The sequence below is a fragment of the Campylobacter sp. JMF_01 NE2 genome, from assembly GCF_027737365.1.
Lineage (GTDB): Bacteria > Campylobacterota > Campylobacteria > Campylobacterales > Campylobacteraceae > Campylobacter_B.
The window spans coordinates 1-57671 of sequence record NZ_JAOVTR010000005.1 but is presented as its reverse complement, the minus strand read 5'-3'; the positions used below and the strand labels follow the sequence as shown (position 1 = coordinate 57671).

The 57671-nt window shown below is 41.9% G+C and carries 57 protein-coding genes and 5 tRNA genes; 33 read left to right on the top strand and 29 right to left on the bottom strand.

All coding sequences use genetic code 11. From position 1 onward, the window contains the following. Positions 1–760: 760 nt before the first annotated feature. Complete coding sequence (gene serS, locus OFO01_RS08055) at positions 761–2014, bottom strand: serine--tRNA ligase (protein ID WP_270859655.1); 1254 nt, start codon at positions 2012–2014, stop codon at positions 761–763. 166 nt (positions 2015–2180) lie between these two features. Here serS and OFO01_RS08050 point away from each other — a divergent pair, with 166 nt between their 5' ends. The 6 genes from OFO01_RS08050 to OFO01_RS08025 are packed head-to-tail and all read left to right on the top strand — an operon-like array spanning position 2181 to position 5645. Next, a complete protein-coding gene (locus OFO01_RS08050) occupies positions 2181–2936 on the top strand; it encodes a DUF4198 domain-containing protein (protein WP_270859656.1) in 756 nt (251 codons plus the stop codon). Positions 2937–2946: 10 nt separating this feature from the next. Continuing rightward, a complete protein-coding gene (locus OFO01_RS08045) occupies positions 2947–3090 on the top strand; it encodes a hypothetical protein (RefSeq protein ID WP_270859657.1) in 144 nt (47 codons plus the stop codon). After that, positions 3080–3670, top strand: coding sequence for a cobalt transporter CbiM (gene cbiM / locus OFO01_RS08040; RefSeq protein ID WP_270859658.1), 591 nt, complete (start codon positions 3080–3082; stop codon positions 3668–3670). Before OFO01_RS08045 ends, cbiM begins: the two co-directional genes overlap by 11 nt. After that, positions 3667–4143: a hypothetical protein gene (locus OFO01_RS08035; RefSeq protein ID WP_270859659.1), complete on the top strand. Its 477-nt coding sequence runs from the start codon at positions 3667–3669 to the stop codon at positions 4141–4143. The genes cbiM and OFO01_RS08035 overlap by 4 nt, the downstream gene beginning before the upstream one ends. A gap of 9 nt (positions 4144–4152) precedes the next feature. Further along, entirely contained in the window at positions 4153–4818 is a 666-nt protein-coding gene (locus OFO01_RS08030; RefSeq protein ID WP_333720422.1) for an energy-coupling factor transporter transmembrane component T, read from the top strand. 35 nt (positions 4819–4853) lie between these two features. Beyond that, on the top strand, positions 4854–5645 hold the full coding sequence (locus OFO01_RS08025; protein WP_270859660.1) for an energy-coupling factor ABC transporter ATP-binding protein: 792 nt from the start codon (positions 4854–4856) through the stop codon (positions 5643–5645). Here OFO01_RS08025 and OFO01_RS08020 read toward each other — a convergent pair. The 4 genes from OFO01_RS08020 to OFO01_RS08005 all read right to left on the bottom strand — a co-directional run bounded on the left by OFO01_RS08020 (position 5624) and on the right by OFO01_RS08005 (position 7725). Beyond that, a tRNA-Glu gene (locus OFO01_RS08020) sits at positions 5624–5700 on the bottom strand. The genes OFO01_RS08025 and OFO01_RS08020 overlap by 22 nt on opposite strands. 101 nt (positions 5701–5801) lie before the next feature. Next, the gene (locus tag OFO01_RS08015) at positions 5802–6263 is read right to left on the bottom strand and encodes a hypothetical protein (protein ID WP_270859661.1); all 462 of its coding nucleotides are present in this window, start codon (positions 6261–6263) and stop codon (positions 5802–5804) included. A gap of 10 nt (positions 6264–6273) precedes the next feature. Next, complete coding sequence (kdsA, locus tag OFO01_RS08010; protein ID WP_270859662.1) at positions 6274–7080, bottom strand: 3-deoxy-8-phosphooctulonate synthase; 807 nt, start codon at positions 7078–7080, stop codon at positions 6274–6276. A gap of 57 nt (positions 7081–7137) precedes the next feature. Continuing rightward, positions 7138–7725: a transglycosylase SLT domain-containing protein gene (locus OFO01_RS08005; protein WP_270859663.1), complete on the bottom strand. Its 588-nt coding sequence runs from the start codon at positions 7723–7725 to the stop codon at positions 7138–7140. Positions 7726–7843: 118 nt separating this feature from the next. On the opposite strand from OFO01_RS08005, the gene OFO01_RS08000 reads away from it, so the two are divergent. The 7 genes from OFO01_RS08000 to OFO01_RS07970 all read left to right on the top strand — a co-directional run bounded on the left by OFO01_RS08000 (position 7844) and on the right by OFO01_RS07970 (position 12026). Continuing rightward, positions 7844–7919 (top strand) — tRNA-Val (locus OFO01_RS08000). A gap of 5 nt (positions 7920–7924) precedes the next feature. Then, positions 7925–8001 (top strand) — tRNA-Asp (locus tag OFO01_RS07995). A 17-nt stretch (positions 8002–8018) separates the two neighbouring features. Further along, positions 8019–8094 (top strand) — tRNA-Lys (locus OFO01_RS07990). A 107-nt stretch (positions 8095–8201) separates the two neighbouring features. Then, positions 8202–9128, top strand: coding sequence for an HlyD family secretion protein (locus OFO01_RS07985; protein WP_270859664.1), 927 nt, complete (start codon positions 8202–8204; stop codon positions 9126–9128). After that, complete coding sequence (locus OFO01_RS07980; protein ID WP_270859665.1) at positions 9125–10039, top strand: ABC transporter ATP-binding protein; 915 nt, start codon at positions 9125–9127, stop codon at positions 10037–10039. The genes OFO01_RS07985 and OFO01_RS07980 overlap by 4 nt, the downstream gene beginning before the upstream one ends. Further along, on the top strand, positions 10036–11160 hold the full coding sequence (locus OFO01_RS07975) for an ABC transporter permease (protein WP_270859666.1): 1125 nt from the start codon (positions 10036–10038) through the stop codon (positions 11158–11160). Before OFO01_RS07980 ends, OFO01_RS07975 begins: the two co-directional genes overlap by 4 nt. A 68-nt stretch (positions 11161–11228) precedes the next feature. Further along, positions 11229–12026, top strand: coding sequence for a class I SAM-dependent methyltransferase (locus OFO01_RS07970; protein WP_270859667.1), 798 nt, complete (start codon positions 11229–11231; stop codon positions 12024–12026). A 33-nt stretch (positions 12027–12059) separates the two neighbouring features. Here OFO01_RS07970 and guaA read toward each other — a convergent pair whose 3' ends face one another. Beyond that, positions 12060–13595 carry a glutamine-hydrolyzing GMP synthase gene (gene guaA, locus OFO01_RS07965; protein WP_270859668.1) on the bottom strand — a complete coding sequence of 512 codons (1536 nt, stop codon included), beginning with the start codon at positions 13593–13595 and terminating at the stop codon, positions 12060–12062. Between the two features lie 151 nt (positions 13596–13746). Here guaA and OFO01_RS07960 point away from each other — a divergent pair, with 151 nt between their 5' ends. From OFO01_RS07960 to OFO01_RS07890, 15 genes are all read left to right on the top strand, one after another. Further along, positions 13747–14235, top strand: a complete 489-nt coding sequence (locus OFO01_RS07960) for a hypothetical protein (RefSeq protein WP_270859669.1) — start codon at positions 13747–13749, stop codon at positions 14233–14235. Continuing rightward, on the top strand, positions 14201–16006 hold the full coding sequence (gene uvrC / locus OFO01_RS07955) for an excinuclease ABC subunit UvrC (protein ID WP_270859670.1): 1806 nt from the start codon (positions 14201–14203) through the stop codon (positions 16004–16006). Before OFO01_RS07960 ends, uvrC begins: the two co-directional genes overlap by 35 nt. 147 nt (positions 16007–16153) lie before the next feature. Continuing rightward, positions 16154–20284, top strand: a complete 4131-nt coding sequence (locus OFO01_RS07950; protein ID WP_270859671.1) for an ATP-binding protein — start codon at positions 16154–16156, stop codon at positions 20282–20284. A gap of 10 nt (positions 20285–20294) precedes the next feature. Then, positions 20295–20675 (top strand): response regulator, encoded by a 381-nt coding sequence (locus tag OFO01_RS07945; protein ID WP_270859672.1) that lies wholly within the window; start codon positions 20295–20297, stop codon positions 20673–20675. 13 nt (positions 20676–20688) lie between these two features. Beyond that, positions 20689–20765: transfer RNA gene (locus OFO01_RS07940), tRNA-Arg, on the top strand. A gap of 101 nt (positions 20766–20866) precedes the next feature. Continuing rightward, entirely contained in the window at positions 20867–21421 is a 555-nt protein-coding gene (gene nadD / locus OFO01_RS07935; protein WP_270859673.1) for a nicotinate (nicotinamide) nucleotide adenylyltransferase, read from the top strand. Further along, on the top strand, positions 21409–21744 hold the full coding sequence (rsfS, locus tag OFO01_RS07930) for a ribosome silencing factor (RefSeq protein WP_270859674.1): 336 nt from the start codon (positions 21409–21411) through the stop codon (positions 21742–21744). The genes nadD and rsfS overlap by 13 nt, the downstream gene beginning before the upstream one ends. Further along, positions 21744–23111 carry a sodium-dependent transporter gene (locus OFO01_RS07925; protein ID WP_270859675.1) on the top strand — a complete coding sequence of 456 codons (1368 nt, stop codon included), beginning with the start codon at positions 21744–21746 and terminating at the stop codon, positions 23109–23111. The genes rsfS and OFO01_RS07925 overlap by 1 nt, the downstream gene beginning before the upstream one ends. A gap of 6 nt (positions 23112–23117) precedes the next feature. Continuing rightward, the gene (locus tag OFO01_RS07920; RefSeq protein WP_270859676.1) at positions 23118–23699 is read left to right on the top strand and encodes a LysE family translocator; all 582 of its coding nucleotides are present in this window, start codon (positions 23118–23120) and stop codon (positions 23697–23699) included. Positions 23700–23713: 14 nt separating this feature from the next. Then, a complete protein-coding gene (locus OFO01_RS07915; protein WP_270859677.1) occupies positions 23714–24985 on the top strand; it encodes a uracil-xanthine permease family protein in 1272 nt (423 codons plus the stop codon). A 188-nt stretch (positions 24986–25173) separates the two neighbouring features. After that, complete coding sequence (nrfH, locus tag OFO01_RS07910) at positions 25174–25674, top strand: cytochrome c nitrite reductase small subunit (protein WP_270859678.1); 501 nt, start codon at positions 25174–25176, stop codon at positions 25672–25674. A gap of 21 nt (positions 25675–25695) precedes the next feature. Further along, positions 25696–27375, top strand: coding sequence for an ammonia-forming cytochrome c nitrite reductase subunit c552 (locus tag OFO01_RS07905; RefSeq protein ID WP_270859679.1), 1680 nt, complete (start codon positions 25696–25698; stop codon positions 27373–27375). A gap of 141 nt (positions 27376–27516) precedes the next feature. Then, complete coding sequence (gene trpB, locus OFO01_RS07900) at positions 27517–28698, top strand: tryptophan synthase subunit beta (RefSeq protein WP_270859680.1); 1182 nt, start codon at positions 27517–27519, stop codon at positions 28696–28698. Beyond that, positions 28691–29437, top strand: a complete 747-nt coding sequence (gene trpA, locus OFO01_RS07895; protein WP_270859681.1) for a tryptophan synthase subunit alpha — start codon at positions 28691–28693, stop codon at positions 29435–29437. Before trpB ends, trpA begins: the two co-directional genes overlap by 8 nt. A gap of 12 nt (positions 29438–29449) precedes the next feature. Next, positions 29450–30556, top strand: coding sequence for a hypothetical protein (locus OFO01_RS07890; RefSeq protein ID WP_270859682.1), 1107 nt, complete (start codon positions 29450–29452; stop codon positions 30554–30556). Positions 30557–30768: 212 nt separating this feature from the next. On the opposite strand, the gene OFO01_RS07885 is transcribed toward OFO01_RS07890, so the two are convergent. Continuing rightward, positions 30769–31191: a hypothetical protein gene (locus OFO01_RS07885; RefSeq protein WP_270859683.1), complete on the bottom strand. Its 423-nt coding sequence runs from the start codon at positions 31189–31191 to the stop codon at positions 30769–30771. A gap of 219 nt (positions 31192–31410) precedes the next feature. Continuing rightward, entirely contained in the window at positions 31411–33318 is a 1908-nt protein-coding gene (locus OFO01_RS07880) for a zinc finger-like domain-containing protein (RefSeq protein ID WP_270859684.1), read from the bottom strand. 150 nt (positions 33319–33468) lie between these two features. On the opposite strand from OFO01_RS07880, the gene OFO01_RS07875 reads away from it, so the two are divergent. Beyond that, positions 33469–34047 carry a PAS domain-containing protein gene (locus OFO01_RS07875; protein WP_270859685.1) on the top strand — a complete coding sequence of 193 codons (579 nt, stop codon included), beginning with the start codon at positions 33469–33471 and terminating at the stop codon, positions 34045–34047. Between the two features lie 460 nt (positions 34048–34507). Here the strand turns inward: OFO01_RS07875 and serC are convergent, their stop codons facing one another. The 19 genes from serC to lpxB all read right to left on the bottom strand — a co-directional run bounded on the left by serC (position 34508) and on the right by lpxB (position 53223). Then, a complete protein-coding gene (serC, locus tag OFO01_RS07870) occupies positions 34508–35593 on the bottom strand; it encodes a phosphoserine transaminase (RefSeq protein ID WP_270859686.1) in 1086 nt (361 codons plus the stop codon). Positions 35594–35609: 16 nt separating this feature from the next. Continuing rightward, positions 35610–36779: an exodeoxyribonuclease VII large subunit gene (gene xseA, locus OFO01_RS07865; protein ID WP_270859687.1), complete on the bottom strand. Its 1170-nt coding sequence runs from the start codon at positions 36777–36779 to the stop codon at positions 35610–35612. After that, positions 36772–37488: a bifunctional demethylmenaquinone methyltransferase/2-methoxy-6-polyprenyl-1,4-benzoquinol methylase UbiE gene (gene ubiE, locus OFO01_RS07860; RefSeq protein WP_270859688.1), complete on the bottom strand. Its 717-nt coding sequence runs from the start codon at positions 37486–37488 to the stop codon at positions 36772–36774. The genes xseA and ubiE overlap by 8 nt, the downstream gene beginning before the upstream one ends. Before the next feature lie 8 nt (positions 37489–37496). Then, positions 37497–38915 carry a CYTH and CHAD domain-containing protein gene (locus OFO01_RS07855; protein WP_270859689.1) on the bottom strand — a complete coding sequence of 473 codons (1419 nt, stop codon included), beginning with the start codon at positions 38913–38915 and terminating at the stop codon, positions 37497–37499. 48 nt (positions 38916–38963) lie between these two features. Beyond that, the gene (locus tag OFO01_RS07850) at positions 38964–39374 is read right to left on the bottom strand and encodes a Fur family transcriptional regulator (RefSeq protein WP_270859690.1); all 411 of its coding nucleotides are present in this window, start codon (positions 39372–39374) and stop codon (positions 38964–38966) included. Between the two features lie 55 nt (positions 39375–39429). Beyond that, on the bottom strand, positions 39430–41280 hold the full coding sequence (dxs, locus tag OFO01_RS07845) for a 1-deoxy-D-xylulose-5-phosphate synthase (protein ID WP_270859691.1): 1851 nt from the start codon (positions 41278–41280) through the stop codon (positions 39430–39432). Continuing rightward, positions 41280–42380, bottom strand: coding sequence for a histidinol-phosphate transaminase (hisC, locus tag OFO01_RS07840; RefSeq protein ID WP_270859692.1), 1101 nt, complete (start codon positions 42378–42380; stop codon positions 41280–41282). The genes dxs and hisC overlap by 1 nt, the downstream gene beginning before the upstream one ends. After that, positions 42380–43456: a prephenate dehydratase gene (pheA, locus tag OFO01_RS07835; RefSeq protein ID WP_270859693.1), complete on the bottom strand. Its 1077-nt coding sequence runs from the start codon at positions 43454–43456 to the stop codon at positions 42380–42382. The genes hisC and pheA overlap by 1 nt, the downstream gene beginning before the upstream one ends. Then, complete coding sequence (lysA, locus tag OFO01_RS07830; protein ID WP_270859694.1) at positions 43456–44661, bottom strand: diaminopimelate decarboxylase; 1206 nt, start codon at positions 44659–44661, stop codon at positions 43456–43458. The genes pheA and lysA overlap by 1 nt, the downstream gene beginning before the upstream one ends. A gap of 48 nt (positions 44662–44709) precedes the next feature. After that, positions 44710–45756, bottom strand: a complete 1047-nt coding sequence (locus OFO01_RS07825; RefSeq protein WP_270859695.1) for an LptF/LptG family permease — start codon at positions 45754–45756, stop codon at positions 44710–44712. After that, the gene (pth, locus tag OFO01_RS07820; RefSeq protein ID WP_270859696.1) at positions 45753–46310 is read right to left on the bottom strand and encodes an aminoacyl-tRNA hydrolase; all 558 of its coding nucleotides are present in this window, start codon (positions 46308–46310) and stop codon (positions 45753–45755) included. The genes OFO01_RS07825 and pth overlap by 4 nt, the downstream gene beginning before the upstream one ends. 7 nt (positions 46311–46317) lie before the next feature. Then, positions 46318–46854: a 50S ribosomal protein L25/general stress protein Ctc gene (locus OFO01_RS07815; protein WP_270859697.1), complete on the bottom strand. Its 537-nt coding sequence runs from the start codon at positions 46852–46854 to the stop codon at positions 46318–46320. A 100-nt stretch (positions 46855–46954) separates the two neighbouring features. Beyond that, complete coding sequence (locus OFO01_RS07810) at positions 46955–48175, bottom strand: type IV pilus twitching motility protein PilT (RefSeq protein ID WP_270859698.1); 1221 nt, start codon at positions 48173–48175, stop codon at positions 46955–46957. Then, positions 48175–49185, bottom strand: a complete 1011-nt coding sequence (locus OFO01_RS07805; RefSeq protein WP_270859699.1) for a transaldolase — start codon at positions 49183–49185, stop codon at positions 48175–48177. Before OFO01_RS07805 ends, OFO01_RS07810 begins: the two co-directional genes overlap by 1 nt. Beyond that, on the bottom strand, positions 49178–49801 hold the full coding sequence (gene serB, locus OFO01_RS07800; protein ID WP_270859700.1) for a phosphoserine phosphatase SerB: 624 nt from the start codon (positions 49799–49801) through the stop codon (positions 49178–49180). Before serB ends, OFO01_RS07805 begins: the two co-directional genes overlap by 8 nt. A 39-nt stretch (positions 49802–49840) precedes the next feature. Beyond that, positions 49841–50557 carry a UDP-2,3-diacylglucosamine diphosphatase gene (locus OFO01_RS07795; protein ID WP_270859701.1) on the bottom strand — a complete coding sequence of 239 codons (717 nt, stop codon included), beginning with the start codon at positions 50555–50557 and terminating at the stop codon, positions 49841–49843. Between the two features lie 3 nt (positions 50558–50560). Further along, positions 50561–51568 carry an N-acetyl-gamma-glutamyl-phosphate reductase gene (argC, locus tag OFO01_RS07790; RefSeq protein ID WP_270859702.1) on the bottom strand — a complete coding sequence of 336 codons (1008 nt, stop codon included), beginning with the start codon at positions 51566–51568 and terminating at the stop codon, positions 50561–50563. Positions 51569–51577: 9 nt separating this feature from the next. Then, on the bottom strand, positions 51578–52060 hold the full coding sequence (greA, locus tag OFO01_RS07785) for a transcription elongation factor GreA (protein ID WP_270859711.1): 483 nt from the start codon (positions 52058–52060) through the stop codon (positions 51578–51580). Between the two features lie 32 nt (positions 52061–52092). Then, positions 52093–53223, bottom strand: coding sequence for a lipid-A-disaccharide synthase (gene lpxB, locus OFO01_RS07780; protein ID WP_270859703.1), 1131 nt, complete (start codon positions 53221–53223; stop codon positions 52093–52095). A gap of 84 nt (positions 53224–53307) precedes the next feature. Here lpxB and OFO01_RS07775 point away from each other — a divergent pair, with 84 nt between their 5' ends. Genes OFO01_RS07775 through OFO01_RS07760 form a run of 4 tightly spaced genes read left to right on the top strand, consistent with a single transcriptional unit; the run spans position 53308 to position 55989 of the window. Further along, the gene (locus OFO01_RS07775) at positions 53308–53790 is read left to right on the top strand and encodes a hypothetical protein (protein ID WP_270859704.1); all 483 of its coding nucleotides are present in this window, start codon (positions 53308–53310) and stop codon (positions 53788–53790) included. Then, positions 53790–54563, top strand: a complete 774-nt coding sequence (gene surE, locus OFO01_RS07770) for a 5'/3'-nucleotidase SurE (RefSeq protein ID WP_270859705.1) — start codon at positions 53790–53792, stop codon at positions 54561–54563. The genes OFO01_RS07775 and surE overlap by 1 nt, the downstream gene beginning before the upstream one ends. Beyond that, positions 54560–55213: a tRNA threonylcarbamoyladenosine dehydratase gene (locus OFO01_RS07765; RefSeq protein ID WP_270859712.1), complete on the top strand. Its 654-nt coding sequence runs from the start codon at positions 54560–54562 to the stop codon at positions 55211–55213. The genes surE and OFO01_RS07765 overlap by 4 nt, the downstream gene beginning before the upstream one ends. Then, complete coding sequence (locus tag OFO01_RS07760; protein WP_270859706.1) at positions 55210–55989, top strand: DUF817 domain-containing protein; 780 nt, start codon at positions 55210–55212, stop codon at positions 55987–55989. Before OFO01_RS07765 ends, OFO01_RS07760 begins: the two co-directional genes overlap by 4 nt. Positions 55990–56018: 29 nt before the next feature. Here the strand turns inward: OFO01_RS07760 and OFO01_RS07755 are convergent, their stop codons facing one another. Further along, positions 56019–56438 (bottom strand): TOBE domain-containing protein, encoded by a 420-nt coding sequence (locus OFO01_RS07755; protein WP_270859707.1) that lies wholly within the window; start codon positions 56436–56438, stop codon positions 56019–56021. A 206-nt stretch (positions 56439–56644) separates the two neighbouring features. Beyond that, a complete protein-coding gene (locus tag OFO01_RS07750) occupies positions 56645–57487 on the bottom strand; it encodes a thiamine-phosphate kinase (protein WP_270859708.1) in 843 nt (280 codons plus the stop codon). Between the last annotated feature and the right edge of the window lie 184 nt (positions 57488–57671).

Genomic DNA, 57671 nt, shown 5'->3' with positions numbered 1-57671 from the left:
CTCCATCATTTTATGTGTAAAAATTTTCTCTATTTTATTACTAAATCGCTTAAAATAAATATAAATTTAACCTTTAAAAATGTGAATAATCAAGGCATTTAGCGGATTTTTTATTTTTGTTATTTGGGCAAATTTCTTTGCACGCAAATTTACAAACGAAAAAATGCAAATTTGGCGTTCGGTGATTTTAATTCGTAGATTGACTTCGCCTACGGCTCGTCCCAACCTGTCGTGCTACGCACGCCACCGCTACGCTTGTTTTGCTTCGTCGCTATGCTCCTCGCAATGACAATAGCGAGCGAAATTTGTCCAATCTGTCATTGCGAGAATTTTGCGCTAGCAAAATTCGTGGCAATCTACGAGCATAAATTACCAGACGCTGTAATTCGTGTCATTGCGAGACGGCAACGCCGTCGAAGCAATCCAGTAAAATTTCAATTGAATTTCAAAAATTTTATGAATTTTAAATTTCGATAAATTTTTCTGCGAATTAAAATTTTTTTGAATTTCCCTGGATTGCAACGCTAGGCTCGCAATGACAGCAAATTTAGCGCAAGGAATTTTAAAGTCATAGATTGCCACGCTCGTTACACTCGCTCGCAATGACAAATTAAGAGTTAAAAAATTCCCTGGATTGCTTCGTCGCTTTGCTCTTCGCAATGACAAAATAAAGTAAATTTTGCTTCGCTTACAATGACGATAAGATTTCGGCGCAGTATTTTAGGGTAACAGATTATGTGTCATTGCGAAAAGCCAAAATTTACATATATTTTTCTAAAACTTTTGGGATTTCGATAGTGCCATCAGCGCGTTGATAGTTTTCCATCACAGCTATCAAAGTGCGCCCCACTGCCAAAGATGAGCCATTTAGCGTATGCACTAACGCATTTTTTTTATTTTCATCTTTATAGCGAATTTTCGCGCGTCTAGCTTGAAAATCACGACAATTTGAAATCGAGCTTATTTCTCTATATTTATTTTGTCCAGGAAGCCATACTTCAAGATCGATTGTCTTAGCCGCACTAAATCCTAAATCTCCGCTACAAAGCACCATGTGGCGGTGCGGAAGTCCCAAAGAAGATAGTAAATCACTAGCGCAAGATACCATTTCATCTAGCATTTTTGCGCTATCTTCTGGCTTTGTAATCGCCACAAGCTCGACCTTTTCGAACTGGTGCTGACGAATCATGCCCCTAGTATCGCGCCCAGCACTCCCTGCCTCTTTGCGGAAGCAGTGGCTGTAACTCGTAAGCTTTATCGGTAAATTCGCGCTTTCGATAATCTCATCGTTGAATAAATTTGTCGCCGTAACTTCGCTAGTTGGTATGAGATAGAGATTTAGCTCGTCATCATCGACCTTGTAAAGATCGTCTTTGAATTTGGGTAGCTGTCCTGTGCCGTAAAGTATCTCATCACGCACCAAAAATGGCATATTTACAAGCTCAAAACCGCGACTATTGTTAAAATCAATCATATAATTTATCAGCGCCATATTTAGCTTCGCGCCCACGCCACGAAGTGCGGTAAAACGGCTACCGCTAAGCTTCACGCCACGAGCGAAATCTAGCCAACCAAGGCTTTCGCCTAGCTCGAAATGCTCTTTTGGCGTAAAGTCAAATTGCCTTGGTTCTAGCACGGTTTTTACGCATACATTTTCGTTTTCATCTGCGCCAAATGGGACATCATCATCAATGATATTTGGCACGACGGCTGCCACACTATTTAGCTTTTCTTCGCACTCGCTGACCACTGCGCCGAGTTCTGCGATTTTTGCTTTGTTTGCGTCAAGCTCGGCTTTTAGGGCTTTGGCGTCGCCACCATTTCGCGCGATTACGCCCATTTCTTTGCTTTTGGCGTTTTGCACGGCTTGCAAATTTTCCAAATTTGTCTTTTTTTCTTTTAACTCATTGTAAGCGTCAAGTAGGCTTTTTAGAGTGTCTGCGGGGACTTTTTTGGCGATTAGTTTTTTATTAAATTCGTCAAAATTCGTTTCGATTAGTCGTAAATTTATCATATCTTTCTCCGTGAAATAAAAATTTTTGGATTTTAGCGAAATTTTACTTTAAAAATATAAAGTGGGCAAATTTAAGCAAAATTTTATAATATCTAAAAATTTTTAGTGTTATTTTAAGCTAAATTCTGTAATATTACGAAACCGAAATTTTTCACAAGGAGCGAATATGAAATTTAAAATTTTATCCCTTCTAACCTGCGCCGCAACTGCGTCATTTGCGCACTTTGGCGTAGTTTTGGCAGATAGTGATACTATCGAAGACGAAGCCAAAAATAAGCTAAATTTGGTTTATGAATTTACTCACCCTTTCGAGCAAAATCGTATGAATTTAGAAATTCCAAATGTGGCTGAAATTTGGATAAATGGCGAGAAAAAGCCGTTTTTGGATAGTTTAAAAGCGCAAAAAGAGGGCGAAAACGCTTACTACACAGCCGAATTTGAGGTAAAAGAACCGGGCATTTATCAATTTTACTTCGATCCTAAGCCATATTTCGAACCAGCCGAGGGAAAATTTATCCGCCACCAGACAAAAACCGTAATCGACGCTTACGGATACGGCGAGGGCTGGGACGAGCCAGTGGGGCTAAAAGCCGAAATCGTGCCACTTACGCGCCCATTTGGTCTGTATGCGGGCAACTCGTTTTGCGGGACAGTATTATACAAAAATGAGCCCGCAAAAGGCGTAGAAGTCGAGGTCGAATACTACAACAAATCCGCCCTAAAAGCCCCTAGCGAGGATCATATCACGCAGGTCCTCAAAACTAATGCAAACGGAGAATTTTGCTTTACGATGCCTTTATCTGGGCATTGGGGCTTTGCGGCGTTAATCGACGATGACGAAAAAATCACGCACGAGGGCAAGGAATACGGCGTCGAGCTTGGCGCGGTGCTTTGGGTGCAGACCAAAGACTACGAAAAATAGGGCTTTGCGCGTGAAATTTGACGGAGAAATTGAGACGAAATTTAGTATGAATTTAAGCGAGAAATTTGGCGCAAATTTTGCCCATAAATTTAGCTCGAATTTGGGCAAAATTTCATTTAAAATTACGAAATTTAGGACATTAAATGCACATTAGCGAAGGCGTTTTACCAAGCGAAATTTTAATATCAGGTTGGGCGATAAGTGCGCCCGTGGTGGCGTATCTCGCATACCGCTTAAAAGTGGAGAAAATCCCGCAAGTAGCGTGTATGAGCGCGATTTTTTTCATCGCTTCATTTATCCATTTGCCAGTGGGCGCAAGCTCCGTGCATTTGATTTTGGGCGGATTAATCGGCGCAGTGTTGGGTGCTGACGCGATTTTAGCGATATTTGTGGGGCTTATGCTTCAAGGGGTTTTCTTTGGCTTTGGCGGGATTACGATTTTGGGCGTAAATACCGCAATCATCGGCTTTCCAGCCGTTTTGGGCGCAGTGTTTGTGCGCGTGTGGAGAGGCGCCAAAATGCCCGCCACGACGGCGTTTTTCCTAGCAGGAGCGGTGCCGATACTCATCTCAACGCTACTTTTGGATTTAATCCTTTTTGCTAGTGGCAAGGAATTTTACACAATCATCACGCTAATCTCGCTAGAATCGGCAGTTTTGGCGGTTTTGGAGGGGATTATCGCGCTGTTTGCGCTGAAATTTATCGTGCGCGTAAAAAAAGAAATTTTGCTATGAAAAGGCTTATTTTTGCGCTGTTTGCGCTAGTTTTGGCAAATACTGCCCCGGCTCACTCGCTCAAAGTTTTCGCCAGCCAAGACGGGGAAAATGTGCGCATAAAAAGCTTTTTTTACGGCAATTCGCCCTGCCAAAACTGCGATGTGAAAATCAGCCAAAACGGCGCAGTATTACTGGAAGCAAAAACCGATAAAACTGGCGTTTTAAGTCTAAATTTGGGCGCTGGGGAATACGAAATCGAAATTTACGGCGGCGCAGGTCATGCAAAAAAAATAAATTTTAAAGTGGAAAATTTAGGTGGAAATTCGCAAAATTTGCAAAGCCAAAATTTAGATCAAAATTCGAGCGAAATTTTGCAAAATTCGCTTGAACCAAAAAATTCATCAAACCAAAATTTATTAAATTTTGCGCTTAGTTTGGCTATAATTTTCGCGATTTTTGGCGCACTCTACGCCATGAAAAAACGCAAATAAGGATCAAAAATCAAAACTTTTAACCCCTGCCAAAACGCCGCAATTAGCCTACTTTGCTTTGTGATTTATAGCTTTTTTGTGGCACTTGGGGGCAAAATTTATCTTAGCTATTTTTTGCCGGTTTTGGCTCTTTTGGCGCTAAATTTTGCCGATTTTAAAGAGATTTTTAAAAAACTTGCGATTTTAAATATTTTTGTATTTTTTATGATACTAAGCGCGCTAATAGCGCAAAATTCGCACTTTGCACTGCTTGTATTTTTTCGAGCAAATTTGATTATGCTTTTTGCGATTTTGATTTTTTGGAAGAGGGACGAGTATTTTTTGGCACGCGGGGTGCGAAATTTAGGGCTTGGGGATAAAATTTCATCGATTTTTTATTTTTGCGTGAAATTTATCGCGTTTTTGCGCGCGGAGTTAGAACGCCAAAAAACCGTGCTTTTGGTGCGTGGATTTAGGGCGAAAAGTTCGATTTTTAGCTACAAAACCTACGCAAACTGCGTCGCGCTACTAATTTTAGGGGCATTAGGCAGGGCAGAAAATCTGCAAAACGCCCTGATTACGCGCGGATTTAGCGGGAAATTTTTCTTCGCCAAAGAGAAATTTGGCGCACTTGAAATCGGATTTTTATTTTTTGTATTAATTTGCCTTTTTGCAAGGCTTGGAGAGATAATTTGAGCTGTTCGGTAAAACTTAGAAATTTAAGCGCGAAAATGGGCGATAGAACCCTTTTTGCGGGGCTAAATTTAGATGTCGCGCACAAGGAAAAAATCGTAATCTTGGGCGAAAATGGTCGCGGAAAAACCACGCTTTTGGAGATTTTGTGCGGGTTAAGAGCGCCTAGTGGCGGGGAAATAGAGATTTTTCACGAAAAAATTTCTAGCGTCAAAGAGTTTGCGAAATTTCGCCAAAATATCGGATTTTTGTTTCAAAATTCCGACGAGCAATTCATCTGCGCCAATGTCTTTGACGATGTCGCATTTGGGCTTAGGGCGCGAAACGAAGCGATAAAAAAGGGGCAAAACGGGGGCGCAAAAAAGGCTAAAATTTTAAAATTTTTCCGTAAAAATTCGGGCGAAAATTTAGAGCAAAATTCCAGCGAAAATTCCAGCGAAATTTTCACCACGCCGCACAATCACCACATAAAACCGCGAAAAATTTTAAGCGAAGACGAGATAAAAATCCAAGTTGATGAGATTTTGCAGCGCTTTGGAATCTCGCATTTAAGGGACGCCGTGCCGTATCATCTAAGCGGCGGCGAGAAAAAACTCGTAGCACTTGCTGGGGTGATTGTGTGCGAGCCTGAGATAGTTTTGCTCGATGAGCCCACGACTGGGCTTGATTTTGCTATGCAATCGCGCGTCGCAAAAATCCTCAAAAACCTCGATCTTAGCGAGATTATCGTGAGCCATGATGAGAAATTTATAGGTGCCGTGGCGGATAAAATTTACACATTGGGCGAAGACGGATTATTTAGTGCAAATGGCGAGCCTTGCGGGATTTGAACCACGCGTTTCTACACTGAGAATGTAGCGTCCTGGGCCGCTAGACGAAAAGCTCAAAAAACATGAATTATACTATTTTTTTGCTAAATTTTGCTTTTACTCTAAATAAAATTAAAAATTTCGGCAAATTTAAAGGCGAAATTTGCCGAAATTTAGCTATTTGCTGTGTAGTTGCGTCTCTATAATCTCTTTTTTACAAGTTTGCAAATCTACCCTATAAAGAAACGCCGTGTAAATCGGCGCATAGGTATATCCATTGAAAACAGTGCCATTTTCTTTTAAGCCATATTTGAAACATAAAGTCTCCCCAACTTTTGCCACGATTGTTTCGCCCCACTCAGGGATACCAACATAAATTTTCGTTTGTATATTTGCAGGAATTTCGACTTTTGCATACGCCCCGTTGCTTATCGTGCCGATTTCTTTCGCACCATCTCCATTATCATAGTAAGCCGTAGTGCGCACCAACGCCCCCATGGCACTTGTTTGTCTATAAACATAAACTACGGCATTATTATTTTGCGGTTCGACAAAATGCTCAAATTTCGCGCCTTTTGCACCACAACCACTCAAAAAAATCGCAAAAAGTATATAAAATATATAAATTGTTTTAGGCATTACAACCCCTTTAAATTTCAAAATTCAAAGCCCTTTTAATCGCCAAAATTTCATTTATATTTTTTTCTAATTCGTCCAAATTTAGCATATTCGGACCATCACAAAGTGCTTCGCACGGATTTAGGTGTGTTTCGTAGAAAAACCCATCGACTCCAACAGCCGCCGCCGCTCTTGCTAAATATGGCACAAATTTAGAATCGCCACCGCTTGTCGCACCGTTTGCGCTTGGCATTTGCACGCTGTGTGTCGCGTCGAAAATCACGGGCGCGAACTCGCGCATTATCGGGAAACTTCGCATATCAACGACGAGATTTCCGTATCCAAAGGTGCTTCCCCTCTCGCACAGCCACACGCCGTTTTCTTTGGCAGCCTCGTAACCTGCGCTTTTTACGCCACGCGTTTCAAGGACTTTTTTCACGCTGTGATTCATCGCCTGCGGTGCGAGAAACTGCCCCTTTTTGATATTTACTACCGCTTTTGTTTTAGCGGCAGCTACGAGCAAATCAGTCTGACGGCACAAAAACGCCGGGATTTGCAACGCATCAGCGACCTCCGCCACAGGCGCAGCTTGGGTGCTTTCGTGGATATCGGTTAGGATTTTAAATCCAAATTTTTCCTTCACTTCGGCTAGTATTTCGCAGCCCTTTTTAAGCCCCGGACCGCGGAAGCTTGCGATACTCGTGCGGTTTGCCTTATCAAAACTGCTTTTAAAATAAAAATCGATCCCGTCCATTTCGTGAAATTTGCGGAGCTTCTCAGCCACCGCGAAAATTAGCTCTTTGCTTTCGATGACGCAAGGTCCTGCGATTAAAATCATTTTCTATCCTTTGTTTAAATTTTGGCTATTTTAACCAAATTTAATTAATAATTAATCTTAATACGGCTTGCCAAACATCTTCTCGTAATGCTCGTAAAATCGCTTGTAGTAGGGGTTGGAGTAGCGTTTGCGCATGCCGTAATTATAGCACTCGATTGTGTCTTTTATGTTTTTGTTTTTGGCGTTCCAGCATTTGCGCAGGATTTTGGCGCATTTTGTGAGATTATAAACGGGGTTGAAGATATAATCAATCTCGCTTTTGTCGAAATTTACGGCGTTTAGCTGCCCAAGTCCCACATCGATAGGAAAGCCGTCTTCGTAGAGTTCTTTTGCGATTTGGATTGCGTAGGCTTCGTTTATGGGGTGGATTGCCACGACCCATTTGGAGCGATTTAGGCTGTAATTACTCGTGCGAATTCGCGCATTTGGACTGCTTAGGGTGGCGAAATAATCGGCGTTTGCTTTATTTGTGAGAAATGAAATCGCAAAGGGGTTAAAATCGCTTTCGATTTTTACGATTGTGTATAAAATTTCGGGTTTGACGCCCTCGTTTGTGGCGACATACGCGATGGAATTTGCAATATCTGCGTGCGAATACCCAAACAATCGCAATGAAAAAAATAAAATCAGTATAAAATTTCTCATAACTCTTTCTTGTTAAATTTAGCTTTGCGTGAGTATAGCAAAAAATTCGATTTTTTTCTCCAATTTAAGCGAAATTTAATATCAATCGATATATAATCACACTTCATTTTTAATAAATGGTCGCTTAGCTCAGTTGGTAGAGCGCCACCCTTACAAGGTGGATGTCATAAGTTCGAGTCTTATAGCGACCACCACTTGTGCGATGGTAGTTCAGCTGGTTAGAATGCCGCCCTGTCACGGCGGAGGTCGTGGGTTCGAGCCCCATCCATCGCGCCACTTACTTTACAATCCGTGTCTTGCTAGCTCAGTCGGTAGAGCATCTCACTTTTAATGAGGGGGCCGTTGGTTCGAATCCAACGCAGGACACCACTTTTTTTCTACATAATTTTTAATCATTAAAATCTTTGGCAAGAAAACCTATATAAATTTTATTTTTCTTTTGATATAATCGCCAGATTTCAATTTTTGGGTATTTTATGAAAAATTTCTTTTTGCTAATTTTCTTTTTTTCGTTTGCAAACTCGCAAGAACTACTAAATGGCTATATAGAGGCTGAATTTACCTATATTTCGCCGTATAATTCTGGGATTTTAGATGAAATTTATGTGCAAAAAGGGCAAAAAATTTCTCCCGCAGATAAACTTTTTTGCGTAGATAAGGGTCTTGGCGAAGCAAATGTCAAAATCGCCCAAAACGAAGTAAATAAGGCAAAATCAAACTACGAAAATTTAATCAAGGGCAAAAGACAAAGCGAAATCTCTGCCTTAAATGCCCAGTTAAATTCCGCTAAAATTGCACTCGAAAACGCACAAAAAGAGTTTTTTAGAGCGCAAAAACTTTTCAAATCAAACACCATAAGCAAATCCGAATTCGACCAAAAATCTGCGAATTTCGACACTGCAAAAGCCAAAGTCGCGGAATTCGAGGCAGTGTTACAAACAGCTAACCTTGGCGCAAGAGACGATGAAATCGAAATCGCAAAAACAAACATCGCCATTGCTGAGCAAAATTTAGAAAAAACAAAATTAATCTTTGCCAAAAACACAGCCGTCTCGCAACACAGCGGTCAAATTTACGATATTTATTTCAAAAAAGGCGAATTTGTCGGCGCAAATAGCCCGGTTTTATCGATTTTAGAACCGCAAAATATCAAGGTCAGATTTTTTGTGCCACAAAAAATCCTTGCAAAGCTCAAAATCGGCGATGAAATCGGAGTTTCGTGCGACGGCTGCGAGGGCGAAAAACCAGCCGTGATCTCGTATATCTCGCCAAGCGCTGAATTTACTCCGCCCGTGATTTACAGCGTCGCAAGCAGAGAAAAAATGGTCTTTATGCTCGAAGCCACCTTTGCGCCAAACACCGAATTTAAGCCGGGTTTGGGCGTTAGCGTGAGAATAAAATGAGCGAATTTGCAATCGATGTTAGCGAGCTAAGAAAAAGTTTCGGCGGCAAAGAGCTCATAAAAAATATCTCGCTTCAAGTCCCGCATGGCAAAATTTACGGATTTTTAGGTCCCAACGGCAGCGGCAAAACCACGACAATCAGGCTAATTTGCGGACTTTTGACCCCAGATAGCGCAAAAGGTCAGGTTTTAGGATACGATGTTTTGACCCAAAGCGATAAAATCCGCGAAAAAGTCGGCTACATGACCCAAAAATTCAGCTTTTGGGAGGATTTAACGATAAGGGAAAATTTAGAATTCGTAGCCCAAATTTATCAAATCCCAAATTCGAAAACAATCATCGACGAAACACTTGCAAACTTAGGCCTTATGGATAGACAAAATCAGCTAAGCAGGGGACTTTCTGGCGGTTGGAAACAAAGACTTGCGCTTAGTGCTTGCATACTGCATAAGCCTGAAATTTTGCTGCTTGATGAGCCCACGGCAGGCGTCGATCCAAAGGCTAGGCGCGAGTTTTGGGACGAGCTTGGCAGGCTCAGGGACGAGGGAATTACCACGCTTGTGAGCACGCACTATATGGACGAGGCTGAGCGTTGCGATGAGTTGGTCTATATCGCAAACGGCAAAATCGTCGTCAAAGGCACGCCAAAAAGCGTCGCTAGGCAAACTGGGCTTTTTTCGTTTATACTTGGCGGAATAAATTTGGCAAATTTGGCGCAAATTTTGCAAAACATGGACGAAATCACCACCACAGCGATGTTTGGAGAGAGTTTGCGAATTTGTGGCGAAGATGAGCAAAGGCTAGAAAAAATCCTGCAAACCTATAAATTTAAGCACGAACTTTCGTGGCAAAAAAGCGAGGTTTTGCTAGAAGATGCCTTCGTGTATTACCTAAAAAAGGCGCTTAAATGAAGCTAGCGCGCATAAAAGCCCTCGTCAAAAAAGAGCTAATCCAGCTAAGACGCGATAAAACCACATTTGGCATGGTCGTGGCGATCCCGATAATTTGGCTTTTGATGTTTGGTTACGCCATAAATATGGACCCCAAAAACCTGCCCATGGCGCTTAATTGCAGGGACAATTCGCCACTTAGCAGAAGCATTGTAAGTGGGCTTGAAAATTCGGGCTATTTTAGGATAGTCGCCGAAATTTCAGATGACAAAACCGGCGAAAAGCTCCTAAAACAGGGAAAAGTTTTGTTCGTGCTAAATATAGGCGAAAATTTTACCAAGGGTATAATCCGCGCTGAAAATCCTAAAATTTTGCTTCAAGCAGACGCTAGCGATCCAGTGGCTGTATCGTCGGCTATAAGCGCGATTTCTGGGGTCAGCCAAAGCGTGATAAATAAAGAATTTAAAGGAAATCTGGCTCATCTGCGCACCAAAAATCCGCCATTTGAAATTCTGCTTCACCGAAATTTCAACCCAGAGGGATTTACGAGATACAACATAATCCCCGGGCTAATCGGCATGGTTTTGATTTTTACCGGCGTTATGATGACGGCACTATCGCTGACGAGGGAGCGCGAGCTAGGCACGATGGAAAATCTGCTCTCCATGCCAGTAACCCCGCTCGAAGTGATGATTGGCAAAATCACGCCGTTTGTTTTCATCGGCATTGTGCAAACCTCTCTCATAATCATAATGGCAAAATTTCTCTTTGAAGTGCCTATTTTAGGCTCTTTGGCACTGCTTTTTTTCTGTTCGTTTATTTTCATTGTTTGCAATTTGGCATTAGGATTTTTGATATCGACAATCGCCAAAAACCAGACCCAAGCCCTGCAAATGTCGGTTTTCGTAATGCTTCCATCAATGCTATTAAGCGGGTTTATGTTCCCATTTTTAGGCATGCCAAGCTGGGCACAGTTTTTGGGACAGTGTTTCCCACTGACATATTTTTTGCGAATTTGTCGCGCGATAATGCTAAAAAACGCGCAATTTGCCGATGTTTTGCCAAACCTTGCCCCGCTTTGCCTAATCGTGCTTGTAGTCACCGCCCTGACGCTAAAAGCCTACAAAAACACATTGGACTGAGAAATTTAAGCATTTTTTGATAAAATATATCGTTATTGAAATTTATAAATCCCGTAAAAAGGATATTTATGCAAAATAAAATCGCAAATACGCTATTTATTCCGTTGATCGCAAGAATTCATGCAAGTAAAAATTTCAAGCAGTATTTTTACGATGAGACGGCGATGAAATTTGAAGATAAAATCCCGCAAAAATTCCTAAAAATTTCATCTGAATATGAGTCTTTGGCTTCTGCTGCAAGATACTATGAAACCGACATTATGATAAAGGATTTCATTGCCACACACAGCGTTTGCAATGTCGTAAATTTGGGCTGTGGCTTGGAGACTTTGGCGTTTCGTTTTAGCAAAAATGGGGCGAAATTTTACGGCGTTGATTTGGCAGAAGTTATCGAATTTAGGCAAAATTTACTACCGCAAAATGATAATGAAACTCTGATTTCTAGCGATTTGTTTGATATGAAATGGAGCGAAAATTTAGATAAAAGCTTGCCTACGATTTTTGTCGCAAACGGCGTTTTTATGTATTTTGCCGAGACAAAAATATTAAATTTAATCGCAAATTTAAAGGCAAATTTTAAAAATTCCGAGCTCATTTTTGACGCTACGACCAAATTTGGCATACGATGCGCGAATTTTTATGTAAGTAGATTTGGCGAAAATATGGCTAAAATGGAGTTTTGCGTGCAAAACAGCAACGAATTTGCCAACAAGTGCGAGTGTGAAATTTTAAGCAAAACGCCGTTTTTTACCACTGCACGAAAAATACTAAAAAATAAAACAAAACTCTCCACTCGCCTTACAATGGCGTTTGTGGATAAATTTGATTTGGCGTTTATTTTGAGATTAAATTTGCGAAAAAAATAAAAAAGACGGGCAAAACGCCCGTCAAATTAAAAATTATTCCCACTCGATAGTCGCAGGTGGTTTTGACGAAATATCATAAACTACTCTATTTATGCCTTCAACTTCGTTTATAATGCGGCGTGAGCAGTTTTCTAGCAGGTCGTAAGGGAGGCGCGAAAAACTAGCCGTCATGCCATCGCTCGCATCGACTACGCGGATACAAACTGCATTTTCATAAGTGCGGTTATCGCCCATGACGCCGACACTTCGGACATTTAATAATACGCAAAATGCCTGCCAAGTTTTATCATACCAACCGCTCGATTTTAGCTCTTCTCTTAAAATCACATCGGCTTTGCGAAGTAGCTCTAAATTTGGCGTATTTACTTCGCCCATAATGCGAATCGCAAGGCCCGGTCCCGGGAAAGGGTGGCGGAAGACGACATCTCGCGAAAGCCCAAGTTCGAGCCCTAGCTGCCTAACTTCGTCTTTGAAAATTTCACGCAATGGCTCGATTAGCTCAAATTTCATCCACTCAGGCAGTCCGCCTACATTGTGATGGCTTTTTATCGTCTTACTTGCCCCGCTTGGAGAGCTTTCGATCACATCGGTATAAAGTGTGCCTTGTGCTAGATATTTTACATTTTCAAATTTTTTAGCTTCCTTATCAAAAACTTCGATAAAAGTCTCGCCGATGATTTTGCGTTTTTTCTCAGGTTCTGTTACGCCTTTTAAGCGACTTAGGAAAAGCTCGCTCGCATCGACGCTGATTAAATTTACACCAAGTTTAAGCTTAAACATCTCTTCGACTTGCCTTGCTTCGTTTGTGCGAAGTAGTCCGTTATCTACAAAAACTACGATTAGATTCTCTGGCACTGCGTGAGCAAGCAGAGCTGCCACCACGGAGCTATCTACGCCACCGCTTACGGCACAAAGGACTTTATCATTGCCCACTTTTGCTTTGATTTTTGCGATTTGCTCTTTTGCGAAGCTTCCCATATTCCAAGTGCTACTTAACCCGCAAATCTCTTTTGCAAAATTCTTTAAAATTTGATCTCCAAACTCGCTGTGTTGCACCTCTGGGTGGAATTGCAATGCGTAAATTTTCTTCGCGTCATTGCCAAACACGCACCACTCGCTCTCGTCCGAACACGCCAAAACCTCGAAATCCTCTGGCAGGCTAGCGACCTTGTCCGAGTGGCTCATCCACACGGTCGAGTTATCACTCACGCCGTTAAAAAGCTTGTTTGAACGAAGTAGTTTTAGGCTTGCTTTGCCAAATTCTTTTTTCGCTGCTGGCACGACAGAGGCGCCGAAATGCTGCGCGATTAGCTGCATACCATAGCAAATCCCAAGTATCGGCAAGCCCAAATCAAAAATTTTCTCATCACAAAAATAAGCGTCCTTTGCATACACGCTCGCTGGCCCACCGCTTAAAATCAAGCCTTTTGGGTTTTTCGCCAAAATTTGCTCGATTGAAGCATCAAATGGTATGAGCTCTGTATAAACACCTTGTTCGCGAAGCCTACGCGCGATAAGTTGCGTGTATTGCGAACCAAAATCCAAAACTAAAATGTCAGCTGTTTGCATATTTTCCCTTCATTAAAATTTCACTGATTATAACTAAATTTAGCCATTATTTGGTTACCTTGCTCGAATTTGAGTCTGTGCTATAAAACGGATCGGCTTTATATCCACACCCACTAAGCAAACCTAAAATAAAAAATGCTAAAATCAACTTATGGAAACTAAAAGTATTAAACAAATCATTGTACATGTGAAAAATAGTCCTTTATACGCCAAATTTCGTGCCAGAGAGAGTTTTATTAAAATTTTGCCCAAAAACTGGCAAAAAATCATAGCCTTTATCTACACCAAAAATGACATTTTGATGATAGCTGTGAAGCACCCAGCAGGACTTCAAGAGCTAAAACGAGATAGTAGTATAAAACTGATAAAAGATATATTAAAAATGTTTGCCAGCGTGCATAAATTTGGCGAATTTCACCCTGATATGGATGTGAAAATTTTCGTTGCTACCAAAACAATGAGTAAAAAGCGCAAGCAAGAACTTGCCCAAAAAAAGGCAAGTAGTAGCGATGTGCGCGTGGCAGAGAAATCGCAGGGCAAATTCACAAACAATATCAAAGATGAAAAAATTCATAAAATTTTTGAAGAAATAAGAGAGATTATCATTGCTAATCGACGAAATCAAATCCCTACCCGCTAATCCCGGCATTTATCAGTATTTCGGCGCAGACGGGAAATTGCTCTATGTGGGCAAGGCAAAGGTGCTAAAAAACCGCGTCAAAAGCTATTTTAGCTTCACTCCCACACTCGCTCCAAGCCCGCGCCTTGGCGCTCGAATCGCAAAAATGATAAGCGAAGCTGTGCATTTAGAATACATCATCACCCCAAGCGAGAGCGACGCGCTGATTTTGGAAAATTCCTTTATCAAACAGCTTAAACCCAAGTATAATATCCTTTTGCGCGACGATAAAACATACCCTTATATCTATATAAATTTAAACGACGAATTTCCGCGCTTTGAAATCACGCGCAAGGTGATAAAGGGGGCGAATATTCGCTATTTTGGTCCGTATTTTCACGGCGCGAAGGAAATTTTAGAGACGCTTTATATGAAATTTCCGCTCGTGCAGAAAAAAAACTGTATCAAAGACAAAAAAGCCTGCCTGTTTGCTCAGATTGGCCGCTGTAAAGCCCCGTGCGAGGGCAAAATTTCAAGTGGCGAATATAAAAAAATAGTTGAAGAGGCGTTAAATTCGCTTAAAAATCCGCAAAAAATGGTGCCGTATCTAAGCTCGCTAATGCTTAAATTTGCCGAAAATGAGAATTTCGAAGAAGCTGCCAGCATGCGCGATAAAATCGAAATTTTAAAGCAGATGAATATCAAAGTCGAGGTGGATTTAGCAAGGCTAGATGATTTTGAAGTATTTGCGATTGCTGGGGAGGCAAATTTGATTTGTGCCGTGCATTTTAGCGTGAGAGAGGGCAAAATTTCGGCTTCGAACTATCACATTTCTCACCTAAAAAACGCAAACGATGATGACGCAAAAAATGGCTACAAACAGCTCATTTTAAGCGCGTTTCCAGGGGGTTCGCCAGTAGCGTGCTCTAAAATTTATTGCTACGCTGAATTTGACGACAAGGCGCTTGTGAGCGAAATTTTAGCCAGCAGGCATGGCAGAAATTTTAGCATTATCGTCCCAAAAATCGGCGAAAAACGCAAAATTTGCGAAATCGCCTACCAAAACTGCCAAATAAACATAAAAAAATATCTCAAAACACATGATTATGGATTTTTAGCGGAATTGAAAGATTATTTTGGTTTGCAAAATTTGCCTGTAAATATTGAAATTTTTGATAACTCGCACATGTTTGGAAGTGCGCCAGTAGGGGCAATGGTCTGCTATAAAGAGGGCGAGTTTTTTAAAGAAAATTACCGCCACAAACACCTAAGCTCAAACAACGACTACGACCAAATGAAGGAGTATCTCACCTCGCGTGCGCTTAAATTTGACGAGCTTGGCGCGCCTGATTTGTGGGTGATTGATGGCGGCGAGGCGTTATTAAATTTAGCTTGCGACATTATTTCGAGCGTGGGAGCAAATGTCGATGTAATCGCGATTTCAAAGGAAAAATTGGGCGCCAAAGCTCACCGCGCCAAGGGATCTGCAAAGGATAAAATTTGCACAAATAATGGAATTTTTGCACTCCAACCAAACGATAAAAAATTACAATTTTTCCAAAAATTAAGGGACGAGGCGCACAGATTTGCAATCTCATTTCATCAAAAAACAAAACGCAAAAATGACTTAAATAGCTCAAAACTCCTAAATTTGGGGCTTACGCAAGGCAAAATCAAAAAACTTTTGGATTTTTACGGAAGTTTTGAAAATATATATTTGGCAAATTTTGATGAAATAAAAAGCTTAATCGGACAAAATTTTGCTGAAAAATTGTTCAAATTCCGCCCATAAAATAGGCAAACAAAGCTACCTTTAAAGATTTTTAGAGTAAAATCCGAGATTAAATCTTTGAAATACAGTTTTCATTTTTCTTTGTAAAGCTTATTTTGAGGTTGAAATTTCACTTTTTTGCATTTTGCAAAATACGAAGGATGTTTTATGAGACTAAATACTTCTAGCGCTCTTAAAATGGTTGCGTGGGTTCCACTTTTAATCATTTTTGTCGTTGCGTCTTGGTATTTGTATGATGCTGCGAGGTTGTATAAAATCAACGAAAACCTCAAGCATAAAGTCGATATCTCAGCTGCTTTGTATGACTTCTACGAGGAGTTTGCCAAAGAGCGTGGTATCACAGCGGCGTATCTAGGTAGCGGTAACAATGTCGGTCTTGGCTCTGTTCTTAAAACACAACGCGCCAAAACTGATAAAGCATGGCAAGATTTCCTTGACTATCACGCTCAAACACACGAACAAGACAATGCTCTTCACCAACTTTTCATCGAGCACTCAGAGGCACAATCTGCTGCGATTGATCAAATTACAAATTTGATTGGCAGACTTCCTGAGATTAGAAAGAGCATTGATAATCGTGACAAAGTGTTCGTTGAGTTATTCGAGGAATATTATGATAAGTTTGACGAGCAATTGACTGCCTTCCGTGATACTATCAACGAAAACTTGTATTCAGCCGATGTTGGTACTCTATCGCTTACCCTTGCAAACATGTATGATACGATCTCTGGAACAGCTGCGGTTCGCGATGTTAGTATCGAATACATCATCTCAGGTAGCCCACTTCCTAGGGAAGAGATTGATCACTGGAAAGAGCACGCATGGCAATCAGAAATGCCTGACCTAGTCATCGCTACTCACTATGCTGCTACTGGTGAAGATATCGCTATCAAAGGCGAGCTAGAAGAGTATTTCGCTAAACCTGAAAATGAGCAAATCGCCGAAAATGCACAAAATGCAATGAGAACGATTGAAACTCAATTAGCAACTGGCGAGTATGATATTCCATTTAACGAGTGGTTTAGTATCCAATCTAAAAAATATGCAATGCTAGATGAAGCTGTTAAAATGGCTTCTAACGCACTACAAGAGCGTGTTGATATTCACTCAGCGCAACAACTTCAAACATTGATTTTCGCTGCTGCTGCGTTCTTGCTATCACTTATCCTAGTTGGTTTCTCAATCGCCGTCGTTAGACGCATTAACAGAAACATCAACGACCTTGGAAGGGTTCTTGGTAGAGTTGGTGAGCTTTCTAACAACAACGAGCAATTCGATATCAACACAGCTGATGGTATCGACAAAGCCTACTCACTTATCGAGGACGCGATCGACTTCATTGCCTTGCAAAAAGCAGAAGCTGAGGATGCCAACAAAGCAAAATCTATCTTCCTTGCGAATATGTCACACGAGATTAGAACTCCGCTTAATGGTATTATCGGATTTACAGAGTTGCTCAAAAACACAGATTTGGACGAAGAAAAACGCGATTATGTCGATACAATCGAAAAATCATCTGAAAACCTTCTAACCATTATTAATAACATTCTTGATGTTTCTAAAATCGAAAGCAATAAAGTTGAGATTGAGGATATTTTATTCAACCCAATTCAAGATTTCGAGAGTGCTGTTGAGATCTACGCTGCAAAAGCTGCTGAGAAAAACATCGATATCTTGCTTTACATTGACCCTACGCTGGTTCATCACCTATACGGCGATATTACTAAGATTAAAGAAGTTCTTATCAACCTTATGTCAAATGCCGTTAAATTTACACCAGAGCAAGGTAGCATTGCTGTTAATATCGTCAGAGAAGAAGAGAAAAACCCTGGCGAAGCTATCGTAACATTTAGCGTCGAAGATACAGGTATCGGTATCTCTGAGGATAAACTAGCAAATGTATTTAACGCCTTCTCACAAGCTGATTCTACAATCACTAGAAAATACGGTGGAACTGGTCTTGGTCTAACCATTTCATCTAAATATGTTGCGATGATGGGTGGTAAGTTACAAGTTAAATCAACAGTTGGTAAAGGAACGAAATTCTTCTTTACTCTACCGCTTAAAGAGACTCAAAAATCAGACGCAGAAGAGATGTTTGCTCACATCAGTGGCTTAAATTTCGCACTTCTAGCAGATCCTAACGATGTAATGTATAGCGATGTCGTTAAAAGATATGTAAATAATCTAGGCGCAAAAATTTCAGTCTTTAATTCAAGCGCACAACTTCGCTCTGCACAAAACAACAACTCTTTTGACGCGTTGATTACTAGATTTAAAAACTATGGCGATGTAAGCAATACTACGATTTTACCTACAATCCTAACTCTAAAACCAAAAGAGTTACAAAGTATCAGCATTACAAACCCTAGAATTTTCACTCTATCTGAGCCAGTGAACCTATCAAAACTAGGCAAAACAATAGATAAAATTCTAAAATCTGGTTCATTAAAAGCTAGACCAGCGGCAGCAGCAGCGGCAGCGCCAGTAGTAGAAGAGCCTAGCCTATCTGCTATCGCTGATGAATCACCAATTATCCCAGATATCACTCTTGATGAATCGCCAATCGTCGAGGAAAGCCCTGTCGTAGAAACTCCGATAGTTGCAGAAGAGATGATTATGGAAGAAGCTCCACTAGCCGTAGAAGAGCCAAAAATAGAAGAACCAAAAGTAGAAGAACCAAAAGTAGAAGAACCAAAACCATCTAGCTCATCAGCAGATGAATTGCGTGCTATTCTACAAAACAGACACAGAGGCACAGCTAGCGAAGCAAGCTTCGTATCTACACCAGAGCCTGCAATCTCAGAGCCGGTTGTAGAACCTAGCGTAAGCATCGAGCCTGAAATCCCAGAGATTAGAACTGATATTTCTGATATCACTCTTGATATCCCTGAAACACCAAATGTCGAGGTAGAAATCCCTGAGATTACAATCGAAGAGCCAGTTGTGGCACCAGTTGTAGAACCAGAAAGCCAAGAGATTGAAATTTCAGATATCGAAGCTCAAATCAGCGAGCCAGAAGTAGCAATTCAAACTCCTGAGATCAAAGTAGAAGCTCCAAGCGTAGAAGTTAGCGCTCCTGTGATAGTAGAACCAGTCGTAGAGCCTGAGCCAGTAGTCGAGCCAGTTGCTGCGGTTGTAGAACCAGTAGTAGAACAAGCAGTTGAGCCAGTCGCAGAAAAAGTAGTCGAGCCAGCGGTAGAGACAGTCGCTCCTGCCGCAGTAGCTACTAAACAAAGAGTAATCGAAGAAATCATCGAAGTTCCTGTTACAATCTACGAGGAAGTTCAACAAGAAGAGACAATTATGGTTGAAGAGGAAGTTGAAGTCGAAGAGGAAGTTGAAGTTCCTGCTGAGCACAATCCAAACGATGACAATGTTCCTATGGTTAATCGCAAATACGCTGCTAAAATCCTAATCGCTGAGGATAATGAAATTAACCAAAAACTTATGAAGCACACATTAAACAGCTTCGAAATGGATTTAACGATCGTAGAAAACGGCTTGTTGGCACTAGAAGCTAGAAAATCAGGCGAAGAGTATGATTTGATTTTTATGGATATTTCAATGCCTGTAATGGACGGTATCGAAGCAACAAAACAAATCAAACAATACGAAGCAGATAACAACCTACGCCATATCCCAATCGTAGCTGTTACAGCTAACGCGCTAAAAGGCGATAGAGAGAAATTTATGGCAGCTGGTTTAGATGAGTATTGTACAAAACCGATCAAAAAAGACATTTTGGCTAATATGCTTAATGACTTTATCGGTGACAAACGCTCTGACGCGGCTCCTGCTGGTGGCACAGTAAAACAAATAGTCAAAAAACTTGTAAAACGCCAAGTTCCAAAAACTATTCTAAAAACCGTGAAAGTGCCTAAAACGATAATGAAACAAGTTCCTAAGAAAACTATCGTTAATGAACCAGTAGCACAAGCTGTTAAAGCAAAAGATGTCTTGATTTGTAAAGCAAATGTCATGGAAAGCAAAATTTTCGCAAGCATTTTGAAACACCAATACAAAGATGTTGATATGGCTGCGAATTTTGAGCAACTAATTTCTATGGCAACTAACGATAGCTACAAATTGGTATTGATAGATAAAAAACTAGCTGGTATCGATTTCGCTGCCCTAGAAAATCTACACCAAAAAGCGCCAAATACAAATCTAGTATTGTTCTCTAACGACAACGATGAGAACCCTGCATTTAGCGAAGTTGTTACTTACAATATCACTAAATCTGGCCTAGAAAAACTTGCGCAAAAATATATATAAGGGATAGTTGATGAAAGAATTAAAAGTTTTGATGATTGATGATGACCTTATAAATTTGAAACTATTAGAAGTTATGATAAAAAAATATGGTAAATTTACCACAATCCTCCAAGCCAAAAACGGCTTGGACGGATTGGCCGTATTAGAGGCAGAGCCAGTGGATTTAGTCCTACTTGACATTGTTATGCCTGTAATGAACGGCTTAGAATTTTTAGATAACTTGCATTCTAGGGAGCATATCGCACATATTCCTGTAATAGTTTTGACCACAGATGAAACTGCAAAAAGAGAAGCTTTAAATAAAGGCGCGTATGACTTTATGACTAAGCCAATCGATTATTCAGATTTACAACGCAAGCTAGATGATGTTATGAACATAATCGGTGATTAATTTCACCGATTTTGTCCTTGTAGCTCAGCTGGATAGAGCGCAAAATTCCTAATTTTGAGGCCGTGAGTTCGAATCTCGCCAGGGACACCACCTATTGAATTTCAAATCAAATTTATTAAAATTTAACCCCTTTATAAAGCACAAAACGCTATAATCGCGCCAAATTTTAAGGCAAAATTTTAAGGATAATAGTGAAAATCGCACTTTTTGGCGGGAGTTTCGATCCGCCTCATGCCGGACACGACGCGATAGTAAAAGAGGCTCTAAGCGCAAATTTAGCCGATTTGCTAGTGATTATGCCGACTTTTATAAATCCGTTTAAGTCCGAATTCACAGCCCCTCCAAGCCTGCGCCTAAAATGGTGTCAAAGCCTTTGGGGTGAGCGCGAAAATATCCTTATTAGCGATTACGAAATCTCGCAAAACCGCAAGGTTGCGACTATTGAAAGCGTGAAATTTTTAAAGCAAAAATTTAACCCTAGCCAAATTTACCTCATCATCGGCGCAGACAATCTCGCCGAGCTTGAAAAATGGCAAAATTTCGAGCAGTTGCGAGATTTGGTTTGCTTCGTGATCGCCACCAGAGAGGGCGCTAGTATCCCCATAAAATGGGCGAATTTGCCAAAAATTAATATTAATGTTAAAATCTCGTCTTCATCTTTTCGCGAAAATTTAACTGGCGAAATTCCAGCGCAAATCAAAGATGAAGTGATAAATTTTTATAAAGGAAAAAAATGCAAGAAGTAAGACAAAGAGCCGAAAAAATCGCTCATATCCTAAGCGAAAAAAAGGCCGAAAATCCCCAAATCATCGACATGAGCGAGAAAGAATACATAGCTAAATTTGTAGTCATCGCCACGACCTTTACCGGTCGCCACGCATACTCGCTGATTGAAGAGATGAAAACCACTCTCAAACCAGCTGGCGAGGAATTTTTGGCGATTGAAGAAGGCGATGATTGGAGTGTGGTTGATTTGGGCGATATAATCGTGCATCTTATGAGCGATACATACCGCGCCAAATACGATATCGAGGACTTTTTAGCAAAACTTAAAAAAGAAGAGTTCTAATGGAGCGTCAAACTTGGAGTAACAAACTCACCTATATCCTAACCGTCGCAGGCGCAACAATCGGCTTTGGTTGCACCTGGCGTTTTCCGTATTTGGTCGGCGAAAACGGCGGTGGGGCGTATGTTTTTGTATTTTGCGTAGCGATGATTGCGCTTGGAATTCCAATGATTTTGGTCGAAAATGTCATCGGACGCAGGGCGCTAAGAAATTCAGTCGATGCCTTTGGCGTGCCAAAACTTAATGGCAAGCAAATCTCGCAAAAATGGAAAATCGTGGGCATTATGGGGCTAATTGGCGCGTTTGGAATTTTGGCTTATTATATGGTGCTTGGCGGCTGGGTTCTGACATACATTATCAACATAATCAATGGAAATTTCAATCTCTCCGCCCCGATAACAGACCCAAAATTTACGGAAAATTTCTACAACGCAAATATCGAAAACAACCCGCTTTGGATCGGAATTTACACATTTATTTTCGTCAGCATTAACTGGTATATCCTAAAAAAGGGCATAATAGATGGAATCGAAAAATTTGTCAAATTTCTCATGCCGGCACTTTTTTTGTGCTTTATCGCGGTTATTGTTACGAATTTGACCCTGCCTAGCGCGACAGCGGGCGTGGGGTTTTACCTTAGCATTGATTTTGCCAAAATCACGCCAAAGCTTCTAATCGATGTGCTAGGACAGGTATTTTTCGCCCTATCTTTGGGATTTGGCGTTATGATTACGCTTTCTAGCTTTTTGGACAAGGAAGAAAATTTAATCCAAACCGCCACACTCACAGCCGTGATAAACACTATAATTGCGGTACTTGCGGGATTTATGATTTTCCCTGCGCTCTTTTCTGTGGGTTTAGAGCCTACAAAGGGCACAAGGCTAGTGTTTGAATCCCTACCTATCGCATTTTCGTATATGCCATTTGGCAATCTAATCGGCGTCGTGTTTTTGTCGATACTGCTCATCGCAGCGCTTACCACATCGCTTACGATTTATCAGGTTTTGATAAATTATGTCGAGGAAAAATTTAACCTCACCACCATAAAATCCACAAATATCGTGCTTTTAGCTATTTTTGTGCTAGGAAATATCCCTTGCATACTTTCAAGCAATATCTTGGGCGATGTGCAAATTCTCTCTCGCTCGATATTTGATGCGTTTGACTTCGTGAGCGCAAATATTTTCTTTGTCCTAACAGCCTTGATGTGTAGCCTTTATGTGGGCTGGGTGCTAGGCGATGACGCCGTGCATGAGCTCACAAACGGCGGAAAACAAGGCGCAGGTTTAGCCAAAATTTGGCTAGTGTATGTGCGATTTGTGCTACCACTAATCATAGCGGTCGTCTTTGTGTATGGAATTTTTGGATAGAAATTTATGATTTTATTTTTTCTTACAATGTTTCCGATTTCGCTGATGCCGGGCATTAATATGATTTATGCGCTAAATTTAGGCATGTCGCATGGATACGCACGCTCGCTTCCTGCGCTCATAGCCCAAACTATCGGCATTGCGCTCGTTTCACTTGCTTGCATTTTAGGCATTGCTGGGCTTTTGATAACGCACCCAAGCGCACTTTTTGTAATCAAGGTTTTGGGCGGAATTTACATTTTATACCTTGGAATTTCGCTTTTTAGAAGCAACGGAAAATTCGAAGAAAAAGAGCAAAAAATAGAAAAAAATTTATTCGCGCAAGGCTTTGTGATTTCTACGACAAATCCCAAAGCATGGATATTTTTCGCCGCAATTTATCCTAAATTTATCGATGCTAACCAAATTTTGGGTTATTATAATTTCGGCTTAATCGGCGTAATGTGTCTAAGCGAGATTATCGCGCTTAGCGTGTATTCGCTCGGTGGAACGATTTTGAAAAATTTGCTTAAAACACATTTGCGATATTTAGAGATTTTTTGCGCGATTTTAATGTGCGTAATCGGAATTTTGATGATTTTTAGATGATTTAAGGAGGGAAAATGGCAGAGAGGTATGAAGGCTACAATTTTAGGCTAAAAGATTCGCTTTTAGGCGTGCAGTTTCTGTTCGTAGCATTTGGCGCGCTAGTGCTGGTGCCGATTTTGACAGGACTTGATACTAATGTCGCGCTATTTACAGCTGGTATTGGAACGCTTGTGTTTCAGCTTTGCACGAGAAAGCAGGTCGTGCCGATATTTTTGGCTAGTTCGTTTGCGTTTATCACACCGATAACTTTCAGCGTATCGCAATGGGGCGTGAGTGCGACAATGGGCGGATTAATGGCGGCAGGTTTGCTCTATGTCGCACTTAGCTTTGTGGTTAGATACAAAGGCGACGGCTTCATACACAAGCTCTTGCCCCCAGTCGTCGTGGGTCCTGTAATCATCGCAATCGGCCTAATCCTAAGCCCGACAGCTGTGAATATGGCTATGGCAAAGGATATCGACGCAATCCCGCAAACCACCGCGCTTATCATCGCTTTTATCTCGCTAATCGCCACGATAATCGCCATAATGTTTGGCAAGGGTATCATCAGGCTAATACCGATTTTATCGGGTATTTTCGTAGGATACATCGCCTCGCTATGCTTTGGGATCGTGGATTTCTCGCCCATTAGCAACGCGAAGTGGTTTTCCGTGCCAAATTTCAGCGCACCAAGCTTTAATCTAAATGCGATTTTATACATGCTTCCAATCGCCATAGCCCCTACAATCGAGCATATCGGCGATATTTTGACGATTAGTAATGTAACAAAGGAAAATTTCTTAAAAAACCCAGGACTTAAAAGCACACTTTTGGGCGACGGTTTGGCGACCACGGCAGCTGCGTGTTTTGGTGGTCCGCCAAACACCACTTATAGCGAAGTTACGGGCGCCGTGCGCTTAACCAAAGCCTTCAACCCAGCCATTATGACATGGACAGCCATAACTGCGATTTTGCTTGCATTTGTGGGCAAGCTAGGCGCATTTATCGCCACAATCCCGGTGCCAGTAATTGGCGGAATTATGATTTTGCTCTTTGGAATCATCGCTTCTGTGGGCATGGAATCTCTCATCAAAGCCAAAGTCGATCTGTCAAATCCGCGAAACATGGTCATAATCTCGCTAATCTTGGTCGTTTCAATCGGCGGATTGGTGCTGGATTTTGGATTTGCGAAATTTAGCGGAATTGGCCTTGGAGCAATCGTGGGCGTGGTTTTAAATTTAGTTCTACCAAAGGTCGATAAAATCGAAGAAATGGACTTCGAGCAGTTAGAAAGCGACGAAGAATAAACTCAAAATTTAAAGATAAATTTGCAAAAATTTATCTTTAAATTCCTACTAAAATTCCAAATAAAACAAAATTTGTAACAAATTATAATTATGTAACATTTTAAGCAAATTTATTGATTTAAATCAATAAATTTTTACTAAATCGTGCTAAAATACCAACTTAACAAATTTTAAATGAAAGGAGTGCTTTGATTACTAACAAATCATCACAGAAAAAGCCTTTTTCTGTAGCCGGCCTCATTCTTTCAGCCTTGATAGGCTTAGTGTTTGGCTTCGGTGTTTTTACATTTGTCTATGCAGACGGCCTAGTGCATCTTAGCAAAGATCCAATCGCCTGTAAAAAATGCCATGTCATGAACCAAGTCTATGAGAGCTGGGAAAAAGGTGGTCACCAGCATGTCGCTACTTGTGGTGATTGCCACTTGCCACACGACTTTGTCGGCAAATGGCTAATGAAAGCAGAAAGCGGTCTTCACCATGGCTATGCTTTTACTTTCAAGGACAACCCGGTAGCTTTTTCAGCTAGCCCTAAGAGCAAAGCAATCGTGCAACAAAACTGCATCGAGTGCCATAAAGAGTATGCTGAACCAGCGATTCACGCTAAACAAGCAGGTGGCTCAGATGTCCAAAACGAAGCCCTTAGTTGCGTATCTTGTCATAGACAAGCCGGACACGCCCATAATTATTAAAATTTAAATAGGAGTACCATAATGAAAAAACTTTTTGCTACCGTTTTTGTCATCGCGGCACTTGCAGGTGCTGGCGTCCTTGCGCTTTTCGCTGACATTAACAGTAAAAAAAATGAGGATAGAGAATATCCGCTAATGCTTACTAAGAACGACGATACTGTTCCAAATATCCAAGAGTGGGGTAAAAATTTCCCAAGCCATCTTGATATGACTTTGAAAATGAAAGACATAAATTTCGAGACTGATTGGGCTGGTTCATTACCATACTCAAAACTTCGCCGCTTCCCAGCTGCTAGCGTATTTTGGAAGGGCTATGCGTTTGCGGTAGATTACAATCGCCCAAGACTTCACTACTATTCACAAATAGATCAAATGGAGACTAAACGCAACAACAAAGAGTATCTAAATTCTCACGGATTGCCTAAATTTAACGGCCAACCAGGATATTGTATGAACTGCCACAGCGGTCATATCATGGCTATAATGAGCGATCCTGATTACAAAGAATTACACGATCCAGCTACTCGCCCAGAGTCATTTAACCAACCAATGGGCTATTTCGACAATGACAAAGAAAATGGCGTATTCAAAAAAGAAGCATGGACAAAAATGAACTCTATTCCATACTTCGATGTTGTTAAAATGATCACTAAAAAACACGGCGAAGATCCTCACGGCGGCGCTCAACTAGGTTCAGCCTGTGCAGACTGCCACCACCCAGATGATATGAGCCTACGCGTAACTCGCCCAGGATTTGTAAATGCAATGGTTGAGCGCGGTTATGAAGCAGATCCTAAATCAGGTATCAAAGGCACAAGAGTAGAGATGAGAAACTATGTTTGTATGCAATGCCATGTCGAATACTATCCAGGCATGAACTCTACACTAGTTTTCCCATGGGCTAAATGGAAAAAAGACGAGCCTTTCAAAATCGAGAATTTCGATGAATACTACGATGAGAAAGCTGCAAATGGTCAGTTCAAATTCGACTACAAACACAAACTAACTGACGCTCCAATCGTAAAAATGCAACACCCAGAAGCAGAGCTATACTCTACAAGTATCCACGCTAGAAGCGGTGTAACATGCGTAGATTGCCACATGCCATACAAACGCGAAGGTGCTAAGAAAATCACAAATCACACTATCCAAACACCTTATGCTGACATCACTGGCGCTTGCAAAACTTGCCACATGCAAAGCGAGCAAGAGCTAAAAGATAGAATTTCATTTATCCAAAATCGCTATGCGTTCGAGCTTAGAAAATGCGAAAACAACCTACTTGCTTTTATCCAAGATGTCGTTACAGCACGCGAAGAGCTAGCTAAACACGAGCAATTCTCAGGCCTTGATGCTGACGCTCAAAAAGCAGCTATCAGCGAGGCACTAAAAGATGTTCTAGCTTACCACAGGAAAGCTCACATCCGCTGGGACTTCGGATTTAGCGAGAACAGCTACGGCTTCCACGCTCCACAAGAAGCAAGCAGAATCGTAGGTCAATGCCAAACTATCGCAAGAGAGGGTCAAGCAGCACTTGTTAATGCCCTAGCTCCATACGGCATCACAATCGCTCTACGCCAAAACGCAGACGAGATCCCTGAGCCAGAGGTTATCACATCTCACAACTACCCAACAGCGATTGATCCTTCTGATAGACTCAAAAAACTTGACGAGGATATCAAAAATATGAATTTCAAATAATCTTTGATTGATTGAAATTCAGCTGCCCCGAGCAATCGGGGCATTTTTTTTGCCCTAAAATTTTAAAATTTAACCTTCAAAAAAGCACTATTTAACGCTAAATTTTGTATAATCGCCAAATTTTATTTTTGAAGGACGCTTATGAACGCAAAGGCATATTTTGGCGCATTTGGAGGGCAGTTTGTCCCAGAAACTGCGATGTTTGCGCTAGAAGAGTTAGAGGAAGCTTACAATAAAATTTCAAAAACCAAAGAATTTCAAGATGAGCTAGCAGATTTGCTGAAAAACTACGCCGGTCGCCCTAGCCCGCTTTACCACGCTACGCGCCTTAGCGAGCATTACGGGCATGAGATTTATCTCAAACGCGAGGATCTAAACCACACTGGCGCACACAAAATCAACAACGCCCTAGCCCAAGCATTGCTCGCCAAAAAAATGGGCAAAAAAAAGGTCATAGCAGAAACAGGCGCAGGTCAGCACGGCGTGGCGACTGCGACAGCTGCGGCACTTTTGGGTTTAGAGTGCGATGTGTATATGGGCGAAACAGATGCCGCTAGACAGCAGTTAAACGCATTTCGTATGAAACTACTTGGCGCAAATTTAGTCACCATTTCTGACGGATTAAAAACGCTCAAAGAAGCTACCACGGCGGCAATTCAAGCATGGGTAAATGAGATTGAAAGCGTGTTTTATGTCATCGGCTCGGCTGTGGGACCACACCCATACCCTGCTATGGTGCGCGATTTCCAGCGCATTATCGGCGACGAAGCCAAAGCACAAGCCACAGAACTTGGCATAAAGCCTGATTTCGTCATCGCCTGCGTGGGTGGCGGAAGCAACGCGATTGGGATTTTCACTGCGTTTTTAGACGATGAGAGCGTAAATTTAATCGGTGTCGAAGCCGCAGGACTTGGCGTGGATACACCTTATCACGCCGCGACTATCACAAAGGGCAAACCCGGCATAATCCATGGCATGAAAACTATCGTTTTACAAAACAAATACGGCATGATCGACCCAGTCCATAGCATTTCAGCAGGTCTTGATTATCCGGGCGTAGGCCCACAGCACGCGCATTTGCACGATATCGCTCGCGCCAAATACGCCGCCGTCACAGACGATGAGTGCATAAACGCGCTTAAACTTTGCTCGCGTTTAGAGGGCATTATCCCTGCGATTGAGAGCTCGCACGCCCTAGCCTATCTCGAAAAACTCTGCCCAAATTTGAAAGAGAAAAAAACCATAATCGTAAATGTCAGCGGACGCGGTGATAAGGATATGAACACCGTAATGAATTATCAAAAAGGAACAATCTATGGATAAGATAGCAAGCGCATTTAAGGGCAAAAAGCCAAATATCGGCTATATCGTCGCAGGATACCCAAGCGTAGCACACACGAAGGAATTTTTATCAAATTTAGACGCCGGCGCGCTTGATTTGCTAGAAATCGGCATACCATACTCAGACCCAATCGCCGATGGCAAAGATATTTTTAACGCTAGTTTTAGCGCCGTGCAAAATGGCGTTACCACCGACACGGTGTTTGAAATTTTAGGCGAAGTAAAGACGCAAAAACCGCTAGTTTTTTTGGTGTATTACAACCTGATTTTCGCTTACGGCGTAGAAAAATTCATCGAAAAATCCGCGCAGTGCGGGATTAGCGGATTTATAATCCCTGATTTGCCATTTGAGGAAAACGAGGAAGTATTTGCTCTGTGCCAAAAATTTAACCTTGCCCTAATCCCGCTAATTAGCGTTACTAGCGAGCATAGAGCCACGAGGCTTTTAAGCAGGGCGAGCGGATTTATCTACGGCGTGGGCGCAATCGGCGTAACTGGCACGAAGCAAACCCCGCTAGATAGGCTAAAAAACATGGTCGCCGACCTGCATAAAATGAGCGATTTGCCAGTAGCTATTGGCTTTGGAATTCGCACCAAAGAAAATGTTTCAGAAATCAAATCCTTTGCTGACGGCGCGATAATCGGCACTGCGATTGTGAATTTGTGCGCGAAATTTAGTGGCGCCGAGCTACAAAAACAAATCGCAAATTTATTTGAATAAAGAAAGAAAAAAATGAGAAAACTACTTTTAATCTTACTTGCAAATTTCGCCCTAGGGGCAAATTTATTACAATACGAAATTTTCAACAACGACGATAGCGTCGATATCGTGCTATCTTTCGACTCGTCGTATGAGCCAGATATCACGCGCACAATCGACGGGCAGTCGATGAGCCTAGTGCTAAAAAACCTAGGCAGCGAAGAGAAATATAACGAAATGCGCACCAACCAAAAGGTTTTGCGCGGTTTTACTATCGCGCCTAAGGGCAATAATGTCGAAATCAACTTCCCCACAGGGGCGAATTTAATCGCAAATGCGATTTCGCAAGACGCGAAATTAAAGCTCTCGATCAATATCAAAAACCCAAATTTCGACCAAAGCCAAATGAGCGTTTCACCTAGCCAAAGCGAAACCGAGCAAGAAAAGCCAAGCTCAAATTCTAGCCTTGGCTGGATACTGCCTAGCATTGTCATTTTGCTACTAATCGGCGCAGTAATGGTGCTCGTGCGCAAATTTAAGGGATTTAAAGGGCGCAAAAGCATAGATGATACTTGGGAGCAGTTCAACTCATCTGTGCTAGAACGCCAAAATAGCGATGAGAGCGAGGATACAGGCGCGCAAGGTAGCGAGCGCAGCTATGAAGCGCGGGCAAATTTCGACGATGAAATCAGCGACGAAGTAGCCCAAAACATATCCTTCACCCAAGAGAGCGAAAAATCGTGGCAAGAACTAGCCCAAAGCGACGAAATAGACGAAGTCATGGCGGAGGAATACGAGCCACGCGACGATAAATTTGACGATGAAATGCAAGATGAAATAGAAGAAAAATTTGAGGAATTCCCGCAAAACAGCGCTTTTCAAAACACTGCGCCGAAAAACACTTCGCCGCAAAGCTCGTTTAGCTCAGAGCTTAAAGAGCGTTTGGAGGCTAAAAGCGATAAAATTTCAGCCTTTGAAAGCGTTTTGCGAAATGAAATCAAAGAGAGCGTGAGCGCAAGTCCTAGCGATATCGGCGTCGAGTTTGTCAAGGAAATCGATGAAAGTAGCACCGCTGTGGTTTTAAAATTTGCTGGCAAAAAACACCTTGTCGTGCTAAAAAACTCAAATATCATCGAATAATTCTAAATTCAGGGCGAAATTTAGCCAAATTTCGCCTTTTTTATCTTTTTTATCAACTCATATTGTAGTTTTTATGCTTTTTCAAATTCTACATAATTTTAGAGTTTGTCACAAATTTGACAAGTCATATCTTTTGTATCGTAAAAATTATATATTTTTTGCATTTTTTACAACGCACAAATTTTTTCAATAATTTTATTTATTTAAATTTGCTATTTTTTTTTATATATTGAAAATTCAAAACATAAATTAGCGTAAATCAAAATAATCACATAGATATGTATGAAAAAAATAAAAAGCCAAAATAAAAAAGTAATTGATTCTAGGCTATTCATTATAAATTCTATACCTGAAACAATGGCTAAAAAAGCATAATAAAAATTTGGGACAAATATAAGCAAAATCGCAAAAACGCTGAGCAAAAAATCATCATTATTACTCAATTTGTAAAAAACATAATAGGTTTTGTATATAAAAATACCGCCAAATAGGTAACCTAAAAAAATAATAATATTAATCAGCAAGCTATCATCAGATACAAGATTGCGAAAATGCAAACAAGTCGCCAACATAATAATCAAAACTCCAATCAAATATAAAATCCAAGAATTTTTGTTTTTTGCAGTTTTTGACATTATGTAAAATTGCTTTATTTTGATTAAAAGCACAGAAAATAAAGCAAAATAAGCCAAGCCTAAATTTATCAAATTTGAATATTTAGTTGAAGCCGGGAGAAAAATTATACACAAAACACAAACGCTGACTATAAGTAATTGAATATGTATATATCTCTTATATTTTTTTAAATCAATTTTTATTAAGTGCATTGTTCAAATTCTTTATATTTTTCTATATTATTCTAAATCCTGCTTCTTTTTCACAGCCTCGTAAATTTCATCTACGCTGGTTAAATTCTGCTCGATAAATTTTTGCGCGCTTTGGCGGGTTTTGCGCCCGAAAATCCCGTCTTGCTTGGCTCCGACAGCCTTTTGGATAAAGAAGATTTTCTCTTTTTGACTGATATTTACGCTATCGTTTGCGTCGCGGATTATCACGACGGTGAAATTCCCCTCGTCCTTTATCGCCACGGGCGCAGGAGCGCTATCCCCAGGGCTAAATTTCGCGCACAGCTGGCTAGCTAAATTTTCAAATTTGCCCGCAAACGCGATTTTTGGAACGCTGTTTTTAGCCACCAGCGCCCCATACACGCTCCCTGCTAGCACAAAAACAGCCAAAATTTTCGCAAATTTCACAAACGCAGGGCGATTTCGCAGACTTCTGCGGTATTCGCTTGGGATTTCGCGCTGTTTTATCAGCGTCCAAACGCTACTTAGCCCCCACAGCACCGCACCGCACACGCTCGCAGCCAGAGCGAAAACACACAACGCGCCCAAAATCCCCACTAGCGCGCTTTTGCCTAGCGCCCCTGCCATAAATCCACACGCCCCAAGCGCGCCTAGCACCCACACTATCGCGCCTAGCACGCCCCACACAGCGCGCGAGTGCGTAGGCGAGACCCTATCTAGACAGCCCCTTATCATCGCGCTCATATTTCGCGCCATTTCATCGCCGATGAAGCCCTCGCATGAGCGTTTTACGATATTTACAGCCTCGTCCTCGCTAGGATTTGGCGCGCTAGCGATTTTTTTCATCGCGCTATCAAGCACGGGCTGGGCAGAATATTTCTCGAAAAATCCATAAGCCTGACGCGCGCTCATACCGCCTTGGGATTGAATTTTGACCAAATTTATGGCGTCATCGGCGAATAAATCATCGAAAATTTTAGGCTTTATAAAGATACTAAGCGGATCGCCAAAGCCCACCAAAACATAATTTTTATCAAAAATTTCAAACCTTAGCTCGACCACCTTGCATTTGCCGATATATTCGGCTTCGCACGCACTTTCGCTAAGCTCTTCCCCGCTTTGGGTAAAGGCGATTTTGCTAGCAATAAATTCTAAATTTTGCGCGCACAAATACGCCAAAAATTCATCATTATAAGCGATTTGGCGCAGTCCGATTCTAGCGCTTGCACTTGCATTTGCGCAAACGCTTCTAGTGCGGATAAAAAAGCCATTTCCCGCGCATACTTCGCAATCGCTCCAACCAGCCCCGTCGCAGGCTTTGCACTTCAATTTCCCTGCGCCAGCGCATTTTTGGCACTCTTCATAGCCCGCGCCACCGCATTTTTGGCAGGTTTGCACGCCCTCGACCATTTTGGTAGAGCCGTCGCTTTGCTCCTTAATGTATGTGGCTGGGATCTGACCTGCGCCTGCGCAGACAAAGCAGGGTTGTTTGCCCGCACCCTCGCATGCCGAGCAATCTTGCGTGCCTGAACCTGCGCATTTTTTGCAGGCGATTTTGCCCTCTTGGGCGCATTTTTCGCAACCCTCATAGACGCTAAATGGGCTAAATGAATAATACCTTTGCTGTGCTTGCGCGCTTGCGATTGCCGAATTTGCGCCCTCTCTTAGCGAGCTAAGCAAAATTTCATGCAGTTTTTGGCTGTTTTTGGCCTCGCTCATGCACTCGCTTGCATGCGCTTCAAACCCCGCTCTATCCTTGCCAAAATGGATTGAGGCGTTTTCTCCGCCAGCTACGACCTCATCGCTAAATTCGCCGTCAAAATCCCATTTAATGGAAATTTTGACCTCGCTAGGGAAAAAATCCCCCCTAGCATTTCGCAAATCGCTAGCTTTGGCAGAGTTTTTGTCGATTAAATTTCGTAATTTTTGTATCAGTGCTTCGTATATTTCGTCCATTTCATCGCCTCAAATTTAATCCTTAATTATAATCAAATTTTGCTTTATTATTTTTCAAATTTCGCCCACCAAGGCGCAACTAGGATAAAAATTTTGTTTTATAAGCAAATTTAAATTATAATCGCTTTATAAAAAAGGAAAACGGACAAAATGAAAAAACCAACCCCCAAAAACGAAGAAATTCGCCTAGAACCCGATCGCTACATCGTATCCAAAACCGATACCAAGGGCTTTATCACCTTTGCCAACACCTATTTTTGCTATATTTGCGGATACAGCGCCGATGAGCTTCTAGGCTCGCCACACTCGATTATACGCCACCCAGACATGCCACGCCTCGCCTTTAAAATGATGTGGGACGAGATAAATCAAGGGCATGATTTTATCGCGCTAGTTAAAAATTTAGCCAAGGACGGGCGGTATTATTGGGTGATGACAGAGTTTCGCCCATACCGCGATCCCCTAAGTGGCGAGATTTACGAGCATACCGCATACCGCAAGGCTCCGCCTCGCTCTGCGATTGAGACAATCGCGCCGATTTATGCCAAGCTTTTGGAGGCTGAAAAAACAGGCGGGATTAAGGCTAGCAAGAAAATTTTGGACGAGCTTTTAGCTAGCAAGGGCAAAACTTACAAAGAGTGGATTTTGGAGCTGACGCTACGCAAAGATACATTTACCGATAATTTTTTCCGCACGATGAGAAATATCTTTAACCGCGGCGAAATTTGAAATTTTGCATTATTCATTGTCGTTGTAAGCAGGCGCGCGTTTGATTTGTCATTGCGAGAATTTGCTCAATTTGTCATTGCGAGCGCAAAGCGAAGCGTTAAGACGCTTCGCCAAAAGCGCGTGGCAATCTACGAATTTAAAATTTTAAAGTCAGTATTTTGCAAATTTATCGTTTATGAATTTCAAACTCGTAAATTGCTTCGTCGCTATCGCTCCTCGCAATGACATAGCGAGCAAAATTTGCATAATCTGTCATTGCGAGAATTTGCGTAGCAAATTCGAAGCAATCTACGAATTAAAAATTTAAAGTCAGTTTTTTTGCAAAATTTGCCTAAATTATTTCGCGCGTTGCGCTTGCAATAAGAATAAATTCGGCTCAGTATTTTGAAGTTTGCGCTAGCGGAATTTGGAGAAAATGGCTAAATTTAGCCTTTGCCAAATTTAGCCCAAATTTTAAAATTTAGCCGTTTTTACGGGCGAATTCTCTCATAAACTCCACGAGAGTTTTGACATTTTCTGCCGTGATTGCATTGTATAGCGACGCACGGATTCCGCCTAGCACGCGGTGCCCTTTGAGCCCAATCATACCAGCCTTGCTAGCCTCATCGATAAATTTCGCCTCGATCTTGGCCCCGCTTGCGATATTAAAGCTAATATTCATCAGGCTTCTGCTATCCGCTCTCGCATGCCCAGCGTAAAATCCGCCGCTCGCGTCGATTGCCTCGTATAAAATCGCGGCCTTTTGCTCGTTGCGCGTAGCCATTTTAGCAAGGCCTCCGATTTCGTTTTCGATCCACTCTAACATCAAATCAAGCATATAAATTCCAAAGGTATTTGGGGTATTATACATAGAATCGGCATTTGCTTGGGTTTTGTAGCGCAAAATCATAGGAGTGCTGGTATCATCAGCCCTATCAAGCAAATCCTCGCGAATCGCCACCATTGTTACACCTGCTGGGCCGCCATTTTTTTGGATACCGCCATAAAACAAGCCAACGCTTGAAATATCCACAGGCCTTGAAAACAAATCGCTCGAACTATCCACGACTAGCGGGCATTTGCACTTTGGCAGAGCCTTATACTGCGTGCCATAAATCGTATTATTCGAGCAAATGTAGCCATAATCGGCGTCGTCGCTGAATTTCACCTCTGGGATATGGTCGAATTTGCTCTCTTTGCTACTTGCGATTACGCGGTGATTTATGCCTAAAATTTCCGCCTCTTTTATGGCTTTGTTCGTCCAGTTGCCGGTGTTTGCGTATTCGGCGTAGCCTGTTTTTGTTATGAGATTCATAGGCACTTGCGCGAACTGCAAACTGCCACCGCCTTGCAAAAACAAAATTTTGAAATTCTCGCCAAAGCCATAGAGCCGTTTTACGCGCGCCATTGCGCTATGTAGGACTTCCTCGAAAATTTTGGTGCGGTGAGAAATCTCGATAATCGAATATCCATGACCCTTGTAGTCGGTAAATTCGGCCTTAGCGTGCTCTAAAACGCTTAGCGGAATCGTGCTAGGACCAGCGCTGAAATTAATAACTCTACTCATTTTGCCTCCTTGAAATTTAATCTAATATTTGCGCCACTTTTTTAGCATTTTGCGATACAATCGCGATTTTATCGCCACTTTGTAGCTCTTCTAGGCTGATTTTTTTGCCATCTTTTTGGATTTGCACTAAATCTTTTGTGAGCTCAAAATAGCTTGCTTTTTGTTTTAAAATTTCGTTTTTTAGCTCGATTTGATGAGTTAAATTTGCAAATTTGGCGTTGATTGTGTTTTTAAATTTAATCTCTAAATTTTGCAAATTTAATAAATTTTGCGTGATTTTGGTATCTACAGACTTGCTTTTTAGCTCGAAATATCGCATTTTAAGTTCATTTTGCAAATTTGCAATTTTTTCATTTATAAATTTTTTCAAATAATTTTCCGCGCCGTCTAAATTCTGATAAAGCGTGGAAATTTCTGGCAATAAATCCACCATAGCCGCTGTTGGCGTGAGCGAGCGATGATCTGCGACAAAATCGCTTATGCTAAAATCTATTTCGTGCCCCACAGCCGAAATTATCGGCGTTTGCGCTGCGTAAATTTCGCGGGCGAGCATTTCGTCGTTGAAGCACCACAAATCCTCTTTGCTGCCACCACCCCTTGCGATAATAATCGCATCATACTGGACGCTATCAGCCCTGCGCAGTGCAGATATGATCGAGCTTGGCGCGCTAGTTCCTTGCACCAAAGAGTTGTAAATATCGATTTTAAGCATAGGAAATCTATCGTTTGCTACTCTTAGCATATCCGCGCACGCTGCCGATCCTGCGCTCGTAATAAGCGCGATATGGCGCGGAAATTTCGGAAGCGGTTTTTTGCGCGACGCGTCAAACAGCCCCTCGCCAGAGAGCTTTTCTTTAAGCGCATTAAAGCGCATTTCTAGCTCGCCAGCCCCAGCTTCGCGCATTTGCGTTACTTGGATTTGATACGCACCTGAGGCTGGATAAATCGTAAGTTTGCCCGTTAGCACGACGCGCATGCCGATTTTTGGCGTGAAATTTACCCTTTGATTGGCGAAGCGAAACATAGCGCAACTAAGGGCTGAGTTTTCGTCTTTTATCGTAAAATACCAGTGTTTGCTTATGCTCTGCTCGCTAAATTTCGAGATCTCGCCCTCGACCTCGATACCAGCAAAGGTCGTTTCTAGTAGCGCTTTGGCCTTTTCATTGACTTCGCTGACGCTAAGCATCACGCACCTTTTTGGCGATAAAAAGCGTGCTCACATCGAAGCTAAATCCCTTTATCACAAGTGGCTCAAAGCCCGAATTTATGAGCTTTTCTTTGAAGCTTGCGGTGTCTAGGAAATTGCCGATTGAGCTTGGCAAATACTCGTAAGCTTCCTTGTTTTTCGAAATCGCGCCACCGATTAATGGCAAAATTTTGCTGACATAAAAATCGCGCATTTTAAATACTAGCCCGCCGTTTTGGGCTTTGGTAAATTCTAGCACCACGACTAAGCCACCCGGCTTTATTACGCGGTTAAACTCGCGCAAAGCTTCATCTAAGGCCACTACATTTCGTATGCCATAGCTGATACTTACGATATCCACGCTAGCGTTTTCTAGCGTCGTTTGTGTCGCAGTCGCGGTGATGAAGGTGTGGTCTTTGAATTTCTCTTTGGCTACGCCTAGCATTCCCACGCTTGGGTCAATTCCTATGATTTGCTCGATTGAAACGCCGTGTTTTGGGGCTAATTCCTCCCAAATTTTAATCATATCACCAGTTCCGCACGCTACATCGGCGATTTTTACGCTTTTGTTTTTGCAGTATTCAAGCGCCGCTCCCACGCCTGCTTTGCGCCACGAAGTATCCACGCCAAGGCTGATTGCGCGGTTTGCCTTGTCATAAGTAGGCGCGATTTCATCGAACATTTTTATGATTTTTTCTTGTTTTTCCACGATTTTTCCTATCTGTATATTTTGATTTTTGCAATTGCTTTTTTTATGGATTTTAAAAACTCATCTTTGTGAGCTAAAATCTCGCTTTTTAGGGACTTTGTCTTGGCAATTAGCTCGTTGTTTAGAGCTAAAAGGTATTTGAAACTCTCGTCGTTTTTATCGCTTGCTTTTTGATACATGGCGATGAAATTTTGCCAAATACTCACATCTTGGAGCGCACCAAAGCTCTCTTGCGCGATTTTTACCTGCTTGTAAGTCTCGCTGATCCTAGCGCTCTCATAAATCCTAACGCAAAATTCAAGCTCGTAGCGAACCTTTTTTAGATAAATTCGCGCGTCGTGAAATTTGGCGATTTCGCTTTTTTCGTTTAATTCGCCAATCACGCCTCTAAGGGCTTTTAACGCCTTGTTTAGGCGGTTTGAGATAAATTTTTTAGCGATTTTTTCATACTCTGGGCTAAGGTAAATTCCGCCTAAATTTTTCAAAAAATCCTCAAATTTAGCCCTAAATTTATCAAATTCAGCGTCGCTTAAAGCTCTTTTTGTGCGCTCATTAATACTGCGCCCAAGCGCGTCCATCTGCGCTCCAAAGTGCGCTGGGGCGGAGTTTTGCACCAAAAATTTGCTAAATACTTCGATATCTCGCATTTGATTTGTTTTGCCGACGATGTTTTTGAGATGAGTTAAAATTTCATCAGTGATTTTTGGCGCGAAAAGTGGAGCGAAAAATTTCACCATAACCCGCATTTTACGCATTGCAATGCGAAATTTATGAAGCGCTTCCTCATCTTTGGCGCACATATATTCATCGTGCGATTTTAAAATTTGCGAATAAATTTTAGCAAAAATCACGCCAGCACTTTGCGCGCTATCGGCGTATGGCGGGATTTGAAATTTCATATCGTCAAATTTTTCAAACACGCTTTTGGCAAAGCCATAATTTAGCTTTTCGCAAGGCTTGCCAAAACGCGCTAAATAGCGTGTTTTGTAGCGAAAATCATCGCTGATATCTAAAAATTCGTGCTCACCAAATGTTTTGACAAAATCAAACTTCTTGCTAGCTTCTTCGCTTTTGAAATTCGCAACTAGCGTGATTAGCGTAGATAGCCTGGAAGAGTAAATTTCTAGGTGAAAATCAGCCTGAGAATTCGCAAAGCCATAACGGCATTTTTGCACCATTTCGCCCTGCATATCGGCCTTGGCTTCGCTAAAATCGTCTTTGGAAATTTTAAATTTCAAAGCCTCACGGATGAGATCTTCTTTTTTATGATGAAGCGTGAAGGTATTGTTTTCGCAGACATAGTAAATTTCGGGCGAAAATGATGTATAAAACCAGCTAACATCGCTTTTGCGAAGTTTAACGCCAGCATCTTGCAATGCAAATAAAATCGCCCTATCATAAAGTAGAAATTTGCGCTTTGTCTTCATACCCACTCCAAAAATAAAATGGGTAATGATAGCAAATTTAAGCTTATATTACCTACAAAACTCGCAGTCTTCAACTGTGGCTGTTATATTTAGTTTGCGGACAAAATTTTTAAGCTGTTTTTCGACGCTGGTGCGCATATCGTCCATAAAAATATCGCCCATAAACATATCGCTGACATTTCCGCATTTTTCACAAACGACATGCATGTGCGGGGTGTTGTAAATATCGTATCTTGGCTTTTGGTTTGGAGTATTTACCTCGACAACCACGCCCTCATCAAGCAATCTATTTAAATTTTTATAAACCGTAGCAAGTGAGATTGATGGATAATCCTCTTTAATCCCGTCATAGAGTGAGTCGATATTTGGGTGCTCGTGGCGGTCTAGCACTTTTAGGATACAAAGGCGTTGTGGCGTGGCTTTGAGCCCGCAGTTTTTGAGCAAATCTACATGTGTCATAATGTCGTCCTTAGATAAAATTTACTCATTATATGCAAAAAATATTAAACTAAAATTATACTAATTGATAATTTTTTGTATTTGATATTACTTTTGCTAAATTTTGCGCATCTAAACCTAGCGATTTCTCCACATCTGCGGTGCTTCCGTGCGGTAAAAAAATATCATCGAATTCATAAGAAATAATTTTTACATTTTGAATATTTTCCTCTTGTAAAAACGCGCCTAGTATTTCGCCCACACCGCCTTTTTTCATACTTTGGCTAAATACGAACCAAATTTTGGTTTTTTTCGCTAAATTTAGTAAAAATTCTCTATCCAATGGCTTTACAAAGACCAAATCAACGATATTTACGCTGATTTTATCATTTAGGATTTTTGCTACCTCGCACGCCTTGCCGGTGCTATCTCCATAGCCGATAAATGCGATTTGGCTAGCCTCGCACTCTTTGATAAATCTCGATTTTAATGGCGAAATTTCAGGAATTTGCCCGAAATTTGGCTCCAAGCTTTGCATCGTAAAACTTCCGCGCGGATAGCGAATCGCCAAAATTCCCTTATGCTCGTGCGAATACCTCATCAATGCCCTAAAACTCGCCTCATCACACGGCGCACACATGCTTAAATTTGGAACCCCGTTAAATAGGCTTATATCAAAAACCCCCTCGTGCGTCTCGCCGTCCTCGCCCACGATTCCAGCCCTATCCATGGCGATTACTGCGTTTAAGCCCATAAGCGCCAAATCGTGGATTACTTGATCGACCGCGCGCTGCATGAAGGTCGAATATATCGTAATGTATGGCCTAAAACCCTCTTTTGCCATTGCTGCCATTGAAGTTACCGCATGCTCCTCGGCAATCGCCACATCCCAAAATCTATCCGGGAAACGCTCAATTAGCGCGTCTAGCCCAGTCCCGCTTGGCATAGCAGCTGTTACGCCAACTATATCAGAGTGAGCCTGCGCTAGCTCTAAAAGGGCTTCTTGGTAAATTTTTGTAGCTGATTTCGCGCCCGATTTTTTCTTAAATTCGCCACTTTTTATGTCGAAAGCTCCCACGCCATGCCAGTTGCCGTCGTCGTTTTCGCTGTTTTTATAACCCTTGCCTTTGATTGTTTGGATATGCACAATTACGGGCTTTTTAGCACCCTTTGCAACCTTAAATGCGCTAATTAAATCGCCTAGGTTGTGTCCATCAACGGGGCCGATGTATTCAAGTCCAAGCTCCTCGAAAAACATGCCAGGGATTATGAGTTTTAGCGAGTTTTCAAAGCGCCTTGCCATGTATGTAGCGCTTTCGGGCGCGTGAGATAAAAGCTCTCTTATGCGCGATTTAAATTTTTGATATGTCTCGCCCGCCATCATCTGGCTAAGATACTTGCTAAATGCGCCGATTGGCTTAGAAATGCTCATTTTGTTATCATTTAGTATGATTACGCAGGGCAAATGCAAATCCCCTAGCTCGTTCATCGCCTCATAAGTCATGCCCCCACTCATCGAGCCGTCCCCTACTAGCACCACAGGCACCCTATCCTCGCCTTTGAGTTTGATCGCCTTTGCTGCGCCCACAGCTAGGCTAATCGAGGTGCTAGCATGCCCAGCTACGAAATAATCATGCGCGCTTTCGCTAGGCTTAGTATATCCGCTAAGTCCGCCAAATTTACGCAAAGAGCTAAACTCCTCCCAACGCCCAGTTAGAAGCTTGTGCGCGTAGCTTTGGTGGCTGACATCGAAGATAAATGGATCTTTTGCGCTATCAAAAACCACATGCATAGCCACTATCGCCTCGACTGCCCCCATATTTGAGCTAAGATGACCGCCGTTTTGGCTCACGACTTCGACGATTCTGGTGCGAATTTGCTCACAAAGCTCGCTAAGTTCGGTTAGGCTTTTGTTTTTGATATCCACTATAACAACTCTTTTAAGGCTTTAAAAACGCGCAAATTTTGCTTCGGAAGTCCGATTGTAATGCGAATCGCGTTTAATCCATAGCTCTTTAAATTTCGCAAAATTATACCTTGTCGCAAAAGAGCGTCGCAAATTTGGGTTGAATTTTGATTTTCGCCTAGCATAAATGTTATGAAATTTGCATAACTTGGTAGAAATTTAATGCCGTTTTTGGTGGCAAATTTTTCAAATTTTTTCATCTGCTGAAAATTATTTTGCAAGGTCTTTTGCACAAATTTATCATCGCTAAGTGCCGCAATCGCCGCTGCTAAGGTCGGCGTGGTGATATTAAATGGCGGGCGCAGTTTATAAAGCGCGCTAATAATTCCACTCTCGCCAATTCCATACCCCACTCTCATACCACCAAGCCCATACGCCTTAGAAAATGTCCCAAGATAGAGGGCATTTGTGAAATGCGTGGCTATAAATTTAGGGTCAAGGTGCTTGTTTTTGTCCTTAAATGTGGCAAATTCATTATAAGCTGCGTCGATGATGACGAGGGTGTCCTTATCCACGCTAGCGATAAATTCGTAAATTTTCTCAGCGTCCAAACACTCGCCAAGAGGGTTGTTTGGCATACACAAAAATATCGCTTTTATCTCGTTTTTGTGCGCCTCATAAAGCGATTTTAGCGCCTCTAAATCGTGCGAAATTTCTTTGGTTTTATAAATTTTGCCCTCGCAGTGCCTTGCGTAAATACCATACATCGCAAAGCTTACCCCTGCTTGAAGTATCGCAAAACCCTTGCTAAGCACGCTGTGAAGAGCAAATTCTATGATTTGATCACTACCTGCGCCGATTATGATATTTTCGCTTTTTACGCCAAATTTCGCCGCTAGCGCGTCTTTTAGCTCAAACATACTATCATCAGGGTAAAGATGAGCACAGGTGGCGCATTTTTTAATGGCTTTTTGCGCTTTTTTGCTAGATCCAAATGGATTTTCGTTGCTAGCTAGTTTTAGCACATCTTTTTTCTTCACGCCAAATTCGCGCACCACTAGCTCGATTGGCTTTCCAGCCTCGTAATTGCTCAAATCTTCCAAAAATTTGTTAAATTTCATTATTCATCTCCATTTAAATAGCTTCCAAGCCAAGTTATTTCATGAGCGTGGCGAGTGGCGTTTTCTAGCACTCTAATCACACCCTCATCGTCGATATGCCCCTCAAAATCGATATAAAATACGCTTTTGAAATCATGCGATTTAATCGGACGGCTCTCTAATTTAGTCAAATTTATCCCCTCATTGCGAAACATTTGAAGCAACTCCACTAAACCACCCGGTTTATCATCAGTTTTAGCCAAAATGCTGGTTTTGTTGCGGTCGCTTCTTTGGTTTTTGAAGTCGCTTAGCACGAAAAATCTCGTGCGGTTGTTTGCATTATCCTCGATTTTTTCATACATTACAGGCACGCCATACAGCTCGGCTGCGATTTTAGAGCAAATCGCTGCTGAATTTGGGGTTTCAAGCGTGGCTTGGGCGGCTTTGGCAGTGGATTTGGTGGCTGTAAATTTAACCCCACTAAGCCCGTGATCGTCTAAGAATTTCAAACATTGATTATAGGCTTGTGGGTGAGAGAAAATCTGCGTAATCTCGGCTGTTTGCGTGCAATTTGTAACCAAAGAGTGGTGGATATCCATATAAATTTCGGCTACGATTTTGACCTCTTGATATTTGCGCAAACAATCCAGCGTCACGCCGACTGCGCCTTCGGTATTGTTTTCTATGGGCACGACGCCGTATTTGGCCTCTTTGGTGATTAGGGATTTAAACACTGCCTCAATGTTTGAGAGTGGCTCATAGGTGCTAATCGCGCCAAATCTAGCCTTGGCTGCTTGGTGAGTGTATGTGCCAAAAGGCCCTAAAAACGCTACAACTTGCGGTTTTTCTAAATTTCTAGAAACTGAGAAAATTTCAAAAAATATCGCCTCAATGGCCTCTTTGTTTAAATTTTTTAGCTTTACCCCATCAAGCCTAGAAATTATCGCACGCTCCCTTTCTGGGCGATACACGGCGCTTCCTGTGGTTTGCTTCAATTCGCCGATTTTTTTGACATAATCCATACGCAAATCAATCAAACGAATAATCTCATCGTCGATTTTATCAATCCCTACGCGTAAATCTTCTATGCTTTTCATCACTCTTCCATATATTTTTTTTCGTTTGCAACGAGATCCTCGAAACTCTCTCTGGCTCTGATTAAGCGATCCTTGCCCTCGCTAATAGCCACCTCAGCTGGGCGCGGGCGCGTGTTGTAGTTGCTAGACATGCTAAATCCATACGCTCCTGCGCTTTTTATCACCAAAATATCGCCGTGGTCTAAATTTGGCAAATTTACATTTTTGGCTAAAAAATCGCCACTCTCGCAAATCGGCCCTACGATATCACAAAGCGAGCTTTCTCCCTCTTTTTGCACTGCTACGACCTCGTGATAGGCTTGATATAGGCTTGGGCGGATTAGATCGTTCATAGCTCCGTCTGTGATGACAAAGCGTTTGGCGCCGTTGTATTTCTCGTATAAAACGCTAGTGATAAACTCGCCCGCATTTCCTACGATAAACCTGCCCGGCTCGCATGTAATCGTAACATCTAGCCCACTTAAAACAGCCAAAATTCCTTGCGCATAATCATACAAACTAACCTGTTTTTCGTCTTTATAGCGGATTCCAATCCCTCCACCGATATCGAAAAATTTAATCTCAATCTGCGCTGCAAGCAGTTCGCGTAAAAGATCGCTTACGATTTTCGCTGCGTCGTGAATTGGTGAAATATCTGTTAATTGCGAACCTATGTGAAAGTGGATTCCAACTGGATTTAAAAATTCAGACTTTTTGGCGTAAAGATACATAGCGCGCGCATTATCAATGCTAACGCCAAATTTGTTTTCGTTAAGTCCAGTAGAAATGTATGGGTGAGTTTTGGCATCGACATTTGGATTTACGCGGATACTAATCCTAGCGGTTTTGCCCAAATTTTGCGCGATTTTTTCTAAGCGATACATTTCTGCTTCGCTTTCTAAATTTATATATAAAATTTCGCTTTTTAACGCCTCTTCTAACTCATAATCTTGCTTGCCAACACCAGAATATATGATTTTATACGAATTTGCCCCGGCCAAAAGCGCGCGTCTGACCTCGCCGATACTCACGCAATCAAACCCGCTTCCTAGCCTTACTAAATGTTGCAAAATGCTTAAATTTGAGTTTGCCTTAATAGCGAAGCAAACTAGCGATTTGCGCGCTGCAAATGCACCTTTTAGCAATTCATAATTTTTCGTAATCTCGTCGAAATCATAAACATAAAGTGGAGAGCCGTATTTTGAGACTAAATTTTTGTAATTCATATATTTTCTTTCGGTAAAAAAATTTTGCGCATTTTAGCAAATTCGGACTTAACGATGCTTAAAAACCAGCCAAATCGCAAATACTAAAAGTAGCAAAATCGGCACGATAATGCCTAATTCTGGGAGTATCACGCCATTAAGCGAGAAGCGAATCAGCACGAAAAACAACCCCCACGCACACAGCGTAATGATAAAAAACCCAAAACTCATAAGAGCTAGGTTAAAAAACCTGCCAGTAATCGGAAAATAATAATAAAGGATTAAAATCATAATCGGCGCAAAAAGCGGGAAAAATATCATATTGTATAAATTTGCCTTGATCGAATTTACATTGACGCCCTGGTTTGCGAAGGTTTTGATAGAGCGAATCGCATCTTTGATCGAATAAACATTGCTCGTATCATACACGCTTTCGATCGAGCTTGGGTTAAAGCCCCTTAGCATGGCTTCGTTTTGGATACTTTCCCTTTTCAACCCAGCCTCGCCAAGGCTTAAATTTGTAGGAATTTGGGTTTTTTCACCCTCCCTAAATTTCCACTCTTTTGCGCTATATTCGCCGTTTTTAGCCCAAATTCTACTTTGCAACTCGCTAGCGTTGATATCAAAGGCTATCATCTCATCAGCGTGGTTTTGGTGAAGTCCGTTGATATAGACATATTTTCCCTCGTATTTTAAAAACATCTCAGGTCCTACTGGGGTAAAATCCGTCAAATTCTTTTGAAATTTCAAAGCATAGGCAAAAGGCGTGGTATTTAGATAAATATATCCTAGCGTGATAAAAAGCGATATCAAAAATGGCGGGATTATCAGGGCGTTTTTGCTCACACCAAGGGCGTAAAAGCTGATAAGCTCACTACTTCGAATCATGTTAAAAATCATTATAATCAGCGCAAAAATCAAGCTTAATGGCAAAATATAAGTAATCGCCACGCCAGCTGTTAGTGCCACATATAAAAGCCCTGTATTGGCGCTTTGCGGGAAGTCTTTGAGATTGGTTAAGACATCGATTCCCACATAAAAAAAGTCCAAAGCTACAAATAAAATAAAAAAATATTTAAGATAAACAAGGCTTACATATTTGGCATACAGCTTCATTGCGCAACCTTTTTTATCGTGAATTTTTGCGAAATTTCATCTATATCGCTGTGAATTAGCTCATTTACAGCCTTTTTGGCATACTCTAAAATTTGGCTTAGTTTTTCTGTATCATCGTCCCCAAATTTAGCCAAAACAAAATTTGCAGTGTCCCAGCCTTCTGGCTTTTTGCCCACGCCGATACGCACTCTTTCATATTCAGTTCCGATTAGATTGTCGATTGATTTAAGCCCGTTGTGCCCGCCAGCGCTTCCGCCAAGCTTAAATTTAATCGCACCAAGCGCTAAATCAATATCGTCGTGGATTACGATAACTCTATCAGGTTTGTAAAAATCGCAAACCGCTTTGACAGCATTTCCGCTTAAATTCATAAAAGTTTGAGGTTTAAGAAGTAGAAGTGAGCCTTTTTTATAAAGCTCACCTTGGAATTTCGCTCCGCTAACATCGCTAAAACCGCCACCATTTAGCAGAGCGTCGATTAGCATAAATCCTACATTATGCCTAGTGTGAGAATACTTCTCCCCTGGATTACCAAGTCCGACGAGCAGTATCATAGCTCACCTATTTAGCCGAAGTTACTCCGACAACTGCAACAGAGCCATCCATGATAATGCTTACGCCATCTTTTACAGGGATATCGCGAACTAGGATAAAATCGCCTAAATCTAGATCTGTAACATCTAGCGTAAAGCTATCTGGCAAATCTTTACCAGCGCATTTTACAGCTAAGCGGCGTTTTGATTGGACTAAAACACCTTTGTTTTTTAGGCCTTTTGCGATACCTGTTGTATAAACTGGAACAAGATATTTGCTAACTACATTATCATCTACTACGCGTAAATCAACATGAGTTAGGGCGTTTGTTACAGGGTGTTTTTGGTATTCTTGCACTACTACTTTGTATGTGCTATCGCCCACTTTTACCTCGAAAGGCAAAGTATCTTTGCTGCGAACTGCTTTGATAAAATCGTTTGTTTTAAACGCAGCATTTATATTTTGTAATCCTTTCGCATAAATATTAGCGATTAGATAACCATCTCGTTTTAAAGACTTAGAAGCCTTTTTACCGATACTATCTCTAACGATACCTTCTAACATGAGTTTTCCTTTAAAAAAAATAGGGGCTGATTTTACTAAAATTTAACTTTAATATAGCTTTATAAAAGGGTGCTAGCAAGAAATTCTTGCTAGCGTAAATTTAACGACGAATATCTTGGAGTTGAACGACCTCTTCTGCGAGTTGATCTGGGATATCCTCGCCGTTTGCGAGCATAATACCGCGTTTTTTCGCTAGGTCTGCGTTTTTCATTTTTAGCTCTAAGTCGTTGCGTTTAGAGGCCTTATCAAGGGCTTCATCTCTCGTAATCACCTCTTGGACATACAGATCAAGTAGGTGTTGATCGAAGGTTTGCATACCATAAGTATTGCGTCCATCAGCGATTGCGTCTGGAATTTCAGAGTCGCGTCCTTCTAAAATCATATCTCTAATACGGGTATTTTTACGCAAAATTTCAACTACCGCCACGCGTTTTCCATCAATTGTGCGCGCAAGGCGTTGTGAGATTACAGCCTCGATAACGCTAGCTAGTGTCATACGGATACGCTCTTGCTCTGCTTGTTCAAACATCGCAACGATACGGTTGATTGTCTCTTTGGCGTCGATTGTATGCACGGTAGAAAAGACAAGGTGACCAGTCTCAGCAGCATGCAATGCAGTCTCAATCGTCACAAGATCACGCATCTCGCCCACGAAGATAACATCAGGGTCCTCGCGCAGTGCCGCACGAAGCGAATCAGCGAAAGTGTTGCAGTCCTCGCCGATAGCGCGTTGGTTGATAATACATTTATCATCTTTGAAAACGAACTCAACCGGATCTTCAATCGTAACGATATGGCTCGTTCGCGCGTGATTTATACGATTTAGCATAGAAGCAATCGTAGTTGTTTTACCACTACCTGTTGGGCCAGTTAGAAGCACGACGCCACGCATAGCAGTATCGCAGATCTCTTTGATACTTTTTGGAAGTCCAAGCTCATCAATTGTAGGAATTTTAACTGGAATCGTTCTAAATACCGCACTTACACCGTCAATTTGAAAAAAGATATTTACACGAAAGCGGTATTCGTCGTTTAATTTGTATGTAAAATCCACGCTTTTGTTTTTAATCATCTCTGGGAAACGAGTTTTTAAAAGCTCTTTTGCCAAAGTCATCATATCCTCTTTAAGATAAGGATCTTTTGTAAATTTTACAAGCTCACCATTAATCCTACCGCGCACCACAGAACCTGCTTTTAGGTGCAAGTCACTACCACCATTTTGAACCAAAAAATTCAAAAATTTATCAAGTCTATCGCGTTGCTTAAAATCCAGCGTGCTTACATCGACTTGATATTGTGAATAATCAATTGCGTCAGCCATTATTTCTCCTTTTTAAGTGTTGTCATAATCTCATCAAAAGCTTGTTCGAAAGCCACTAAGCCATCTTTTAAAAGCTTTTTGTAAATTTTATCCATATCAATGCCAGCCTTTTGCGCGACATCGGCGAAAAATTTATCAATTTCCTCATCGCCAAATGGAGTTTTTGGCTCACATTTTGCCCCTATGAAAGCCTTGATTGTATCAAGCGGGGCAGTATTTACGCTAAGCGGATACAAAAGCTCTTTTATATAATAATCCGCAGGGATTTCGCCACCTTTTACGCCCGTGCTAGCAAAAAGCGCCCTAACAAACGGCAAATTTTCCTTTGCGATTATATTATAGCATTTCGTAGCGTTCATTATACCGATTTTTGCAGGCTCTAAGCCAGCTTTTTTCATATCTTCATCAAGGGCTCTATCAAAACGGCTAACAAAAATGCTAATCACAGATTGCGGAAGTTTTGCGCCTTCAAATTTAGCCGCGAACTCGCTTGTGCCCTCTTTAATCGCTTCTAGGCATTTTGCGGTTTGCTCTGGCGAGAAAATCAAGGTCGCATTTACATTTATACCCCGTCTCGTCAAAGCTCTCATCGTCTCGTATCCAGCCTGGGTCGCTGGGACTTTTATCATCACATTTGGCATTGCGATTTGCGCGAACAGCCTTTTGCCCTCTTTTATCATAGCCGCTGCGTCGCCTGAGATACTAGGATCTACTTCGATACTAATAAAGCCGTCATCGCCCTTAGCATAGTTTGCCAAAAGCGCATTTGCGGCGTTTTTGATATCAGTTATAGCTAAAATTTCATAAAGTTTTTTTGTGTTTTTGTGCGCAAATTTCGCCTTTTGCGCGCCGTAAGCTTGGGAGGTGGTAATAGCGTTTTTGAAAATAGAGGGATTTGATGTCGCGCCGTTAAATGTGCCTTTTGCGAGAAATTCGCCAAATTCCTTTGCGATAAAATCGCGCTCGATAAAATCGCACCACAAGCTAAATTTGATATCGTCGTTATACATACTGCATTATCTCCCTTAAATCTTTTTTATCCACGCAATGAGTTGCCTCTTTTTTTAGAATTTCATTGGCACAAAACGCGATTCTTAGCCCCGCTTCTCTAAACATCGCCACATCGTTTGCCCCATCTCCCACGCACATAACCTCATCTGCGCTTAAATGCAAAATCGCTTTGAGTTGTTGCAAGACCACGCCTTTGGAGTAGCCAAACATCATCTCTCCGCCCACATGACCTGTTAAAACGCCGTCTTTTCGGTGCAAGATATTGGCAAAACTCGCGTCAAATCCTAGCACCTCTTTTGCCCAGTCAGTCGCCACATGAAATCCACCACTAAACACCACGACGGTAATTCCCTTGGCTTTGAGGTAGCTTATAAGCTCTTTTGCGCCTGGCACAAAGGGCAAATTTTGCGCGATTTTTTGCATATCCGAAAATTTCATACCCTTTAAAAACATAGCCCGCTCTTGCAAACTCTCGAAAAAATCAATCTCGCCCGCCATTGCGCGCTTTGTAATCTCTTTAACCTCTTTTTCTTTTCCTACGCTTTTTGCAAAATTCGTTATCGTCTCCCCGTCCATAAGCGTAGAATCGAAATCAAACACACAAAGTTTTATCATTAAATTTCCTTTATAAAAAAAAGCAATTATATCTAAGTTTTAATTTAAGTTTTTTGAAAAGAGCTCAAAATTTTGGCTATTTTGCACCTCGTAAATTTTCTCACTCACGGCAAATGAGTTTAAATTTATATATTTCACGCCCTCAAATTCTAAAATTTCATCTTGGTGATAATGCCCCTCGATTACGATAGGCGCGGTGTAGTTGTGGATTTTTGGCTCGATATAGGATTTGAAATTCCCAGCCTTTTTATACAAAATTTTATTCTCTTGGCTTTTTAAAATCATTTTTGAAATTTTAAAATTTAGCGCGCAATCGATTTTATCCATAAATTTCAAAAATGCCCTATTTCGCAGTGATAAAAGCGCAAATTTTGTCAAAGCTGGCAAAAAAATATCGCCGTGAGAGATTTGGATTTGCCTGCCTTTAAAGCTAAAATTTGCTGGCTGGGCGCAGTTTGCAAAGACCCGCGCGTGCGGGAAAATAGCCTCTAAATTAAAATCGTGATTTCCCTCGAAATAATAAATTTCACATTTTTGCGAAATTTCATTGATCGCTTCAATATATTCGGCGTAAAATTCGCGCACAAATGTCGTATTTGCTAGGAAATCAAACATATCGCCAAGCATGAAAATTTGCGGCGGCAGTGTTTTCGCGCTCCTTAAATTTCGCAAAAATTTCAAGAAATTTCGCTTGTTTGCGTTATCGTGCGCGTCGCTAATAAAAACAGCTCCGGGCTTTATTTGCAGATTTTCCACGATTTAAATGCTATTTCCTAGGCGTGGCAAACCCTCGCCCACATCGTAGCCAAACATTAAATTCGCATTTGCCACAGCCTGACTTGACGCGCCTTTTAGCAGGTTGTCGATTGCCGAATTTATCCAAATTTTATCCCCCTGCGTTTTGACGAAAATATCGCAAAAATGCGTTCCTGCGACATTTTTCACAGACACTGGCTCACTACGCACACGCACAAAAGGCGAATTTGCATAAAATTCGCGCAAAATTTTCTCCGCGTCAATACTATCTTTTAGCACGCCAAATACGCTTGCAAGCATTCCGCGCGTAAATGGGGCCAAATTTGGCACAAAAGATACGCTAAATTCCGCGCCGTTTATTAGGCTAAGTTGCTCCATAATCTCGTCAGCGTGGCGGTGAGTGAGTGGGGAGTATGCGTTTATGTTTTCATTGACGCTTACGAAATGGCTAGTGGCTTTTAGCCCCTTGCCTGCGCCACTGACGCCACTTTTGGCGTCGATAAAAACGCCAATTTTGCTATCCATGTATTTCACAAATGGCGCGGCGGCTAGAACCGAGCATGTCGGATAGCAGCCAGGATTTGCCACGAGCCTTGCAGAGGCGATTTTTTCGGCGTTTAGCTCAGCCAAACCATACACAGCGTGGGCTAAATTTAGTGGGTCTAAGTGCGTAGTGTAGTTTTTCTCGTAAAGTTCAAGCGATAGGCGATAATCCGCGCTTAAATCCACGACTTTGACGCTAGGAAATTTCAAAATTTCACTCGCAAACTCCATTGCCTTTTCGTGCGGAAGCGCCAAAAACACCACATCGCAACTTTGCGCGGCAGTTTTTGGATCTGCTATTTGCACCCTCATATCCAAAATCCCAGCCAACTGCGGGAAAATCTCAGAAATTTCGCCCTCACTCGTAGCGGCAAGATACGAAATTTCAAAGCCTTTGTGAGCTAGTAAAATTTTAACTAATTCAAGCCCAGTATATCCCCCTACACCGATGATTCCAGCTCTTTTCATGGTCTCGCCTTAAAATTTAATCGGTTTGTAGCTAACGCTGATAATCTCGACATCTCTGGTGCCACTTGGCAAATTTAACACCACTTCATCGCCCTCGGCCTTGCCCAAAAGCTGGCGCGCTAGCGGGGTGTTGATATTAAGCAGTCTTTTTGAAATATCAGCCTCCATAAGCCCCACGATGACATAGGTTTCCTCGATTTCGGTTTCCACATCCATGAAAGTCACGGTAGAGCCGAATTTGACCTTATCGTGCTCGTAGCTTGCGGGATCTATTATGCGAGAGCGCGAGAGTATGTCGTTTAGCTCGGCAATGCGAGAGAGCAAAAACGCCTGTTCCTCGCGCGCTGCGTGATACTCGGCATTTTCCTTCAAATCGCCGTGATCTCGCGCGATATCGATTTGTTTGATGATGTGCGGGAGTTTTACATTTTGGAGCTCTTTAAGCTCGGCAGTGATTTTTTCGTATCCGTAAGAGGTCATGGGTTCTGTGATACTCATAGCAATCCTTTTTCAAATTTTTCTAATTATACTTTAAATTTCGCGTTTGTCGTTAAAATTCGCGCCACATTTTTCGCACTTGGCATAGCCAAATACTCTCTAAGCTCCACGCAAGCGCGCGCAAAGCGCTCATCATCGCGCAGGGCGTAGGCGTCGTAGAGATTAGCCACACTTACTTCTTCTTGGATTAATTCTTTGTGAAGCTCGTCTTTTTCGCAAAAATCAAAGATTATGTTTGCAAGGCCGACATGTTTTAGCTTCACAAACCTGCGCGCGATCGCGACATCTAGGGCTTTGGCTTTGTAGCAAAGCACAAAAGGTGTGCCAATAAGGGCAGCTTGCAGGGTCGCAGTCCCAGAGCAGATAAAGGCGAATTCGCTTTTTGCTAGGGTTTTTATAGCGTCTGTTTCTATGCTAAAACTGCGCGTATCGCCGTAAATTTGCTCCACCTTATCCGCTAAAAATGGTGGCACAACTAGGCTAAATTTTAAATTTGCATTTTCGCTTTTTAGCTTTTCGGCTAATTCCCTATAAACTGGCATAAGCCGCGAAATCTCAGCCCTGCGAGAGCCCGGCATAAAGGCGATTAGGCCGCTTTTTTCATACGAGCTTTTGCGCTCTTTGATTTCATCTAAAAGTGGGTGTCCTACGAAGCAAAAACCGCTTTTATCGCTCAAATTTGGCAAATTTTCAAAATTTAGATCCAAAATTTTAGAATAAAACTGCCTCTCAAACTGCCAAATTCCACACAAAAAATCACAATTTTCTTGCAGAGCTTTGACTCTACCGCGCTTCCACGCCCAAATTTGAGGCAGGATATAATACACTATCCTCGCACTCACGCCCGATTTTTTCAGAGCTTTTGCAAGGGGCAGGTTAAAAGCTGGGCTATCGATTAATAGCACCACATCGCAGTTTTTTGCTAGCTCGCACATTTGCTTTAACGCCCTTTTTGCCTTGAAAATCAGCGGAATAATCTCCACAAATCCCATTGCCGAAAATTCGCTCGATTTATACAACGGCTCGCTGTGCGCGCTAAATTCCTCGCCAAAAATGCCATAAATTTTAGCGTTTTTATCGAGGGCTAAAATTTCACGCAAAACCTCGCTAAAATGCAGATTTGCAGACGGCTCCAAACACGAAATCAAATAATTCAAACTCTTGCCTTTTTTAATTTTTGGCAATTATATCAAAATGTGCTAAAATTAAACATTTTTAAATTTTAATCACAAGGAAAAATTATGCAAAAATCCCTAATTTGCGCCATTTGCGCGCTGTTTGTAGCAGGGTGCGCAAACACTCCGAGCTACCAAAAAATGCAAATCGACGAACCAGATAGTGCCATAAAAGTGGCAAAGACAATGACCGCAAACAACGCCCCAGAGGGTATCGCAAGGCAAATCAGCGATAGTTTTCGCGCTCACCCTGGCGCGCAGGCTGATTTTAACGGCGCAAGGCTAGTAGATGTTACGAGCGAGGGAGCTAGCGCGATTTACCACTTCGAACTATCCTCAAAATGGGGCGAAATGAGCCCAAAAAACAAGGAAAATTATCTCAAATCCTTCCAAATCGTCCTAGCAAATCAAGCTTGCAACTCGCCTAGCAAGCGCATTTTGCTCCGACATGGCGTGAAATTTAGACATAGATTTTTCTACGATGACCCAGCTTCGCCACTCTCATCTAGTGATGTCGATGAGAGCTTTTGCCTAAGCAAGGGGCTTTAATGCACGAAATTTTAATCACCAACGACGACGGCTTCGAAGCTAGGGGGCTTTTAGAACTTGCAAGCGCACTAAGGGATATCGCGCATATCACTATCGTAGCCCCAAGCTCGCAAAAGTCCGCCTGCTCGCACTCTCTCACGCTCACTCGCCCGCTTCGCTTCATCGCAATCGGCGATGATTTTTACAAACTCGACGACGCTACGCCTAGCGATTGCGTGTATCTCGCGCTTCAAGCCCTGTATTCGCGCAAACCTGACCTCGTGATTTCTGGCATAAATCACGGCGCAAATATAGCCGAGGATATCACATACTCAGGCACTTGCGGAGGGGCTATGGAGGGGGTTTTGCAAGGGATTCCCGCGATCGCAATCAGCCAGTATTACAGCGCAGATTCGCTGGATAAATACGGATTTAGCCTAGCTTGCAAGTTAGCGCGAAATTTGGTTAAAAAAATCTTTTCGCAAGGTTTTCCGCTTCCGCCAAAACAATTTTTAAATTTAAATGTCCCGGCTGTGAGTGCACCCCAGTTTTTGGGGCTAAAATGCGCAAGGCTTGGCGAGAAATTTTACGGACACGACGCCACGCTAAATCGCAATCCGCGCGGCGAAGAGTATTACTGGCTAGGAAATGCGGTTTTTGAGTTTGACAGCGAAAAAAACGCAGGTAGCGACATAGACCTTTTGATGAAGGGCTATGCTACGCTCTCACCGGTGCAGTTAAATTTGACCGCAAATGAGCAATTAAAGGGGCTTGAAGAGTGGATTATGAAATAAATGACCGCTTCACCAGAGCGCGCTGGATTTTTGGCGAGAAATTTGAAATTTTGCAAAATGCGCGTGTGCTTGTGTGTGGTTGCGGTGGCGTAGGTGGCGCACTCATCGAGGCGCTGTATCGCAGTGGCGTGGTAAATTTGAGCGTGATTGACTGTGATGAATTTGACATCACCAATCAAAACAGACAATTTGCAAGCGAAAATTTAGGCGAGAAAAAAGCAGAAGTTTTCGCGCGCAAATTTAAGGGCGTGCGCGCAATCTGTGCCAAAATAGATAGCGAATTTTTAGCTGGTTTTGACATAGGCGAATTTGACTTTATCATCGACGCAATCGACGATGTGGGCGCCAAAATCGCGCTTGCCACGCTTGCTCACGAAAAAAATGTGAGATTCATAAGCTCTCTTGGCGCCGCCAAACGGCTAAATCCCGCCAAAATCGAAATCGCCTCCGTGTGGAAAACCCACACTGACCCATTTGCGCGCAAATTTCGCTACGAACTCAAAAAAGCGGGATTTTGCGGCGATTTTCCTTGCGTTTTTAGCTCCGAGCTTCCGCGCTGCGAAAAGCTTGGCAGTTTTATGGGCGTAACGGCCAGCTTTGGGCTTTTTATCGCCAGCTATGTCGTGCGAAATCTAATAAACGAAAAATGAAATTTTTCATCGCCGAGTTTTGGGCTTTTGGGCTAAAACAAATCCGAGCCTGCATTTTTGCTGGCTCATTTTTTGTGCTACTTTTTGCCTCAAAACACCTAAATTTGGGCTTCATCGCGCGCTATGATTTTTTGCTAATTTCGGCTTTGATTTTGCAAATTTTGCTTGTGGCGTTTAAATTCGAAAGTCTTCGCGAGCTTTGCGCGATTTGCCTTTTTCACGCCATTGGGCTAGCCTTAGAGATTTTCAAAACCCACCCAGCTATCGGCTCGTGGAGCTACCCAGAGGCGGGAGTGTTTAAAATTTATGGCGTGCCACTTTATAGCGGATTTATGTATGCGGCAGTGGGAAGCTATATGATTCAGGCATGGCGAATTTTGCATTTACGCCTAGAAAACATGCCCCGCTCATACGCTAGTTTCGCCCTTTGCGCGCTAATTTATGCGAATTTTTTCACGCACCATTTCATAGGTTATGATTTTCGCTATGTCCTATTAATCGCTGTTTGCGCGCTGCATTTTCGCGCGAAAGTCTATTTTCGCCCGCGCCAAAGAGAGTATGCAATGCCACTTTTGCTTGCATTTTGCCTAATCGGATTTTTTATCTGGGTTGCCGAAAATATCGCTACATTTTTTGGCGCATGGGTTTATCCAAACCAAGCCAAGAGCTGGCAAATAGTTGGCTTTGGCAAGATTTCTAGCTGGATTTTGCTTTGTATTATTAGCTTTATTATCGTGGCCGTGCTAAAACGGCTAGAAGAAAAAATGCGAATTTAGCCCAAATTTGGGCTAAATTTTGACTAAATTTATCTAACTGCGACGATGATTTGAGTAGCTTTGATTATCGCTTTTACGCTATCGCCTACTTTGAGTGCCAGGTTTTTCACAGATTCATTTGTGATAATTGCGCTCAAAACACACTCGCCAGATTCGATTGCGATTTCGGAATTTACAGCCCCCTCTTTTACCGCCGAAACCTTACCCTCGATTTGGTTTGCCGCGCTTAGTCTGAGCTCATCTTCGCCTTTGCCAACTATGATTGATGAGGCTTTAAACAAAAACACAGCCTTTTTTCCGACTCTTAAATCCAGCGCTTTTTCAGAATCCACAGTCACAGTGGCTTTTAGGATTGCGCCATTTTGGGCTCTCGCGCACACAAGCGAATTTACAGCACCTGTTTTAACATCGGTAATTTCGACATTTAGCATATTTCTTGCACTTAGCATTATTGCTCCTTTATTTTAAAATTTGCGTCATCGTAGCAAAGAAATTTTAAGTTTTGTTTAAATATATAATTAAAATTTTAGATTTTATTTTACAAATTTTAGCCAAAATTTGGGCGGTAGAGATTTGTTATGATTTAAATTTTGTATTTTAGAAGGCTGTTTTTAAGCCAAAATTTCAAAAATTAAATTTAACTATTTTATGAAATTTACTCGAAATGGTGTCTTGCGCCCTTAAATTCACAAGTATTGTCTAAATTTCGTTCCTCTGCCTTGCCAATGACGCTAATTGGGGTTTTGGTTTTGGAGGCGATTTCGTAAATTTTGCTAAGAAATTTTGGCTCGAACGCGAATAAAATCTCATACTCTTCGCCCGAGTTTAGCACATATTCTTTGGGGCTAACAAGCCAGCTCATACCCACGCCACTAGCGCGCAAAAGGCGCTCCAAATCCTGCCCAAGCCCGTCGCTGATATCCATAGAGGCACTTATGTATTTGGCGGCTTTGTAGAAAAATTTCGCCCTGAGTTCTGGGCGGAGCATGCGAGAATTTGGCGAAATTTCGCTTCTTTTGCCCCCACCTAGCAAAATTTGCAAATCAATGCCCACATAGCCGAGCTTGCCCGTGTGCGCGATCAAATGCCCGCACTTCGCGCCATTTCTGAAAATCGGCTTTTTGCACTTGCCTATCATCGTGATACTAATGGAAATTTTATCGTCGCTAATCGTATCCCCGCCGATAATCTCAATGTCCCATTTCTGCGCGGTTTCGTTTAGCCCAGCGCACAGCTCGTCAATCTGGGCGGTGGTAATGTCCCCGGGCAGCGAAAGCCCGATTAGAGCATATTTTGGCTTAGCGTTTTTGGCGATCATGTCCGAGATATTTACCAGCATGGCTTTCGCGCCGATTTCGTGCATACTAAGCCACTCGCGCCTAAAATGCACGCCCTCGACAAAAAGGTCCTTGCAATACGCCAAATCGCCCACGATAGCGCAATCATCGCCGTTTAGTTTGCTTTTGAATTTCGTGTAAATGTAGGCCTCTTTGTCCATTTGCTAACCTTTTTCGCAAGAATTAAATTTTGCTATTATATGAAATTTAGCTTAAATTTATGGAGTAAAAGCGATATTAGATGCGAATTTCAAGCTATGGACTAAATTTAAAATTTAACCCATAGCGTAAATTTGGAAAATTGAGAATTTTGCAGAATTTATAAATTCTAAATTCTTTATTCAC

What these genes read in the sequence shown, in the direction of transcription:
- serS (WP_270859655.1), bottom strand. Translation starts at nt 2,014, where the DNA reads ATGATAAATTTACGACTAATCGAAACGAATTTTGACGAATTTAATAAA.
- OFO01_RS08050 (WP_270859656.1), top strand. Translation starts at nt 2,181, where the DNA reads ATGAAATTTAAAATTTTATCCCTTCTAACCTGCGCCGCAACTGCGTCA.
- cbiM (WP_270859658.1), top strand. Translation starts at nt 3,080, where the DNA reads ATGCACATTAGCGAAGGCGTTTTACCAAGCGAAATTTTAATATCAGGT.
- OFO01_RS08035 (WP_270859659.1), top strand. Translation starts at nt 3,667, where the DNA reads ATGAAAAGGCTTATTTTTGCGCTGTTTGCGCTAGTTTTGGCAAATACT.
- OFO01_RS08025 (WP_270859660.1), top strand. Translation starts at nt 4,854, where the DNA reads ATGGGCGATAGAACCCTTTTTGCGGGGCTAAATTTAGATGTCGCGCAC.
- OFO01_RS08015 (WP_270859661.1), bottom strand. Translation starts at nt 6,263, where the DNA reads ATGCCTAAAACAATTTATATATTTTATATACTTTTTGCGATTTTTTTG.
- kdsA (WP_270859662.1), bottom strand. Translation starts at nt 7,080, where the DNA reads ATGATTTTAATCGCAGGACCTTGCGTCATCGAAAGCAAAGAGCTAATT.
- OFO01_RS08005 (WP_270859663.1), bottom strand. Translation starts at nt 7,725, where the DNA reads ATGAGAAATTTTATACTGATTTTATTTTTTTCATTGCGATTGTTTGGG.
- OFO01_RS07985 (WP_270859664.1), top strand. Translation starts at nt 8,202, where the DNA reads ATGAAAAATTTCTTTTTGCTAATTTTCTTTTTTTCGTTTGCAAACTCG.
- OFO01_RS07980 (WP_270859665.1), top strand. Translation starts at nt 9,125, where the DNA reads ATGAGCGAATTTGCAATCGATGTTAGCGAGCTAAGAAAAAGTTTCGGC.
- OFO01_RS07975 (WP_270859666.1), top strand. Translation starts at nt 10,036, where the DNA reads ATGAAGCTAGCGCGCATAAAAGCCCTCGTCAAAAAAGAGCTAATCCAG.
- OFO01_RS07970 (WP_270859667.1), top strand. Translation starts at nt 11,229, where the DNA reads ATGCAAAATAAAATCGCAAATACGCTATTTATTCCGTTGATCGCAAGA.
- guaA (WP_270859668.1), bottom strand. Translation starts at nt 13,595, where the DNA reads ATGCAAACAGCTGACATTTTAGTTTTGGATTTTGGTTCGCAATACACG.
- OFO01_RS07960 (WP_270859669.1), top strand. Translation starts at nt 13,747, where the DNA reads ATGGAAACTAAAAGTATTAAACAAATCATTGTACATGTGAAAAATAGT.
- OFO01_RS07950 (WP_270859671.1), top strand. Translation starts at nt 16,154, where the DNA reads ATGAGACTAAATACTTCTAGCGCTCTTAAAATGGTTGCGTGGGTTCCA.
- OFO01_RS07945 (WP_270859672.1), top strand. Translation starts at nt 20,295, where the DNA reads ATGAAAGAATTAAAAGTTTTGATGATTGATGATGACCTTATAAATTTG.
- rsfS (WP_270859674.1), top strand. Translation starts at nt 21,409, where the DNA reads ATGCAAGAAGTAAGACAAAGAGCCGAAAAAATCGCTCATATCCTAAGC.
- OFO01_RS07925 (WP_270859675.1), top strand. Translation starts at nt 21,744, where the DNA reads ATGGAGCGTCAAACTTGGAGTAACAAACTCACCTATATCCTAACCGTC.
- OFO01_RS07920 (WP_270859676.1), top strand. Translation starts at nt 23,118, where the DNA reads ATGATTTTATTTTTTCTTACAATGTTTCCGATTTCGCTGATGCCGGGC.
- OFO01_RS07915 (WP_270859677.1), top strand. Translation starts at nt 23,714, where the DNA reads ATGGCAGAGAGGTATGAAGGCTACAATTTTAGGCTAAAAGATTCGCTT.
- OFO01_RS07905 (WP_270859679.1), top strand. Translation starts at nt 25,696, where the DNA reads ATGAAAAAACTTTTTGCTACCGTTTTTGTCATCGCGGCACTTGCAGGT.
- trpB (WP_270859680.1), top strand. Translation starts at nt 27,517, where the DNA reads ATGAACGCAAAGGCATATTTTGGCGCATTTGGAGGGCAGTTTGTCCCA.
- trpA (WP_270859681.1), top strand. Translation starts at nt 28,691, where the DNA reads ATGGATAAGATAGCAAGCGCATTTAAGGGCAAAAAGCCAAATATCGGC.
- OFO01_RS07890 (WP_270859682.1), top strand. Translation starts at nt 29,450, where the DNA reads ATGAGAAAACTACTTTTAATCTTACTTGCAAATTTCGCCCTAGGGGCA.
- OFO01_RS07885 (WP_270859683.1), bottom strand. Translation starts at nt 31,191, where the DNA reads ATGTCAAAAACTGCAAAAAACAAAAATTCTTGGATTTTATATTTGATT.
- OFO01_RS07880 (WP_270859684.1), bottom strand. Translation starts at nt 33,318, where the DNA reads ATGGACGAAATATACGAAGCACTGATACAAAAATTACGAAATTTAATC.
- OFO01_RS07875 (WP_270859685.1), top strand. Translation starts at nt 33,469, where the DNA reads ATGAAAAAACCAACCCCCAAAAACGAAGAAATTCGCCTAGAACCCGAT.
- serC (WP_270859686.1), bottom strand. Translation starts at nt 35,593, where the DNA reads ATGAGTAGAGTTATTAATTTCAGCGCTGGTCCTAGCACGATTCCGCTA.
- xseA (WP_270859687.1), bottom strand. Translation starts at nt 36,779, where the DNA reads ATGCTTAGCGTCAGCGAAGTCAATGAAAAGGCCAAAGCGCTACTAGAA.
- OFO01_RS07855 (WP_270859689.1), bottom strand. Translation starts at nt 38,915, where the DNA reads ATGAAGACAAAGCGCAAATTTCTACTTTATGATAGGGCGATTTTATTT.
- OFO01_RS07850 (WP_270859690.1), bottom strand. Translation starts at nt 39,374, where the DNA reads ATGACACATGTAGATTTGCTCAAAAACTGCGGGCTCAAAGCCACGCCA.
- hisC (WP_270859692.1), bottom strand. Translation starts at nt 42,380, where the DNA reads ATGAAATTTAACAAATTTTTGGAAGATTTGAGCAATTACGAGGCTGGA.
- pheA (WP_270859693.1), bottom strand. Translation starts at nt 43,456, where the DNA reads ATGAAAAGCATAGAAGATTTACGCGTAGGGATTGATAAAATCGACGAT.
- lysA (WP_270859694.1), bottom strand. Translation starts at nt 44,661, where the DNA reads ATGAATTACAAAAATTTAGTCTCAAAATACGGCTCTCCACTTTATGTT.
- OFO01_RS07825 (WP_270859695.1), bottom strand. Translation starts at nt 45,756, where the DNA reads ATGAAGCTGTATGCCAAATATGTAAGCCTTGTTTATCTTAAATATTTT.
- pth (WP_270859696.1), bottom strand. Translation starts at nt 46,310, where the DNA reads ATGATACTGCTCGTCGGACTTGGTAATCCAGGGGAGAAGTATTCTCAC.
- OFO01_RS07815 (WP_270859697.1), bottom strand. Translation starts at nt 46,854, where the DNA reads ATGTTAGAAGGTATCGTTAGAGATAGTATCGGTAAAAAGGCTTCTAAG.
- OFO01_RS07810 (WP_270859698.1), bottom strand. Translation starts at nt 48,175, where the DNA reads ATGGCTGACGCAATTGATTATTCACAATATCAAGTCGATGTAAGCACG.
- OFO01_RS07805 (WP_270859699.1), bottom strand. Translation starts at nt 49,185, where the DNA reads ATGTATAACGACGATATCAAATTTAGCTTGTGGTGCGATTTTATCGAG.
- serB (WP_270859700.1), bottom strand. Translation starts at nt 49,801, where the DNA reads ATGATAAAACTTTGTGTGTTTGATTTCGATTCTACGCTTATGGACGGG.
- argC (WP_270859702.1), bottom strand. Translation starts at nt 51,568, where the DNA reads ATGAAAAGAGCTGGAATCATCGGTGTAGGGGGATATACTGGGCTTGAA.
- OFO01_RS07775 (WP_270859704.1), top strand. Translation starts at nt 53,308, where the DNA reads ATGCAAAAATCCCTAATTTGCGCCATTTGCGCGCTGTTTGTAGCAGGG.
- surE (WP_270859705.1), top strand. Translation starts at nt 53,790, where the DNA reads ATGCACGAAATTTTAATCACCAACGACGACGGCTTCGAAGCTAGGGGG.
- OFO01_RS07760 (WP_270859706.1), top strand. Translation starts at nt 55,210, where the DNA reads ATGAAATTTTTCATCGCCGAGTTTTGGGCTTTTGGGCTAAAACAAATC.
- OFO01_RS07755 (WP_270859707.1), bottom strand. Translation starts at nt 56,438, where the DNA reads ATGCTAAGTGCAAGAAATATGCTAAATGTCGAAATTACCGATGTTAAA.
- OFO01_RS07750 (WP_270859708.1), bottom strand. Translation starts at nt 57,487, where the DNA reads ATGGACAAAGAGGCCTACATTTACACGAAATTCAAAAGCAAACTAAAC.